Annotated in this window: 50 protein-coding genes, 1 rRNA gene and 1 pseudogene (1 of these 52 only partly in view); 27 read left to right on the plus strand and 25 right to left on the minus strand. The window is 45.9% G+C overall.

The annotated features are described in order from the left end of the window. A 16S ribosomal RNA gene (locus D0A37_RS14760) occupies positions 1-258 on the minus strand (it extends 1242 nt beyond the left edge of the window). Between the two features lie 323 nt (positions 259-581). Here D0A37_RS14760 and D0A37_RS14765 point away from each other — a divergent pair. Next, positions 582-833 (plus strand): hypothetical protein, encoded by a 252-nt coding sequence (locus D0A37_RS14765; RefSeq protein ID WP_242715430.1) that lies wholly within the window; start codon positions 582-584, stop codon positions 831-833. A gap of 375 nt (positions 834-1208) precedes the next feature. After that, positions 1209-1562: an ADP-ribosylglycohydrolase family protein gene (locus D0A37_RS14770; RefSeq protein ID WP_242715432.1), complete on the plus strand. Its 354-nt coding sequence runs from the start codon at positions 1209-1211 to the stop codon at positions 1560-1562. Between the two features lie 103 nt (positions 1563-1665). On the opposite strand, the gene D0A37_RS14775 is transcribed toward D0A37_RS14770, so the two are convergent. The 7 genes and pseudogenes from D0A37_RS14775 to D0A37_RS14805 all read right to left on the minus strand — a co-directional run bounded on the left by D0A37_RS14775 (position 1666) and on the right by D0A37_RS14805 (position 9786). Further along, positions 1666-3075: a cation:proton antiporter gene (locus D0A37_RS14775; protein ID WP_242715433.1), complete on the minus strand. Its 1410-nt coding sequence runs from the start codon at positions 3073-3075 to the stop codon at positions 1666-1668. A gap of 102 nt (positions 3076-3177) precedes the next feature. Beyond that, positions 3178-3804, minus strand: a pseudogene (locus D0A37_RS14780) (1-(5-phosphoribosyl)-5-[(5-phosphoribosylamino)methylideneamino] imidazole-4-carboxamide isomerase); the annotation flags it as partial. A 39-nt stretch (positions 3805-3843) separates the two neighbouring features. Next, positions 3844-5253, minus strand: coding sequence for a cation:proton antiporter (locus tag D0A37_RS14785; RefSeq protein ID WP_242715434.1), 1410 nt, complete (start codon positions 5251-5253; stop codon positions 3844-3846). A gap of 105 nt (positions 5254-5358) precedes the next feature. Next, the gene (hisA, locus tag D0A37_RS14790; RefSeq protein WP_242715435.1) at positions 5359-6132 is read right to left on the minus strand and encodes a 1-(5-phosphoribosyl)-5-[(5-phosphoribosylamino)methylideneamino]imidazole-4-carboxamide isomerase; all 774 of its coding nucleotides are present in this window, start codon (positions 6130-6132) and stop codon (positions 5359-5361) included. Between the two features lie 140 nt (positions 6133-6272). Continuing rightward, complete coding sequence (locus D0A37_RS14795; RefSeq protein WP_242715436.1) at positions 6273-6950, minus strand: TIGR02117 family protein; 678 nt, start codon at positions 6948-6950, stop codon at positions 6273-6275. Positions 6951-6964: 14 nt separating this feature from the next. Next, a complete protein-coding gene (locus tag D0A37_RS14800) occupies positions 6965-8167 on the minus strand; it encodes a glycoside hydrolase family 10-like protein (RefSeq protein ID WP_242715437.1) in 1203 nt (400 codons plus the stop codon). A gap of 173 nt (positions 8168-8340) precedes the next feature. Continuing rightward, on the minus strand, positions 8341-9786 hold the full coding sequence (locus D0A37_RS14805) for an amidohydrolase (RefSeq protein ID WP_242715438.1): 1446 nt from the start codon (positions 9784-9786) through the stop codon (positions 8341-8343). A gap of 213 nt (positions 9787-9999) precedes the next feature. On the opposite strand from D0A37_RS14805, the gene D0A37_RS14810 reads away from it, so the two are divergent. From D0A37_RS14810 to D0A37_RS14825, 4 genes are all read left to right on the plus strand, one after another. Next, entirely contained in the window at positions 10000-10770 is a 771-nt protein-coding gene (locus D0A37_RS14810; protein ID WP_242715440.1) for a cysteine hydrolase family protein, read from the plus strand. 211 nt (positions 10771-10981) lie between these two features. Further along, positions 10982-11434, plus strand: coding sequence for a cupin domain-containing protein (locus D0A37_RS14815; RefSeq protein ID WP_242715442.1), 453 nt, complete (start codon positions 10982-10984; stop codon positions 11432-11434). Positions 11435-11595: 161 nt separating this feature from the next. Continuing rightward, positions 11596-13188, plus strand: coding sequence for a CocE/NonD family hydrolase (locus D0A37_RS14820; protein WP_445242400.1), 1593 nt, complete (start codon positions 11596-11598; stop codon positions 13186-13188). Positions 13189-13207: 19 nt separating this feature from the next. After that, on the plus strand, positions 13208-13555 hold the full coding sequence (locus D0A37_RS14825) for a DUF952 domain-containing protein (protein WP_242715446.1): 348 nt from the start codon (positions 13208-13210) through the stop codon (positions 13553-13555). A 127-nt stretch (positions 13556-13682) separates the two neighbouring features. Here D0A37_RS14825 and D0A37_RS14830 read toward each other — a convergent pair whose 3' ends face one another. Then, positions 13683-14933 (minus strand): CCA tRNA nucleotidyltransferase, encoded by a 1251-nt coding sequence (locus D0A37_RS14830; protein ID WP_242715448.1) that lies wholly within the window; start codon positions 14931-14933, stop codon positions 13683-13685. Positions 14934-15040: 107 nt separating this feature from the next. Between D0A37_RS14830 and D0A37_RS14835 the strand changes: the two genes are divergently transcribed. The 3 genes from D0A37_RS14835 (at position 15041) to tsaB (ending at position 17877) form a co-directional block, all read left to right on the plus strand. Then, positions 15041-15289, plus strand: coding sequence for a Ycf34 family protein (locus D0A37_RS14835; protein WP_006632635.1), 249 nt, complete (start codon positions 15041-15043; stop codon positions 15287-15289). Positions 15290-15502: 213 nt separating this feature from the next. After that, on the plus strand, positions 15503-17215 hold the full coding sequence (locus tag D0A37_RS14840) for a serine/threonine-protein kinase (RefSeq protein WP_242715450.1): 1713 nt from the start codon (positions 15503-15505) through the stop codon (positions 17213-17215). 2 nt (positions 17216-17217) lie between these two features. Beyond that, entirely contained in the window at positions 17218-17877 is a 660-nt protein-coding gene (gene tsaB, locus D0A37_RS14845) for a tRNA (adenosine(37)-N6)-threonylcarbamoyltransferase complex dimerization subunit type 1 TsaB (RefSeq protein ID WP_242715452.1), read from the plus strand. Between the two features lie 25 nt (positions 17878-17902). Here tsaB and D0A37_RS14850 read toward each other — a convergent pair whose 3' ends face one another. Next, positions 17903-18733: a hypothetical protein gene (locus D0A37_RS14850; RefSeq protein ID WP_242715454.1), complete on the minus strand. Its 831-nt coding sequence runs from the start codon at positions 18731-18733 to the stop codon at positions 17903-17905. Between the two features lie 61 nt (positions 18734-18794). After that, positions 18795-19058 (minus strand): J domain-containing protein, encoded by a 264-nt coding sequence (locus tag D0A37_RS14855; RefSeq protein WP_242715455.1) that lies wholly within the window; start codon positions 19056-19058, stop codon positions 18795-18797. Between the two features lie 183 nt (positions 19059-19241). Here D0A37_RS14855 and D0A37_RS14860 point away from each other — a divergent pair, with 183 nt between their 5' ends. After that, entirely contained in the window at positions 19242-22271 is a 3030-nt protein-coding gene (locus tag D0A37_RS14860; protein ID WP_445242549.1) for a CHAT domain-containing protein, read from the plus strand. A 209-nt stretch (positions 22272-22480) separates the two neighbouring features. Here D0A37_RS14860 and D0A37_RS14865 read toward each other — a convergent pair whose 3' ends face one another. From D0A37_RS14865 to D0A37_RS14880, 4 genes are all read right to left on the minus strand, one after another. Beyond that, entirely contained in the window at positions 22481-23056 is a 576-nt protein-coding gene (locus tag D0A37_RS14865; RefSeq protein ID WP_242715457.1) for an IS630 family transposase, read from the minus strand. Further along, the gene (locus D0A37_RS14870) at positions 23053-23550 is read right to left on the minus strand and encodes a helix-turn-helix domain-containing protein (RefSeq protein ID WP_242715458.1); all 498 of its coding nucleotides are present in this window, start codon (positions 23548-23550) and stop codon (positions 23053-23055) included. Before D0A37_RS14870 ends, D0A37_RS14865 begins: the two co-directional genes overlap by 4 nt. 548 nt (positions 23551-24098) lie before the next feature. Beyond that, positions 24099-24920: an SDR family NAD(P)-dependent oxidoreductase gene (locus D0A37_RS14875; protein ID WP_006632630.1), complete on the minus strand. Its 822-nt coding sequence runs from the start codon at positions 24918-24920 to the stop codon at positions 24099-24101. A 779-nt stretch (positions 24921-25699) separates the two neighbouring features. Next, the gene (locus D0A37_RS14880; protein WP_242715459.1) at positions 25700-27133 is read right to left on the minus strand and encodes a carotenoid oxygenase family protein; all 1434 of its coding nucleotides are present in this window, start codon (positions 27131-27133) and stop codon (positions 25700-25702) included. Positions 27134-27206: 73 nt separating this feature from the next. On the opposite strand from D0A37_RS14880, the gene D0A37_RS14885 reads away from it, so the two are divergent. The 7 genes from D0A37_RS14885 (at position 27207) to D0A37_RS14915 (ending at position 34917) form a co-directional block, all read left to right on the plus strand. Next, positions 27207-28223 (plus strand): S66 peptidase family protein, encoded by a 1017-nt coding sequence (locus D0A37_RS14885; RefSeq protein WP_242715461.1) that lies wholly within the window; start codon positions 27207-27209, stop codon positions 28221-28223. A 104-nt stretch (positions 28224-28327) separates the two neighbouring features. Further along, positions 28328-29086 carry a class I SAM-dependent methyltransferase gene (locus D0A37_RS14890; RefSeq protein ID WP_242715463.1) on the plus strand — a complete coding sequence of 253 codons (759 nt, stop codon included), beginning with the start codon at positions 28328-28330 and terminating at the stop codon, positions 29084-29086. 221 nt (positions 29087-29307) lie between these two features. Next, entirely contained in the window at positions 29308-30309 is a 1002-nt protein-coding gene (locus D0A37_RS14895) for a cytochrome c oxidase subunit II (RefSeq protein ID WP_242715465.1), read from the plus strand. Between the two features lie 78 nt (positions 30310-30387). Then, the gene (gene ctaD / locus D0A37_RS14900) at positions 30388-32193 is read left to right on the plus strand and encodes a cytochrome c oxidase subunit I (protein ID WP_242715466.1); all 1806 of its coding nucleotides are present in this window, start codon (positions 30388-30390) and stop codon (positions 32191-32193) included. Between the two features lie 136 nt (positions 32194-32329). Then, positions 32330-32953: a cytochrome c oxidase subunit 3 gene (locus tag D0A37_RS14905; RefSeq protein ID WP_242715468.1), complete on the plus strand. Its 624-nt coding sequence runs from the start codon at positions 32330-32332 to the stop codon at positions 32951-32953. Positions 32954-33105: 152 nt separating this feature from the next. Then, positions 33106-33516 (plus strand): HNH endonuclease, encoded by a 411-nt coding sequence (locus D0A37_RS14910; RefSeq protein ID WP_445242401.1) that lies wholly within the window; start codon positions 33106-33108, stop codon positions 33514-33516. A 171-nt stretch (positions 33517-33687) separates the two neighbouring features. Further along, positions 33688-34917, plus strand: a complete 1230-nt coding sequence (locus D0A37_RS14915) for a hypothetical protein (protein ID WP_242715470.1) — start codon at positions 33688-33690, stop codon at positions 34915-34917. 14 nt (positions 34918-34931) lie between these two features. On the opposite strand, the gene D0A37_RS14920 is transcribed toward D0A37_RS14915, so the two are convergent. From D0A37_RS14920 to D0A37_RS14935, 4 genes are all read right to left on the minus strand, one after another. Further along, complete coding sequence (locus D0A37_RS14920) at positions 34932-35231, minus strand: (2Fe-2S) ferredoxin domain-containing protein (RefSeq protein ID WP_242715472.1); 300 nt, start codon at positions 35229-35231, stop codon at positions 34932-34934. Between the two features lie 261 nt (positions 35232-35492). Continuing rightward, complete coding sequence (locus D0A37_RS14925; RefSeq protein WP_242715474.1) at positions 35493-36467, minus strand: cysteine synthase A; 975 nt, start codon at positions 36465-36467, stop codon at positions 35493-35495. A gap of 65 nt (positions 36468-36532) precedes the next feature. Next, entirely contained in the window at positions 36533-37117 is a 585-nt protein-coding gene (locus D0A37_RS14930; RefSeq protein ID WP_242715476.1) for a Uma2 family endonuclease, read from the minus strand. Positions 37118-37312: 195 nt separating this feature from the next. Next, positions 37313-37951, minus strand: coding sequence for a peroxiredoxin (locus D0A37_RS14935; RefSeq protein ID WP_006632618.1), 639 nt, complete (start codon positions 37949-37951; stop codon positions 37313-37315). A gap of 160 nt (positions 37952-38111) precedes the next feature. On the opposite strand from D0A37_RS14935, the gene D0A37_RS14940 reads away from it, so the two are divergent. Next, entirely contained in the window at positions 38112-38387 is a 276-nt protein-coding gene (locus tag D0A37_RS14940) for a hypothetical protein (protein WP_242725547.1), read from the plus strand. Positions 38388-38561: 174 nt separating this feature from the next. Here D0A37_RS14940 and D0A37_RS14945 read toward each other — a convergent pair whose 3' ends face one another. Further along, the gene (locus D0A37_RS14945; protein WP_242715478.1) at positions 38562-41711 is read right to left on the minus strand and encodes an esterase-like activity of phytase family protein; all 3150 of its coding nucleotides are present in this window, start codon (positions 41709-41711) and stop codon (positions 38562-38564) included. 640 nt (positions 41712-42351) lie between these two features. Here D0A37_RS14945 and D0A37_RS14950 point away from each other — a divergent pair. The 4 genes from D0A37_RS14950 to D0A37_RS14965 all read left to right on the plus strand — a co-directional run bounded on the left by D0A37_RS14950 (position 42352) and on the right by D0A37_RS14965 (position 48826). Beyond that, on the plus strand, positions 42352-45555 hold the full coding sequence (locus D0A37_RS14950) for a DUF8508 domain-containing protein (protein ID WP_242715480.1): 3204 nt from the start codon (positions 42352-42354) through the stop codon (positions 45553-45555). Between the two features lie 858 nt (positions 45556-46413). Then, on the plus strand, positions 46414-46776 hold the full coding sequence (locus D0A37_RS14955; RefSeq protein WP_242715482.1) for a cupin domain-containing protein: 363 nt from the start codon (positions 46414-46416) through the stop codon (positions 46774-46776). A gap of 548 nt (positions 46777-47324) precedes the next feature. Further along, positions 47325-48206, plus strand: coding sequence for a ChaN family lipoprotein (locus D0A37_RS14960; protein ID WP_242715484.1), 882 nt, complete (start codon positions 47325-47327; stop codon positions 48204-48206). 38 nt (positions 48207-48244) lie between these two features. Further along, complete coding sequence (locus tag D0A37_RS14965; protein WP_242715486.1) at positions 48245-48826, plus strand: NADPH-dependent FMN reductase; 582 nt, start codon at positions 48245-48247, stop codon at positions 48824-48826. Positions 48827-48903: 77 nt separating this feature from the next. Here the strand turns inward: D0A37_RS14965 and D0A37_RS14970 are convergent, their stop codons facing one another. After that, positions 48904-49524, minus strand: coding sequence for a hypothetical protein (locus D0A37_RS14970; RefSeq protein WP_242715488.1), 621 nt, complete (start codon positions 49522-49524; stop codon positions 48904-48906). Between the two features lie 90 nt (positions 49525-49614). On the opposite strand from D0A37_RS14970, the gene D0A37_RS14975 reads away from it, so the two are divergent. After that, the gene (locus D0A37_RS14975; protein ID WP_242715490.1) at positions 49615-50085 is read left to right on the plus strand and encodes an excisionase family DNA-binding protein; all 471 of its coding nucleotides are present in this window, start codon (positions 49615-49617) and stop codon (positions 50083-50085) included. A gap of 3 nt (positions 50086-50088) precedes the next feature. After that, positions 50089-50658, plus strand: a complete 570-nt coding sequence (locus tag D0A37_RS14980) for a PIN domain-containing protein (RefSeq protein ID WP_242715492.1) — start codon at positions 50089-50091, stop codon at positions 50656-50658. A 186-nt stretch (positions 50659-50844) separates the two neighbouring features. Here the strand turns inward: D0A37_RS14980 and D0A37_RS14985 are convergent, their stop codons facing one another. The 3 genes from D0A37_RS14985 to D0A37_RS14995 all read right to left on the minus strand — a co-directional run bounded on the left by D0A37_RS14985 (position 50845) and on the right by D0A37_RS14995 (position 53439). Continuing rightward, positions 50845-51015, minus strand: a complete 171-nt coding sequence (locus D0A37_RS14985) for a hypothetical protein (protein ID WP_242715494.1) — start codon at positions 51013-51015, stop codon at positions 50845-50847. Positions 51016-51081: 66 nt separating this feature from the next. Then, complete coding sequence (locus D0A37_RS14990; RefSeq protein WP_242715496.1) at positions 51082-51912, minus strand: inositol monophosphatase family protein; 831 nt, start codon at positions 51910-51912, stop codon at positions 51082-51084. A gap of 93 nt (positions 51913-52005) precedes the next feature. Continuing rightward, the gene (locus D0A37_RS14995) at positions 52006-53439 is read right to left on the minus strand and encodes a BCD family MFS transporter (RefSeq protein WP_242715498.1); all 1434 of its coding nucleotides are present in this window, start codon (positions 53437-53439) and stop codon (positions 52006-52008) included. Between the two features lie 143 nt (positions 53440-53582). Between D0A37_RS14995 and D0A37_RS15000 the strand changes: the two genes are divergently transcribed. Both D0A37_RS15000 and D0A37_RS15005 read left to right on the plus strand, forming a co-directional pair. After that, on the plus strand, positions 53583-54527 hold the full coding sequence (locus tag D0A37_RS15000; protein WP_242725550.1) for an aldo/keto reductase: 945 nt from the start codon (positions 53583-53585) through the stop codon (positions 54525-54527). 40 nt (positions 54528-54567) lie between these two features. Then, complete coding sequence (locus tag D0A37_RS15005) at positions 54568-55215, plus strand: methyltransferase family protein (protein WP_242715500.1); 648 nt, start codon at positions 54568-54570, stop codon at positions 55213-55215. An 18-nt stretch (positions 55216-55233) separates the two neighbouring features. On the opposite strand, the gene D0A37_RS15010 is transcribed toward D0A37_RS15005, so the two are convergent. Continuing rightward, entirely contained in the window at positions 55234-55887 is a 654-nt protein-coding gene (locus D0A37_RS15010; protein ID WP_242715502.1) for a pentapeptide repeat-containing protein, read from the minus strand. 50 nt (positions 55888-55937) lie between these two features. On the opposite strand from D0A37_RS15010, the gene D0A37_RS15015 reads away from it, so the two are divergent. Further along, positions 55938-57371: a hypothetical protein gene (locus D0A37_RS15015; RefSeq protein ID WP_242715504.1), complete on the plus strand. Its 1434-nt coding sequence runs from the start codon at positions 55938-55940 to the stop codon at positions 57369-57371. Positions 57372-57671 lie beyond the last annotated feature (300 nt).

The following is a 57671-nucleotide window of genomic DNA, read 5'->3' on the forward strand; positions in this document are numbered from 1 at the left end:
AGCTACCGATCGTCGCCTTGGTGGGCTTTTACTCCGCCAACTAGCTAATCGGACGCGAGCTCATCTTCAGGCTATAAATATTTTCCCTTTCGGTACATCGGGGCTTAGCAGTCGTTTCCAACTGTTGTCTCCGTCCTGAAGGCAGATTCTCACGCGTTACTCACCCGTCCGCCACTAAGTATTTCTACTCCGTTCGACTTGCATGTGTTAAGCAGACCGCCAGCGTTCATCCTGAGCCAGGATCAAACTCTCCGTGTTGTTGAGTTTTTTGGCTTTCGTCAAGTTCTTTCCACTCAGCCTTTCACCGCTGGTTTTTTTCCCTTGACATTTTTCTCGTTGTTTGTGATATTGAGTATCAGCTCTCGCCTTGACTCTCTATCTTGATTTTTTTGACGAGGTTAATAGTGCTTTAAGCTTTCAAACTATTCTTTTTTCTAGGTTCAGTTTTTTGCCTTTAGTTCGCGGTTGTTTGAACCGCCTCTCTTCTGGCGCTTTATTAATGTATCAACTATTCCCAGGGTTGTCAAGCGTTTTGCCAAAATATTTTTGACTTTTTTTTGAACCTATACACTGTAAGGGTTTTGGCTCTTACACCGCGCTCCGACATCCGCTGGCTTACTCCTCTTTCCGGGAAGGGGTCTTTTTTTGGGGCAAAATACGGCTTTGGGGCGGACTATCTCCCGCCCATGAGTAGAATATCTCAGTGGTTCAACCAGATGATGGGGCTTACTTGGAGTAGAGGTAAGGCACAGTTCATTGGTGTTAACTTTAAGGATGCGATCGCCCTCAACCAGGCCAGCGTAGGGAACGACTCCTCAAACCCTCAAAACTAAGATTGGGGGCGATCGCGCTTGGAGTTTCTTTCTCCCATTCCATTCTCAAAAGTAAAAACGATCGCTTGTCTGATAAAAGGTTGAGCGATGGCTTAAGGTGATTTGCCAGAAAGAATTTACCGATAGAGGTAGAATATAGTGTTGATGACTAAGGATGTGGATACATTAGTCTCAACAGACTCAACAACATCATTAACATCGTCGCAATAAGATTCGCGGTGTTCTGCCGGTGCTGGGGCGAGCGCCGGGGCTGTGGCGAGCGCCCTTCAATCTGACATGATGATTGAAACTGAGCCATTTATCGGTCAACTGAGCGAATGGGTATAAGAAGTTGATTCTTCCTTTGCTGCTTTGCTCAAAGATTTGATTGATAGGGTGCAATTGCCCTCAGAGTCAGCCGTAGAGTTAATTTCTAGAGCTGGACTACCATTAAACTACCAGCACTCTTGGCAAGAAATCTCGCCTTTTGTAGTCGGTAGCGTCTTGTGGAGTTTATATGCGTTTTTGAGAACGCCTCAAGATTACTGGGAAATTCTCTGCACTAGCATCGCCGTCGGTGGCGATGTGGATACGACCGCAGCAATGGCTTGTGCCATCAGCGGGGCATTTCTGGGCCTAGAAGCCATGCCGAATCAACTAGCGGAACTTTTGAACGATCAGGGTAGCTGCGGCCTGGGCGAACTGATTAAACTCGCTGACAATGGTTATCAGTTGAAAGTCAAGTTGTAGCCGCTTCTAACAACTTAGGACTTATTATTACGGCTAAATAAATTTGGACGATCGACCTTTGTGTTTGTAAATCAGTCGATCGCCCAGACTCAAATTCCCTCAATCAAACGATTTGCTCGCTAGAAGGTTCGCCGCTAGCAGGAGGCTCTACCGTATCGCCAAAGGCAATCCGCAGAAAAGGCGGAGCCAAAAATGTGGTTAGAATCACCATGATAATAATCGAGACTTCTAACGGTTTATCCAAAACCCCACTCGCCGAACCGATGCCGGCAAACACTAACCCGACTTCGCCCCGAGGAACCATCCCCACTCCGATCGCCAATCGATTGATTCCCGGCAGACCAAACACCGCCCAACCAGTCACCAGCTTGCCCAAAATAGCAACCACAATCAAAAATACGGCAATCAAAAGTCCCGCCCGATTATCCGGCACCGCGGGGTTCAAAACTCCCAAATCGGCCCTGGCTCCCACCGTCACAAAGAAGATGGGTACAATCATATCGGCGATGGGTTTCACCAATTCGTCCAACTCATTGCGCGCATCGCTTTCATCCAAAACCAAGCCCGCAGCAAAGGCACCCAAAATCGCTTCGAGATGAATTGCATTAGCCAGAAACGCCATGAACAAGGCAAAAATAAAGGCGGGAATCACAATATTGCCGCGAGTTTTGAGCTTCTCCACCACCGCAGTGAAGCTTTTGTTAAAGATGCCGCCCAAAAGAACCGAACCCAGCAGAAAGACACTTGCACTGACAATCAAATAGATGACATTAACAACATCAATCTCACCGGTTTTCGCTAAACTCGCGACAACAGCCAAGACAATAATTCCCAGCACATCATCTATCACCGCCGCACCGACAATGATTTGACCTTCTTTAGATTTCAGCCGTCCTAATTCCGACAAAACTTTCGACGTAATTCCGATGCTAGTTGCCGTCAAAGCAGCCCCCGCAAAAATCGCCGGAATCGCCGCCGTGTGGAAAATGATCATCAAGCCTGCAGTACCGGCGGCAAAGGGAACGGCCACGCCGACACAAGCGACAACGACGGCTTGAACCCCCACTTCTTTTAGTTGTCTGAGATCCGACTCCAAACCAATTTCAAACAGCAGAACAATCACGCCTAATTCAGCCACCACTGAAATGACTTCACTCTGCGATTCAAAGACACTGGTGATGGCGGCAGGAGACAGATGATTAATCGATTGCAGAACTGTCATAATCCCTGAGTTGGATGCTGACAGCCCGCTTTCGGGAAAAACGACCAGGTGTAAAGCAGATACGCCAACAATTACCCCTGCTACAAGTTCACCCAGAACCGGCGGAAAATCAAATTTTATAGCAGCTTCCGCGCCTAATTTACTGGCGAGATAAATCACTACCAAAGTGAGCAAAACTCCGCTGAGGACGATCGGCGAATTTTCTGCCTCGACTGTTGCTAACAAAGGTATGGGAGCAACTAGGGATGCCATCCCAGAACTTAAAGCTGTAATTGTATGGTTCAAAAACATGGTTACGATGATGGTAAGAAATACGTTGAAACCAGACAGTCCGGGACGCACACAAACTCAAGCGTTCCGGTTTTTTTTATGCGGGCCAAAGGATTCAGACGATCAAGCAAAACTCGAATAACCCAAATCTGGCGGTACATCCTGCCACCGCCCTTGTCCGACTGCTTGAATTGCTTCTTTTAGCAAGATATCGCCGGTATAAATTGCCCTACCGACGATCGCACTTTTGACACCAATTGGTTCCAAAGCCAGCAAACTCAACAAGTCGGCGATCGAACTAACGCCACCGGAAGCAATCACCGGAATCGAAATAGCGTTAGCAATTTCGCGCAAAGATTCCAAATTCGGCCCTTCCATAGTACCGTCACGGTGAATGTCGGTGTAAATAATTTCAGCCGCCCCTAACTCGGCCATTTTTTGCGCCAATTCTGCCGCTAAAACTTCCGAAGTTTCTAGCCAGCCTCTAGTAGCAACTTTACCATTTCTGGCGTCGATGCCGACCAGAATTTGAGTGGGAAATTCGACGCACAATTCGCCGACTAATTGCGGTTATTCGACGGCGACAGTGCCGAGAATGACGCGCCGGACGCCTAAATTGAGGATAGCAGCAACAGAAGCGCGATCGCGCATTCCCCCACCTACTTGACAGGGAACGTCTACTGAGCGGACGATCGCTTCAATGGCTGCTTGGTTGACTGGATGCCCTGCTTTGGCGCCGTCGACATTTGTTTCTAAATGAGTCGCTCGCCCAGACTCAAATTCCCTCAATCAAACGATTTTCTCGGTAGAAAGTTCCCCACTAGCAGGAGGCACTACCGTATCGCCAAAGGCAATCCGCAGAAAAGGCGGAGCCAAAAAAGTCGTCAGAATCACCATGATAATAATCGAGACTTCTAAGGGTTTATCCAAAACCCCACTCGCCGAACCGATGCCGGCAAACACTAATCCGACTTCACCCCGAGGAACCATCCCCACTCCGATCGCCAATCGATTGATTCCAGGCTGACCAAACACCACCCAACCTGTTACGATCTTGCCCAAAATAGCAACCACGATCAAAAATACGGCAATCAAAAGTCCCGCCCGATTATCGGGTACTGTTGGGTTCAAAACCCCCAAATCCGCCCGAGCCCCCACCGTTACAAAGAAGATGGGTACAAATAAATCGGCGATGGGTTTCACCATTTCATCCAACTCCTGGCGGACATCGCTTTCATCCAACACCAAACCAGCCGCAAACGCACCCAAAATTGCTTCGAGATGAATTGCATTGCCCAGAAAAGCCATGAAGTAGGCAAAAATAAATGCCGGGATGATAATATTGCCGCGAGTTTTGAGTTGAACCACCACCGCCGAGAAAGTTTTGTCGAAGACACCACCCAACAGAATCGAACCTAGCAGAAAAACAGTTGCACTGACAATCAAATAGATGACATTAACAACATCAATCTCACCGGTTTTGGCTAAACTGGCGACAACAGCCAGGACAATAATTCCCAACACATCATCAATCACCGCCGCACCGACAATAATTTGACCTTCTTTAGAGTTCAGTTGTCCTAAATCAGACAACACTTTAGATGTAATTCCAATGCTGGTTGCCGTCAAAGCAGCCCCCGAAAAAATTGCTGGAATTGCCGCCGTGTGAAAAATTATCATCAAGCCCGCAGTACCAGCGGCAAAGGGAACTGCCACACCTACGCAGGCGACAACGGTAGCTTGAATTCCGACTTGCTTGAGTTGTTTGAGATCCGACTCTAAGCCAATTTCAAACAGCAGAATAATTACGCCTAATTCAGCTAGCACAGAAATGACTTCACTCTGCGATTCAAACACACTGGTGAGGGCGGCAGGAGACAGATGATTAATCGATTGCAGAACTGTCATAATCCCTGAGTCTGAGGCTGACAGCCCGCTTCCGGGAAAAATGACCAGGTTTAAAGCAGATACGCCAACAATTACCCCTGCTACAAGTTCACCCAGAACCGGCGGAAAATCAAATTTTAGAGCCACTTCCGCGCCGATTTTACTGGCGAGATAAATCACTACTAAACTGAGCAAAACTCCGCTGAGGACGATCGGCGAATTTTCTGCCTCGACTGTTGCTAACAAAGGTATGGGAGCAACTAGGGATGCCATCCCAGAACTTAAAGCTGTAATTGTATGGTTCAAAAACATGGGTACGAGGATGGTAAGAAAGACGATTCTACGCTTACTGTTGACTGTGAGTCGGAAAATTGATAACTGTTACATATTGGGTAGCCAGTTAACTCGACCTGAGTATCAAGCAAAACTCGAATAACCCAAATCTGGGGGTACATCCTGCCACCGCCCTTGTCCCACTGCTTGAATTGCTTCTTTTAGCAAGATATCGCCGGTATAAATTGCCCTACCGACGATCGCACTTTTGACACCAATTGGTTCCAAAGCCAGCAAACTCAACAAATCTGCAATCGAACTAACGCCACCGGAAGCAATCACCGGAATCGAAATAGCGTTAGCAATTTCGCGCAAAGATTCCAAATTCGGCCCTTCCATAGTACCGTCGCGGTGAATGTCGGTGTAAATAATTTCAGCCGCCCCTAACTCGGCCATTTTTTGCGCCAATTCTGTTGCTAAAACTTCCGAAGTTTCTAACCAGCCTCTAGTCGCAACTTTACCATTTCTGGCGTCGATGCCAACCAGAATTCGACCGGGAAATTCGGCGCACAACTCGCCGACTAATTGCGGTTGTTCGACGGCGACAGTGCCGAGAATGACGCGCCGGACGCCTAAATTGAGGATAGCAGCAACAGAAGTGCGATCGCGCATTCCCCCACCTACTTGACAGGGAACGTCTACTGATCGGACGATCGCTTCAATGGCTGCTTGGTTGACTGGATGACCTGCTTTGGCGCCGTCGAGGTCTACTAAATGCAGCATGGTTGCGCCTTCATTTACCCACTGTCTGGCGACTGCGACGGGGTTGTCGTTAAAAGTTTGAGACTTCGCGTAGTCTCCCTGATACAATCTGACGCATTTTCCATCCAATAAGTCGATCGCTGGAATTACATTCATAATTTTTCCTCAAATTGCTAATTATACCAGTTAAAAAAAAGAATGCAACTTTATGCCCGTGCTCCCAACCCATACATAATCATTCATTCCCAATCGTTATATCTCAAATATAAAATCTAAAATTGTATTACCCATTACATTTATTTTTTACATTCGCAACCGCTATTTAAATGAAACATAATCGCTGAAGAAAGCGTAGACCATAAAGGAGTATTGACCTCGGCTTTTTGCAAAGCTTCGGCTGTCCAGTCGTTGCAAGTTCTCAAAATAGAGTAACTGCCTTTTGCTTCATACAAACTGTCGCTTTTGCCGTAGCCGTAGCTAATTTTAAATTTATTACCTGGTGCGTCTAATTGGAATGTATCTTTAAGAAAATTTATTATTTTAATATAATTCGCTCCACTAATTTTCACACATTTAATTTCAATATTTTGGGGAGGAAACCGATAACCTTGAACGTGTACGGTAGACGGAGTAGGGAAAAATAGTGCCTTGAAAGCTGTAACTGGGTTGATGATTGCTGATGTGGAAGTTTCCAACATAAAAGCTCTATCTCCCCAGCCAAAAGACAAATATTTATAATCAGAAGTGGCATCCCGCCCTATTTCTGTTAGCGGTAAAAATTGAGTCCAGTCAAAATATTCATTTTTAACTGGAACGATGATTTCGGTGTGAATGCCTTGGTTGGAAATGTATAGAGAGATTGTGCAATCTGGTTGCGAGTAATTTCCCCACTTTCTAGGAGTGAGATAGCCAATTGTTAGAAAAGCAGTCAAAAATAAGATGACAATTCCTAAGCGCTGTATGCTTTTTCTCATTTTAACCGTAGGTTTCAAATTCTGGCTTCGGATGGCGGGCGCTGCATCTTTGTGGGAAAGAACTCTTGCAATGCCGAATTGCGCTGTTCGGGGGTTTCCCTCGCCCAATTCGATAAACTTTCGTAGAAAAAGAACGACACACCAGCGAAATTTCTTTTTCGCACTTCTTGCACTTGTTCTTGAATTTGCTTGAGCGGCACAGAATTATTTTTAAGACCAGTTAAAATGCCGATCGCAGTGGGAATGTTAAGTTTAGCCAGTTTAACTTCTTCTCGTTCCAGTTCGGCACTAAAACGCTTGATATCGCTGCGATAAACCTGCAACACAATTTCTTGGATGTAGCCGCGTCTTTCCCAGGTAAACCAGTCCTGCAAGTGGGCGGGTAAAGAAAAGTGAAAAGGGTTCGGAGATAAGCTGACAATACATTTTTCTTTACGGGATTTGATGGCGCGGGAAACTCGCCCCATGAAGTCATTGATTTTGTCAGCGCGCCAGCGCACCCAGAAGGTTTCGCGGGGGTCGTCGGAGGGAGGGCTTTTGATTTGTTCCTGATACATTGACACTGTTAGCGGCTCGTAGCCAAATTCTACTGGCAAGCCGAAATGGTCGTCAAATTGAATGCCATCTATATCATAATTATCGACAATTTCTAGGATTAAATCTAAGATAAATTGCTGCACTTGGGGATGAAAGGGATTCAGCCAAACTCGATCGTGTTTGCCTTCTTTCCAAATAGTTGAACCGTCGCGCCGCTGCGCCAGCCACTCTGGGTGAAGTGTGGCTAATTCTGATTCTGCGGGAGCCATGAAACCAAACTCAAACCAGGGGATTACTGCTATACCTTTTTGATGGGATTGTGCTATAATTTCTGTGAGGATGTCTCGGTCTTTCAATCCGGGCGATGGGTCGATCGACTGTCCGAATACTCCTTGGGCTGCTGCACTCGGATAAAGCGTATAGCCTCCTTGCCAAACCGTGGGATAGATGGTATTAAAATTGAGTTTGTCCAGTCGATTTACAGCGTCAATGATGTTGTTGCGGGAGAAGATAACCTCGCTGTCAATGTTCGTCAGCCAGACGCCGCGCAATTCGGTTGTTGGGGTGTGGGGGCGGGTTTGAGCTAACAGACGCGGGGATAATATGGCGGAGGAGGTAAGGGCGATCGCAAAAACAACTATTAAAGCCAGTATCCGCTGCCATTTGTGCAGTTTAATCATTTATTTTTCGCAAATATTATTGTGAGAGTTCTATTTTACCTCACCAAATAGCACCATTCTCAAGAACAGGCTTTCCTGGCTGTTCCACAAGAGTGAATTTTTTTGTGGGGTGGGCTTCTAGCCCGCCCTTGAAAGGCTTATTGAAAATCATGTAATATCTCAGTTTTACCCTACTAAGAATAACCTTGCAGTTTCATCACTTTTCGATAGTGCGTCTCAATCTCGGTCACCGTTTGCGATTGACGCTTGCTAGTCCACTCGCTGCGATCGAATAATTCCCGCCTCAAAGCCTCAACATCGATCGTTTTTACCTTACCTTCTGCGACAATTTGCTGGCCGTTTACCCAAACGCTGTCTACCGCATTAGTCGGGCGTCCCAAAATGAGCAAGCCGATCGGATCGGTGCGCGGCAGCAATGATAAACTGGTTAAATCATACAGCACAACATCGGCTTTTTTACCGACGGTCAGCGAACCCATTTCATCGGCGAGATTCAAGCCTTTTGCTCCTCCCAGCGATGCCATTTCTACAGACTGGCGCGGTGTGATCCATTGGCGGTAATCCAAATCCGTGATATTGTGCAAAATTGAACCAATTTTAATTGCTTCCAGCAAATCTTGAGAGTCATTGCTAGCAGCGCCGTCGCAGCCAAAAGATACGTTGACTCCCGCTTGACGATATTTCAAAATTGGTGCAATCCCGCTTCCCAATCGCAAGTTACTGAGGGGATTGTGTACGACTGTCGCTCCAGTTTCGGCCATAATCGCAATGTCGGAATCGTCCAGCCAAACGCAGTGTGCTAAGGAAGTTCGCGGACTCAAATAACCAATTTTTTGCAGGTGTTCGACCGCACTACAGCCGTATTTTTCGTGAGCTAGCTGTTTTTGAGCGGGGGTTTCCAAGAGGTGGGCGTGCCGACAAAGATTGTAGCGATCGCTCAAATCGATGCAGCCTTCAAACAAAGCATCGGAACACAGTTGAATCCCCGTCGGGGCCAACAACATATTAACCCCTTTTTCGGGATGGTGAAACTGTTTTATGGCTGTTTCCATTAACTCTAAAGTTGCCTTAGTCGAGCGAATGTAAGCCGCGTGTTCGATCGCGCTATCGCCCGCCGGCATTCCCGCTGTCAGGGATTCATCTTGAATTAACGGCCCGATAAAAGCGCGGATACCGATTTCTTGATAAGCGCGAACTGCGGCGGCGATTGTCTCTAATTCTTGCCCCGGAATCAAGACTAAATGATCGACTACGCTTGTACCGCCCGACAGCAATGTTTCTACCGCAGTTCCCAAGGCGCTCAAATAAACTTGTTCGGGATCGAGAGGTGTAAAATCGTACAATTCAGCAATCCACAACTCCAGCGGTAAAGGGGGAATTATGCCCCGTTGCCACATTTCTGAAGAGTGAGTGTGCGCGTTGACAAAACCGGGCAGCAGCAGCTTATTTTTGCCGTTAATAACTGTTTGACCTCCCCTATCCCCCCCTTGGTAAGCGGGGGAATGAGAGGGGAGGTTATTGGGCGCGATCGCACTTATGCAATTATCCACCACTTGCACATCTGCGGTTTCATAACCGCTCTCAACCGGAATTAAAGCATTTTGAATTGTAAAGCTCATAGATTTACCCTTTTTGTAAATTTATATTGATTTTTATTGTATGATTCCCAGGCGCTAACATTTGCGATCGCCCACCGAGAATAAAGTTAATAAATCCTAAACTTTATCAAAAAGTTACCCCTGATACTTAATTATAACAAAGATTTAAGATATGACAAGTTAGTAACAATCAAAGAGTTATAAGATTGAAATTGTTTTTGACTCACAATCTATATGAATCCTGATTCTCTCCGCACCTTGGGCGTACCGCCGAATGCTTGGAAAGTTGATGCCAAAATTGCCGATATCACCCGATCGCCGATCGCGCCTCAACCTGTTACCCTGGAAACAGAAACTAAAACTCTGCGTTTGGACTTAGCAAAAGCAGCAATGTTGGTGATAGATATGCAAAACGATTTCTGTCATCCCGACGGTTGGCTAGCACATATAGGCGTAGATGTAACGCCCGCAAGAACTCCAATTAATCCTTTAATAAATCTGCTACCAAAATTGCGATCGCACGCAGTACCAATTATTTGGATAAACTGGGGAAACCGCCCCGATTTGCTCAATATTAGTGCAGCTTCCCGTCACGTTTACAACCCCACAGGCGACGGCGTAGGTTTGGGAGATCCGCTGCCAAAAAACAACGCACCTGTACTGATGGCAGGGAGTTGGGCGGCGCAGGTTGTCGATGAATTAAAACCCAAACCGGAGGATATCTGCGTTGATAAATATCGGATGAGCGGCTTTTGGGATACTCCTTTAGATAGTATCTTGCGGAACCTGGGCAGAACTACACTTTTCTTCGGAGGAGTAAACGCCGATCAGTGCGTAATGGCTACGCTGCAAGATGCTAATTTCCTCGGTTACGACTGTATTTTAGTCCAAGATTGTACAGCTACGACATCTCCCGAGTATTGCTGGCAAGCTACTCTTTATAACGTTAAACAATGTTTTGGTTTTTTGTCTGATTCTCAGGCTATGTTAGAAGCAATTAAATAGTAGTCATCAGGGGAGTATCCCTCTGGAGTGTAAAAAGCGTTTTTTAGGAGTGCGAGAGTCCCGCACAGCAAAGCCTATATCTCCCTTCCTGCGCTGACAGCGAACTCTCCTGTGAAATCAATAAACTTTGGAGGTTGAGCGGCGGACTAATGACTCTGGATTCTCACTAATGACAGCAGAAACATAACCACTGACAACTAACAATAAAAAAATGACAAACCAGTGCGTGATTCCTGTTATAAAGTCTCCGAAAGACTACCAAGCATTTCGCATCAGTCCGGGCGATACTAATAGATTAGCTATCGTCTTCGATCCGGTAATAGCTAATGTTTCATTAACAGTTTGCGTGGAGATTTTCGATGTGGGCGGCAAAACTCCTCCCAACCGCCATCTATTTGCAGTAGAAATGTTTTTTGTACTCAAAGGAACAGGGCAAGCAACCTGCGACGGCAAAACAGTTAGTATTCAACCGGGAGATAGTTTGTTAGTGCCTCCAACAGGCACTCACCTAATTGAGAATACGGGGAGTGGACGTTTGTACACTTTGTGCATCATGGTGCCGAATGAGGATTTTGTGGAACTAATTCGCAGCGGTACACCAGTCGAACTCGATGAGGAAGATATGAGAGTTCTCGGGCGATCGGATGTACTCGTATCCTGCTAGGTTTGTAGTAAGGAGTTGAGTGCTTGGATGAAAACTATTTCATCAGGTTTGTAGTCAGGGCTTCCGTCCTTAGAAAAAGCACTAAAGCCCTAACTACAAACTTTTTTATTTGATATTTTTTAGGATTTATGCTGAAACTTTGTCCGAAAGAAACAGCGTCAATGCTAACTAAAGATGGGGTTCGTTTAGATGCTGACATCTACCGCCCCGATGCGGAGGGCGAATTTCCTGTATTATTAATGCGGCAACCTTACGGAAGGGATCTCGCCTCTACAGTCGTATATTCCCATCCCGCATGGTACGCCAAACACGGCTACATCGTTGTCATCCAAGACGTGCGGGGACGCGGCACTTCCAAAGGCGAATTTAACCTATTTGTTAGCGAAACACAAGACGGTTTTGATAGCGTCAATTGGGCAGCTAATCTGCCGGGAAGTAACGGCAAAGTCGGAATGTACGGTTTTTCCTACCAAGGCATGACTCAACTCTACGCGGCTGCTGCTAAACCCAGCGCATTAATCACAATTTGTCCGGCAATGGTAGGCGGCAATTTATACGCAGATTGGGTCTATGAAGGCGGTGCATTTAGTCTGCAATCAAATCTCGGCTGGGCAATTCAGCTAGCCGCAGAAACCGCTCGTTTAAAAGCCGATATTTCTGCCTATCAAGCCTTTTATGCAGCTTCGAGAAATCTCCCGCTATACGATAGCGTGCCGGCGCGTCCTGAGATGATTAAAAATCTTGCACCAGACTCACATTATCACGATTGGTTGGATAATTATCGACCGAGCGAGTATTGGGAAAAGTTATCGCCAAACATCAAAGATTTAGACTTGCCAATGCTGCACATTGGCGGTTGGTTTGATACTTATTTGCGGGGAACAATCCATGTTTACAAGGAAATGGCGAGCCGGAGTTATTGTCCGCAGCATTTGATAATTGGCCCTTGGGCGCATTTACCTTGGGGGCGAAAAGTGGGAGCGTTGGATTATGGTTTTGCAGCTTCAACTCCTGTGGATGAGTTGCAAATTCGCTGGTTCGATCGCTTCCTCAAAGGAGTTGATACAGGAATATTAAACGAGCGACCGATTTCGCTATTTGAGATGGGGAGTAATGATTGGCGGAAATTTAATAAATGGCCTAATAATAATCATAAATCTTATTTTTTAGCAAGTACCGGACTTGCCGGGATGAGAGAAGATGCGGGTATTTTAACAGATTGTTGCCCGGAGGTTTGCACTGATGATATATTCGTACATGACCCTTGGCGATCGGTGCCATCCTTGGGAGGTCACGCTGGATTTCCTGCAGGTGCGATGGAGCGATCGACTATTGACTGCCGCACCGATGTTTTAACATACACTTCGGCCCCAATAACGGCAGATTTGCGCTTAGCGGGAGATATAATTGTCGAAGTATTTTGTACCGCCGATGCGCCGAGTTTTGATTTGTGTGCGATACTTTCTGAGGTAAAACATAGCGGCAGCGTCTACAATTTTACTCAAGGTTACGTGCGGGTGAATTCAGGTGAAACACCTGTAAGAATTGTGCTGCAAGCAACTTGTATGCAAATTGCCAAAGGTAATGCGTTGCGTCTGAGTTTGAGTGCGGCTTGTTTTCCCGCTTACGACGTGAATCCGGGAACGGGTGCGCCTCCCGGTGAAGCGCGGGCGATCGATGCTAAAATTATCACGCTGACAGTAAGTTGTGGCGGGAATTGCCCATCTCAAATTTTGCTGCCAATTGTCAATTAAACCTCGAACTTATTCAATTATGAGCATTATTTTTCACATCACCCGCAGCCAACAGTGGGAAGAAGCAAAACAACTTCAATCCTATCGCGGAGATACGCTAGATACTGAAGGATTTATCCACTGTTCGACTCTGCCACAAGTTCTTAAATCTGCTAATAAATTTTTTGTGGGACAAACAGGATTGCTGCTGCTTTGGATTGACTCGGACAAAGTAGAATCTGAACTTAAATATGAATATGCAGCCGGTGACAATTACCCCCACATTTACGGGCCGCTGAATGTTGATGCTGTGTTGAAATTTGTTGAATTTGAACCGGGTGCCGATGGCAAGTTTGAATTGCCGGAAGAATTAAAAAATGTTGTTTAAGATTCTGATTTTTGAGCATTGTAAACTAATTTTTTAGGGCGGGCTAGAAGCCCACCCCACGGGAAAATTGAATTTTGTGGAACGGGCATCTTGCCCGTTCTAATTTCTGAAATATATCAATTTAAACTTACTGATTAACCAACTCTGCCGCCAATTTCAGCGCATCTTCGCGAGTGGCAATTCTCCCCTCCACCCGCGCTAATTGAATCTCCATTAAAAATTGACCGATGCGCGGACTTCTGGGCAATTTCAAATATTCCATTAAATCATTGCCGCTAACTAATTGTGTGGGATGAGCAATAATATCATCCCTATCGAGATAGCGATTAATTAACAGTGAAATATCCTCCACCGCTACTCCCCCCGCCACCGCCAAAACCGTTAAAACGGGAAATACTATTCCCACATCCCGAAACAAAAAATACAGTTCTCTCAAAGACATTTCCGCGATAGGTTTTGCTTGCAATTTTGGCAAGTATTTCAAAAGCCCGATCGCACTTTTAATCTCCGCATTGCTGTACTTCAACCGTAGCAACTGCGTTTCAGCAATTATGGGGTCGGAATCTGCCAAAATAGCCAGCTTCGCGACAGCCAACAAAGGCGTTTTAATTGTATCTCTAATCTGACGCCCGAATTCTTCCCCTAATTCCGGGTAAATTGCAGCTAATTTGTCAGCAGAGGCGTCAATTTTTGTCAAAATATCAAAACGGTCGATCGCACTTTCAAACCAAATCGAAAACAAACCGTCTTCGCAACCGCGACAAATCCAAGGAACACCGTCAGGATTACTCAACAAATAACCCAATTCCGTCCGCACCCGTTCCACCGCTACCCGACTCAACAACGGCGCTAATTCCCGAATCGCAGATTGAGTTTCAGGTTCGATCGCAAAACCCAACTGCGCCGCTTGGCGGTAAGCTCTTAATAACCTCAGCGGATCGTCCTCCAAATTTGACCGCGAAATCATCCGCAGCAAACCCAAGCGCAAATCAGTTTGACCGTCCAAAGGATCGATGATTTCTCCGGTAAAAGGATTACAGGCGATCGCATTTATCCGAAAATCCCGGCGCAGCAAATCCCCCTCCAGACTCCCCCCTTCCGCTTGCGCCAAATCCACCGTACCGCCCGCAAACACCACCCGCGCAATTTGGCGTTCCGCATCCAACAAGACAAATCCACCTTTCGTGCGATCGGCAATTTTTCGGGCAGTCTTCACGGCCCGTGTTAGCATAACGAAATCCAAATCAAAATAGTGCGATCGGCGGCCCAGCAACGCATCCCGTACCGCACCGCCCACCAGATAAGCAGGCGGTGTCAGCAGTTTCAAATCAAACGGCCAAGTATCAGGAGATAATGAAGAGGGCAAATTAATCGGCATCGCAACAAAAATCTACAAACTTACAAACAATAAAACTCTTGCTACGCTAGATTAACAGAAAGCTCAAATTTCACCAATCTTTTTGAAATGCACAGAGGATATCAAGAATGTGTATTTGTATTAACTGCCACTATGTAGACCGCTGCTTTACCTACCACGCCGTAGAAGAACAGCACGAACAGCTTCACCTCACCGAAACACCCGATTTCGACCCCGTAGAACCCACCATCAACGTCAACATCCGTCCCCGCCAAGACGAAATTGAAATGGAATGGGATGTTGTTGGCTGTCAAAGTTTCAAGCAAGAGACCGGCAAATGGGCAAAATTGCGGCCAGGCGAACTCGTCCCGACTTAAGGCAGAAGGAAGAGGGAAGAAGGAAGAAGGAAGAAGGAAGAAGGAAAAAAATAAAACGATCTCCTTTTCTTGTTTCTTCTTTTTACCCCATTTTCTATTTTCCATTTCCAATATTCTATTTCCCATTTTCAATTCCCGATGCCCGATGCCCAATTCCCCATTCCCTATTCCCAATTACAAATCTAAAATCTAAAATCTAAAATCTAAAATCCAATGTGCTATTGCTTAAACCCAACTTGTCAGAATCCGCAAAACCCAGGGGATGCAGAATTGTGCCAAAGTTGCGGCTCAAAATTGTTGTTAACTCTTGACTCAGAAACGCCATCAGCATCTCGCTACCGAACCATAAAGCCGATCGGGCAAGGAGGCTTTGGTCGAACCTTTCTAGCAGTTGATGAAACCAAACCCCTGATTTTTTCGCAGTGCGTAATCAAGCAATTTTTGCAGCAAAATACCGCAGCCGAAAAAGCCGCTCAACTATTTCACCAAGAAGCAGCCCAGCTACAAACCTTGGGTAAACATCCCCAGATTCCAGAATTAATCGCGCATTTTGAACAAGACGGGAGACAGTATTTAGTACAAGAATTTATAGACGGCAAAAACCTAGCCAGAGAATTAGAACAAAAAGGAGCATTCACCGAAACTCAAATTCGGCAAATCCTCAACGATTTATTGCCCGTGCTCCACTTCGTCCACAAATCCAAAGTCATTCACCGCGATATCAAACCAGAAAATATCATTCGCCGCCGACTATCTCCAACTCCTTTACCCGCCTTAGAAACTTCCTATCAACCCTCTCCTTTCCAAAAAGATATTGTTTTAGTAGACTTTGGTGCAGCTAAGAAAGTAACAGCAACCGGGTTGCCGCAAACTGGTACAATCATTGGCAGTGCTGCTTATACAGCCCCCGAACAATTGATGGGGAAAGCAGTTTTTGCCAGCGATATCTACAGTTTGGGCGTTACCTGCATTCACTTGCTGACAGAAATTCCTCCCTTCGATTTGTTCGACAGTACAGAGGATTCTTGGGCTTGGCGAAATTATTTGAAGACTGCTGTTAGCGACGATTTGGGCCGCATCCTCGACACTATGCTTCAAAGTGCCACCAATCGGCGCTACAGTTCAGCCTCAGCAGTCATCCGACACTTGAACCCCAAACCGGTCTATTTAGATGCACAGCCTGTGCTAGACGCGCCGGAAACGCCCGCAGAACGGGTGGTTACACCTGCGCCCGGTGTGTCGCTTTTCACTCGCCAAGAGCAAGCCGAAATTCAGCAAGCTCTACAAGAGGCGATCGCCCCGTACAATGTTACAATCCAAGTCAGTCAAGCCAAGCAACAGCTCAATATCGTCATCAACAGAACCGAAGACAACCCCGTTTACTATCCGCACTTATCTCAAATAATTGCCACCAGACTCACCGATTTGCAGTTAAATAAAGTCGCAGCCGTGAAGCTGTTGGGAAGAGTCAACAATTCTCGCCGCCCGGAGTGGAAGCAAGTATTGCAAATCGATCCCAAGATTCAATTGAGAAACAAACTCGTGCGGCTGCAACACAATCAATTAGTCAAGAAAATCGCCCCTGTTGCTACCCAAGAATTTTGGCTGCCGAAGTTGAAAACTCAGGATTTTTGGATAGATGCGCTAATGTTTGCCTTGGTTTGGTTTATTTTTGGCTCTCAAATAGTCATTTTTAATTCGTGGTTCGCGCTAATAGTTTCTTCGGGTTTTATGGCGGTGAAGCATCAAGTTTCCCAACACAAAGAATTTGCCAATAAAAATTTATTTGCAAGTTTAGTTGTGCTGTTTTTGATGACTGGGGGCATGGGGAATTCCAGGATTTTAAATACGGGAATATTTGGCATTCTTTTGGGTTGTTTAGTGGTGGCTTTGCCGCTGTTTTTTGTTAAGGAAAATTATCATTAATCGTGAATAGCAATCCCCCAGACGGAACATCTGTTAAAAAATACGGCTTAGCGCTGAACACAGCTAGTCGTGAACTCGGTTTAGCAATCAGCAATTTTGCCGGGGATTCTCGCTGCCAAACTTGGAATTTGGATCGCGATTTAGCAACTCATTTGCATCAGTATTTAGTCGAGTTTATTCAGCCGCAAACTTGGGGGGATTTGGCTTTTATTGCAGTGGCGAAGGGGCCCGGAGGTTTCACGGGGACTCGGATGGGTATGGTGACGGCGCGGACTTTGGCTCAACAGTTGGATATTCCGGTTTTTGCGATTTCAACTTTGGCGGCTGTCGCTTGCAGCAGCAGTAAAAAATCTATCTCAAATCAGGATATGGCGCTGCAAATGCCTGCACAGCGGGGACAATTGTTTGGGGCGGTTTATTCAATTAACAGTAATTCGGGTTTAACTGAGTTGTTTACCGATACGGTAATGACTCCTGAATCTTGGCAGGAAAAGTTGGATAATTGGGGGAATTCTTATCAGTTAATTGAAGTGGGTAGCGACTTGGGTTGGTCGGTTTCTAGTGTGTTGGAATTGGCTTATTTGGAGTGGCAAATGGGAAGTCGTCCTGATTGGTCGGATGCTTTGCCTTTTTACGGGCAACATCCGGTTAAGGGACACTGAATATTGGGCATTGGTAAATTGGTAATTAGGGATAAGTGATGTTGACTTTTAGCCAATCCAATCCGAGATCCAGGTTGTACGTATCGTTAGTGACTTTTCCGGCATTAGCCACCACAGCCTTTTGAAGAAGAGATTTTTGCAATGGCATTCTCAGCGGCTCCGCAAAGCTCTGATCGGCAGCAATGTGTACCTCAAATCGATCGGCTTCGTCACTAGGATATGTTATGGCATATATACCAATCTCACCTGAGACTTGATGAAGTTCTGAGACTAGGGCAGTTGCGGCTTTCCACCATTTGTAAGCGGCCTTGGTTGCCTTAGAATTGGTTCCATAAGCATTCCAGATCAGGATGGTTGTGATTGCTGACTGCCTAATCTGACAACACATAATCTTAGCTACGTGGAGATGTTCGTCCAGCGTGAAGCCATTACGTCGTCTGGGTAGATTGTGTGGTGGATAAAGTCCTCGTGATGGTTGTTGATGAAATTCTTCTCTAAACCCCGCGATAAACTCATTGTTCCATTGTTCGGCGAACTCAGTTTGCCCGTAGTAGCATTTTACTGGGTCAATTTCAGGGTTGTAGCCGTTCTTGAAAAGAATGTAATTGTCGGGGACTTCACCACAAACGATGTCATCTAGGTTAAACTTAAGCGTTGACAATGCACTTTCAACATTGCAAGCAAGCCTGCTAACTTTTGAGGTTTTGCGGTAGCACCAACTAGATACAACACTCAGGCTTAGTGCTTCATCTCTCCGGTGTTTAATGTATAGCCCCAAATGTTTGTGCTGTTCAAAATTGAAGCCGTGATAGATATTGTTTTTTGAATATTTTTGTCCTGCTTTGATCGTGTTCATCTCTGTTCAAAATTGCGTTATTTTTTTAACAGCCATAGATTATAACATAAGTTTTCATTTTTCATTTCAGGGCGATACAAACTTCGAGGCAAAAAGTTAATGTTAGGGGGTCTGGGCTTTCGGTTCGCAATCGATCGATCTCAGCTCGATCGCAGCCGCGAGATTCCATAAAATCGAGCATCCAGTTCGTTATTGTAGCGAGATCGATGTATTTTGCTCCGAGACAAACAGGGCAAATTTCTGGGCTGAGGGTACCGGTGCCGCCGCATTCGGGGCAATCCCAGTGGCTGCTTACGGGATCGGGGGTAGTTAGGATGTTTTTCATACTGGGAAAAAGTACGCGCGGCGTAGCGATCCTGCGGGGAATCGCACTACTCGTTCACTCTAGCAAAAATGCCGATTGCCCTTACTTCTTCCTGCCTTTACACTAAGCGAGCTAGTGAGTAAAATTGACAAAAATACAAAAGGGGTGGCTATGCTCGATCGCACTCAATGGTTTTTGGCTGGTATGTCGATCGCACTTTCGGTTCAGCTAAGTCAGCCAGTTGCAGCAGCCGTGCGAGTTGGTAAAGTCGTACAAACAGCACAAACTAACAGTAGCGACGCTGCTGAAACAGCTTTAAAGGAAGGGCTGCAACTTTACCAGCAAGGAACGGCGGAAGCTTTAAGAGGTGGGGTCGTCAAGTTGGAAAAAGCCTTAAAGCTGTATCGGCAAGCAGGCGACACTAGAGGGCAAGCAGTTAGCCTCCTTGGTCTTGGCCAAATCTACTCAGACTTGGGAGAGAAACAGAAAGCCTTAGAGTATTTGAGCCAATCCCTTGCCTTGTTTCAGACCGTAGGCGAGCGCGGCGGGGAAGCTATTACCCTCAACAACATCGGCAATGTCTACTCAGAATTGGGAGAACAACAGAAGGCGCTAGAGTATTTGGGCCAGTCGCTTCCCCTGAGTCGGGCAACAGGCGATCGCGGCGGGGAAGCTACCACCCTCAACAACATCGGCGGTGTCTACGATGAATTGGGAGAAAAACAGAAGGCGCTAGAGTATTACAGCCAGTCGCTTCCCCTATTTCGGGCAGTAGGCGATCGCCGTGGGGAAGGTCGCACCCTCCACAGCATCGGCAGTGTCTACTCAGAATTGGGAGAAAAACAGAAAGCGCTAAAGTATTACAGCCAGTCGCTTCCCCTGAGACGGGCAGTAGGCGATCGCGGCGGGGAAGCTACCACCCTCACCAACATCGGCTTAGTCTACTCAGAATTGGGAGAAAAACAGAAAGCGCTAGAGTATTACAGCCAGTCGCTTCCCCTGAGACGGGCCGTGGGCGATCGCAGCGGGGAAGCTACCACCCTCAACAACATCGGCAGAGTCTACTCAGAATTGGGAGAACAACAGAAAGCGCTAGAGTATTACAGCCAGTCCCTGACACTGAAACGGGCAACAGGCGATCGCAGCGGGGAAGCTACCACCCTCAACAACATCGGCTTAGTCTACGATGATTTGGGAGAACAACAGAAAGCGCTAGAGTATTACAGCCAGTCGCTTTCCCTGATTCGAGCAGTAGGCGATCGCCGTGGGGAAGCTATCACCCTCAACAACATCGGCAGTGTCTACTCCGAGTTAGGAGAAAAACAGAAAGCGCTAGAGTATTACAGCCAGTCGCTTCCCCTGAAACGGGCAGTAGGCGATCGGCGCGGGGAAGCTACCACCCTCAACAACATAGGTCAAGCCTACTCAGATTTGGGAGAAAAACAGAAAGCGCTAGAGTATTACAGCCAGTCGCTTTCCCTGATTCGAGCAGTAGGCGATCGCGCTGGGGAAGCTGTCACTCTTTACAGCATGGCTTATGTCAAACGCGCTCAAAACAATCTTACCGAAGCCCTCAATGACATTGAATCCTCTCTCAAAATAATCGAAAACCTCCGCACCAAAATAGCCAGCCCAGAACTCCGCAGCTCATACTTTGCCACAGTCCAAGACTACTACGAATTCTACATCGACTTGTTAATGCAACTGCATAAAACTAATCCTAAATCCGGTTATGATACCAAAGCCTTAGAAGCCAGCGAACGTTCGAGGGCCCGCAGTCTCCTCGAACTCCTGTTTGAAAGTAACGCCAACATTCGCGAAGGCATTTCCCCCGATTTACTGCAACAAGAAAAGAGCCTGCAACAGCAACTCAATGCCATTGAAAAGCAGCGCATCGAAACAATCAGCACCCCCAATCCCAACGCAACTAAAATCGATGAAATCGACAAACAGCGCCTCGCACTTTTGCAACAATATCAGCAAATTCAAGCCCAGATTCGTACCGCCAGCCCCCCCTATGCAGCCCTCACCCAACCCCAACCTTTAACACTGCCAGAAATTCAAAAACAGATTCTCGATGAAAACACGATTTTATTGCAGTATTCCCTCGGCTCATACCGCAGTTATTTGTGGGTTGTGACATCAACAGGACTAACTAGCTATGAATTGCCAAAACGCGCAGACATAGAAACAGCAGCCGGAGCTTTCCGCACCGCAGTAACTATTAGCCAAAATTCCAGATATATTCCCCAAAAAGTTGCCGAAGCAAGTGCAAATCTAAGTCAATTAATTTTACATCCCGCAGCAGCCCAATTAGGAAATAAACGCTTATTAATTGTGCCCGACGGCGTGTTGCACTATACCCCTTTTCCCGCATTAACTATTTCCCAAACCAGGGGACAAAATACCAATGTTCCCTTAATTGTCGAACATGAAATTATCACTCTGCCTTCCGCCTCAAGTCTCGCCATTCTCAGGCAAAATTACGGAGATAGAAAACCACCAAACCAAACTTTAGCAATTTTAGCCGACCCTGTTTTCAGTCCAGACGATGAAAGAGTCAAAGGACAACTTACCGCAGCAACAACAGAAAAATTAGAAGCAAACAACCTCGGTTTAAATCGCTCGCTTCGTGCTTCCGAGATAAAATGGCCACCCGATCGTCTACTATTTAGTCGCCAAGAAGCCCAAACAATATCCAGCTTATTTCCCTCAGCTTCTACACATCAAATATTGGATTTTGATGCCAGTCGTACTACTGCTACCGATGGAAACTTAGTCAATTATCAAATCATTCACTTCGCTACCCACGGCCTTGCCAACAGTAAAAATCCCGAACTGTCAGGAATGGTGATGTCGATGATAGATGACAAGGGCAATCTTGTCAATGGTTTTTTGCGCCTCACCGATATTTTCAACTTGAAACTGGCGGCAAATTTAGTGGTTTTAAGTGCTTGCCAATCGGGAATGGGACAGAATGTTAAAGGCGAAGGAATGGTGGGATTAACTAGGGGTTTTATGTATGCGGGGGCGCAGCGGGTGGCGGTGAGTTTGTGGAGTGTGGATGATGAAGGAACGGCTGTGTTAATGCAAAAGTTTTATCAAAAAATGGTGCAACAAAAGTTAGCGCCAGCGGCAGCTTTGAGGGCGGCACAGATGGAAATGATGCAGGAGGAAAAATGGAAATCTCCCTATTATTGGGCGGCTTTTACCTTGCAAGGGGAGTGGAAATAGAGAGAACACTTTTGCTGGTAAGTAAGTACATAGCCCTTGTAGGGACACGGCAATGCCCATTGGTGTCAACTTAACGTTAAATCGGTAGTCCGACAGTCCGACAGTCCGATAGTCCGATAGCCCGATAGTCCGATAGCCCGACAGTCCGACAGGGAATGAATTCCCTGTCTAATAGCTAAAGTCCTCTTCAGAGGACTAATACCAATTTCCTAAATATTTGCTACAGATAGCCCATTTAATATGAATGGATATCCAGTCAAAGAAGCAATCACTTCGTTAGTCAGCTTTTTTAACTCTTTTTGCAGAGCCTCTCTCAATTCTTCTATGCCATCAAATCTCAACCATTTCAATTGTTCCTTGATATACCCCCACAGCCTTTCTATGGGATTTACTTCCGGACTATAGGCCGGCTGAAATAGTAAAATCACGTTTTCTGGTATATTTAGATTCAATGAACTATGAAATCCTCCATTGTCTAGTTGGATGATATGCAAATCAAGAGGATAAGCAGCCGCAAATAGCTCTAAAAACTTCTCAAAACACACTGTGTCTAGATGCGTAAATTCATAAAAGAATCCCGCTCCTGTTTGAGGCTCTACTACTCCATATAACCACAGATATATAAAGTCCCATTGCACTTTTCCGTGAGGCTTAATTCCTTGGCCAGTTAATTTCCTTCTTTGAATTGTATGTAGCCCCATTCGACTTTCGTCTTGACTCCAATAGCGAATTTTAGACCACTGCTTTAAAAAGCTCTCACTTTGACTCAGGCTGGCTTTTATCAAGGATGGTAGTTTTTTTTAAATTCTTCTACTGCACCTTTTTTCTGTTTTTCGCTCACGGGACGTGGCACTTTAAATTTCCCTTTGAGCCGATATCTTGCCCACTGATGTACTGTCCGATATGCCACTTTTACTTCACAGCAGCTTGTCAACCATTGATGTACTTCTTTGTAGCTACTGAATCCTTCTGGCTCTTGCAATTCCTTTGATAATCTCTCTATAGTTTCGGGATTCATTATTCTTGGTCTTCCCGAACGTGGTTTCTGAAATAATAATTCTTCTATTCCCCCCGCTCGATAGCTAGACAACCATCTTTGTATTGTGGTACGATGTTTTCCTAACCGCACAGCAGCCGATAATACGGTTTCTACAGTTTGGGTCTTGAGCCAATACAGGACTTGCAGTTTTTCGTGGCGAGTCGCATCTTTCTCTTTCCTCAGAAGAGCTTTCAGTTCTTCTTCTGTTTCCCTAATTTCAATCTTGACAACTCCTGACATTTTTCTTCCTTATATTTGGGTACTAATTCACCAAAGGTACACCTAATAACTGTAGCACTATTTTAGGAAATTGGTATAATAGACCTCTTGCAAAAATCCTTTTCATCAATTGATGGGACGGGCAAGATGCCCATCCCACAAGAGTTATTTTTTCTTGTGGGATGGGCATCTTGCCCGTCCTAATTATTTTTGCAAGAGGTCTAAGGAGTTTAAAGATTCGGCGTTGCTGGGCATTGCTGAATACAGGTAGGAATTCCGATTTCCCAATTGCTATAAAACAAGTATGGTCAGTTTTATAACATCAAGCGAAAAGTTGATTCCTACCGTGAATCAGCAACGTCAAAAATTCTTCTTCTCAGTCCTCTTCAGAGGACTTTAGCTATTAGACAGGGGTTTCAACCCCTGGCGGACTGGCGGACTAACGGGTGGGCGGGCTGACAGCTTAAGTTGACACCAATGGCCGAAGAGCCCGGAACGGGCATATTGCCCGTTCCACAAAAGAATGAGTTTTCTTGTGGGGTGGGCATCTTGCCCGCCCATAAAAAAGTTTATCGCCCGCTAGCTAAAGCCTCCCGCAATTTGCGGCCGCGCGATTTATCCCGAAGTTCGGGAGTTGCCATCCGCAACACAAAATCCAGCAACCAAGGCGCAATTCGGTGACACCAAACTGCTAGATGACTTTGGTATCCTACCAAGATTTCCGGCGCATCTTTGTGCAATCCCGCGACAAGTGCTAGGGCAACTTTTTCGGGAGTTGTGGGCACTACCCAGCGAAATTGTTCCAAGTCTCGCACCATGTCGGTATCTGTTAGAGATGGCAGCAAAGCTGTGACTCGAACATTGTACTGAGTTAACTCGCTGCGTAAAGCTTGGGTGAATCCCAAAATCGCAAATTTGGTTGCAGAATAAGTCGCCATTGTGGGCGCAGCAATTTTTCCCATTAAGCTCGAAACATTGACGATGGTTCCCTCTTTTTGAGTCGCCATTCGCCTCGCTACTAAGCGGGTAATTGTGTAGGTACCGAGCAGATTTAAGGCGATTTCTTCCTCGATTAATGGCAGCGGGGAACGCAAGAAAGATGCTTGGTGGGCGACGCCTGCACAGTTGACTAGCAGGTGAATCGGGCCGCTATCTCGCCAAGCTTGGGCGATCGCAATATTCACCGCTACTGACTGAGTTAAATCCAAAGCTAACGGCACTACTTCTGTGCCAAAAAGATCGATTTCCTCTGCCAGTTCAATTAATTGCCTGCGGTTGCGCGCCACAATCAACAAACGTTTGACTCCTTGTCTCGCTAATTCCAGGGCGATCGATCGCCCAATTCCGCGCGAAGCTCCTGTAACAAGAGCTGTTTTTCCTTGAAGTTGCATAATAGATTAAACCTTTTGGTAGATGCTCACTGCGGCACGGAGTTATGAGTTGTGAGTTGTGAATTATTAGTTATGAGTTGAATGTTTTGGCGGTAACAACTCATAATTCATAATTGTTGAAAAGGCTATCGGGTTTCGATAGACCTGATTTACTTGTGGGGTTAACTCAAAACTAAAAACTTTTGAATCGCTAACGTGCGCGTGAGTTGAACTAAACTTGTGGTTTGCCAGAAATCAGTCAAATATCTGGTCTTTTAACCTCATTCCAGCAGACAAAGCTGAGATGAGAAAACCGAGTCGGAAATCATGACCAAGCGGGCTTTATTACCGCTTTTTCTTCAGTTCGCGGAGGCGGACTTTGCCTGTGTAGCCGCGAATAAACTCGCCGGGATTGGTTTTCTTCAGTCCGCCTTCGCGGACTTTGCCTGTGTAGCCGCGAATAAATTCGCCGGGGATTGGTTTTCTTCAGTCCGTGGAGGCGGACTTTGCCTGTGTAGCCACGAATTCATTCGCCGGGAATATTCGCCGGGATTGGTTATTGGCCAGGGCTTAATTACCCCTCTTTTTTTAGTCCGCAGAGGCAGACTATATCCTGTGCAACCGCGACTTAAAATCGCCGGGGATTCGTGCGAATTTGCACAGGATAATTGAGCAATGCAGATTATCAATTCCACACCTCCTAGATATGAGAATTTCCTATCTACACACACCTTAACAACTTGACAGAGAAGCGGCAACAATTTTTAATAAATCTTCCGCAACACTTCTTTACAATTTTCTCAGACTGCCGATTTCCAAGTGCCGTGAAAGCCCAAAGGTATGACACCGGGCAATTCTAGCTTGCAAACAGGTTCGCGGGAAAGTCCGTCGCTGTCAAATATCCAGACTTCGCTGCTATCAGAATTGCCGTCATAAATAACTGTTACTATCCAACCTTTTTCCGAGGAAATATCTGGAACGTAGATGGGCTCTGTGGGATAGCGATTTTCGCCCAAGTCGGCAATTGTGAGATTGTGGCTTTGCGTGTCCAAACGGGCGATCGCGCCGAAACGTTCCGGTACAATATCAACGTCAGGCCGATACATTGCCAGATAAATATATCGTGAGTCTTGCCCTATTTCGGAAGCAGGTACCATCGGAAATTCGCAAGGTTGATCCAGCAATTCTTCGGCTGCTGTCACTTTCGCCGTCTGAGGATTGAGATGCAGCCGCCACAGAGTCCCCTCCGCATCGGTGCGAGTTTCACCTGTCGCTACTTCTTTCAGCCGCTGATTAGTTTGAAAGTCAGCGAAGCGCACAAAATCAACCGCCACCGAACCATCTTCCTTCACAAAACCGTTAGCAAAATGCCACTGATACCAAGGTTCGGTTTCGCCGCGACTAACTAAAGATAGAGTTTCCGAGTCAATAACTAATATCTGCGTCCCTAACTCCGGTTTCCATTCAAAAGAGTCGCCGAAACTGCTAATTCCAGCTAATACTGGCAATAATTTGAGTCGCACCGGCGGCACAAAAAATATTAGATACTTTCCAGCAAAAACAAAATCGTGGAGCAGGGGAGTTCCATCTAACCCCACAGTTCCTTGTTGCACAATTTGGCCTGTAGGATCGCTTTTATACAGATTCAACTTTGTACTCGCACCATGTGTAATCCCAAAGTTAAAAATATTGCCAGTAATCGGGTCACGCTTGCAGTGAGCAGAATAAGAAGATCCACTCTCTAAACTTCCTAAATCGTCCGTTCCCTGAGTTTCCAGAGTTTGCAAATCGAGGCTGTGAGGCAAGCCGCCTTCCCACAAAGCTAAAAGGCGATCGGGCAAAGCTAAAACTGAAGTATTGGCAGCATTTTTAACAGATTTAGTCCACCGCAACCACACCGGGCCCGGTGCTGTCATGCCATAATTACTGTAGAGAAATTTATCAGCTTTTTCCTCAGCTTGATATCCGGCTGTCTGCACGTAGCGATAAACAGCAGCAGCACCGACCTCGGTAAAATGTACTGCCAAAATTGCACCATCGCCATCAAACCAGTGTCCCGCATTCATGCCACCGCGTTCCAAACGTGCGGGCCCGTTACGGTAGAGAGTGCCGCGAAATCCTGCGGGAATTTTACCGCTTTTAACGGATAACTGAGTCAGCGGAAATTCCGCAGCCGGACGGGCTAAAGCTTGAGCCCAGGATTTTTTAGCTGAGATTTTAGTGTCGGTTTTCATTTAAAACTGGCAATTTTCAACTGATATTGCAGAAATTTTCCTATACAATTATAGCAAAAATTACCTAACAGCTATGACTCTCCGCCGCCGTACTCTGCTCACAACTTTTGGGCTGACTGCTATTGGTACTCAGCTTTTGCCTATCGCCCAAACCAATTTATCTCCCAAAAGTCCGATCGTTAAGCCGCGCCGCCTGCAAGTTGGCGATACAGTAGCTTTAATCAATCCTGCCGCTTTCAACTACGAAAAAGAAGTGCAGCCATTTTTTAAAGTTATGGAAAAGTTGGGTTTAAAAGTTAAATTGGGAGAGCATTTTTACGACCGCTACGGCTATTTAGCAGGCAAGGATGCCGATCGCGCCGCCGATGTCAACGCAGCCTTTGCCGATGACTCAGTGCGAGCTATTTTTACTGGGATGGGCGGCTGGGGCTGTGCTCGGATATTGCCGCTCCTGGATTACCATATTATCGGCAACAATCCCAAAATTATTATGGGATTTAGCGATATTACTGCGCTGTTATTGGCGATTTATGCTAAAACTAATAGAGTTACTTTTCACGGCCCTTTAGGTGCCTCAACTTGGAGTCCCTTTACAGTAAATTACGTCAAAAAAGTTTTGTTTGACGGAGGTGCTGTGACGATGGAAAACTCCAAAAACGTGCAAGTTCAAACAATCGGGCGGGGCACAGCTAGGGGAAAACTAATCGGCGGCAATTTATCAGTAATCGCAGCAATGGTGGGTTCTGTATATTTACCGCAGTGGGAAAATAGTATTTTGTTTGTTGAGGAAGTTGGCGAAGAAGTTTATCGCATCGATAGAATGTTGACGCAGCTCAAATTAGCGGGCATTCTCGATAAAATATCCGGTTTTATTTTCGGACAGTGTACCAAGTGCGAAGCTGAAAAACCGCAAGAGTCTCTAACCTTACCTCAAGTCTTGTCCGACCACATTCGCCCTTTGAAGATTCCCGCGTGGTACGGTTCAATGGTGGGACACATCCGGGAGCAGTTCACTTTGCCGATCGGTCAAGAAGTCGAAATCGATGCTGACTCTGGTACAATCAGATTATTAGAATCCGCTGTCAGCTAAATCTTAAACTCTTCTGGATATTACCGAGGCAGAGCCTCCGGATCTGCGTTCCCAGGCAGAGCCAGGGAACGAGAAATAAATTTAAACACAAAATCAGAAATATCGTGAAAAAAACCGCACAATTAATTAAACCCTTAACAGTAATAATCTTGACAATTCTTTGCCTGTTGCCGCTCAATGCCTGTGCAGCAGCAAGTAAAACCGCTAACAGCGACCCAGTTTATCAGCAGCGAACAGTCCACAATCCCGACGGAATAGGCAAATTTTACATGGGTCGAGAAATTGCCCAAGTCATGGGATATCAAGGCGCTAGTTGGCTGGAAAGACCGTCTCGCGGCATGGAAGAAAAATCAGCTCGCTTAGTGAACAATCTCGATTTAAAACCAACCGATGTTGTAGCAGACATTGGAGCGGGAACGGGATATTTTAGCTTTCGCCTCGCTCCCTTAGTTCCACAAGGAAAGGTTTTGGCTGTTGACGTGCAGCCGGAAATGATTAATTTTATTAAATTGAATAAACAAGAAAACAATATCGCTAACGTTGAGCCAGTTTTGGGAAGTATCGACAATCCGAATTTGCCGGAAAATAGCGTAGATTTAGTTTTGATGGTCGATGCTTATCACGAATTTGCATATCCCAGAGAAATGATGCAAGGAATTGTGAAAGCACTCAAACCGGGAGGCCGTACGGTATCGATCGAGTATCGGGGCGAAAATCCGCTGATTCCCATTAAAGGTTTGCACAAAATGACGCAGAAGCAGGTGAAAAAAGAAATGGCCGCCGTCGGTTTAGTATGGAAAGAGACAAAAGATATGTTACCCCAGCAGCATTTGATGGTGTTTGAGAAACCATCTCAAATTTAGCAGCCAAACAGAGCGATTGTTTACCATTTTTACTCATTTTTGTCAAGGTACAAAAGACGTATTTTTGAGTCGCGCGGGCGATCGGTCAAACATACTAAGCCTTAAGTAACCCTTAAGATAGACATTTTACTAAAAATACCATTTACAATTAAAAATTGATAACCCAGAGGCGCTTCCTTCATTTTTCAAGCGAAGAAGTGTCGCTATTAAGAAGTACCAGCGTGAACATTCCAAGTTCCATCCTCACCATGCTCGCCGGCATCGTAGTGACTCTGATCAGTCTCTGGTACGGGCAGAATCACGGTTTGATGCCGATCGCCGCCTCTGACGAAGCATCCGACATAGACGCACTTTTCAATACAATGATGACCATTTCCACTGGATTATTTATCATGGTCCAGGGAGTGCTAGTCTTTGCTGCAATTAAATATCGCCGCCGTCCAGGAGACAACACAGACGGGCCGCCTTGGCATGACAACTTTCCCTTAGAAATTCTTTGGACAGCCGTGCCGGCGGTGATTATTTTAGGAATCGGAGTCTACAGTTTTGAGATTTACAACTCAATGGGAGGCCTCGATCCGATGGGCAATCATGACCACGGCACCATGCAAGCGCACTCTAAAATGCGGGGAAGTGCGATCGCAGCCACACTCTCAGATACACCCCAAAACGCCCCTCAAATTCCGTCTCAAAAACTCGTTGCTTTAGGCGTAGGCGCTTCCCCTGAAAATGAAGACACACCAGCAGACTTAGTTGTCAATGTCATGGGTTTGCAGTACGCCTGGATTTTTAGCTATCCAGAAAGCGGCGTTAGCTCCGGTGAACTGCATATGCCAGCCAACCGCGACGTACAGCTAAATATTTCAGCTCAAGACGTGCTGCACGCATTTTGGCTGCCGGAATTTCGCCTCAAACAAGATGCAATTCCCGGGCGGCCGAGCGAACTGAGATTTACACCAACTAAAACCGGCGAATACCGGGTTGTTTGTGCTGAATTGTGCGGCGCTTATCACGGAGCGATGAAAGCTTTAGCAGTCGTTCACACGCCAGAAGAATTCGACACTTGGCTGCAAAGCCAGCAAGTTGCTAGCAGTCAAAACTTAGAGCAAGCAGTTGCAGTCAATCCTGGGGAATTGTCTGACGGAGAATTTTTGGCTCCCTACGTCAGGGAAATAAAAATTAATTCCGAAACCCTAGAACAACTTCACCCAACTCATCACTAAAAATAGTCATTAGTTCCTGGCACTGGATATTTTATCCTGAGCTAATAACTAATGACTAATAACTAATGACTAATAACTATGACACAAGCACAGTTCCAAGAAAGTGCAAACACTGAGGCTCGCGGAACAGCGCCCGCCGATAGACATTGGCGCGACTATTTCACTTTTAATACCGATCACAAAGTCATCGGTATTCAATACCTAGTCACAACATTTATTTTCTATCTAATCGGCGGCGTGATGGCAACTTTGGTGCGAACAGAACTCGCCACCCCCGACTCCGATTTTGTCCCCCCCGAACTCTACAACAGTTTATTTACTGTTCACGCTACGGTGATGATCTTCCTGTGGATCGTACCCGCCGGAGCCGGATTTGCTAACTTTTTGATCCCCTTAATGATTGGGGCAAAAGACATGGCATTTCCCAGGCTGAATGCGATCGCCTTTTGGCTAATTCCCGTAGGCGGCCTGTTGCTGTTGAGCAGTTTTTTGGTAGGAGCCCCACAAGCGGGTTGGACTTCTTACCCGCCTTTGAGCTTAGTTACTGCTCAAGCGGGGGAAGAAATTTGGATTCTCAGCGTTTTGATTCTGGGAACTTCTTCGATTTTGGGGGCGGTGAATTTTGCCGTTACCATCTTTACCATGCGGGTTCCGAGCATGGGTCTCAATGATATGCCTTTGTTTTGCTGGGCGATGATTGCGACTTCAGCGCTCACTTTGATTGCTACTCCAGTGTTAGCCGCAGCTTTGATTTTGCTGTCGTTTGACTTGTTAGCGGGGACGGCATTTTTTAACCCGAGCGGCAACGGCGATCCCATCGTCTACCAGCATTTATTCTGGTTTTATTCGCACCCGGCAGTTTACATTATGATTATGCCCTTTTTCGGGGTGATTTCAGAAGTTTTGCCGGTGCATTCGCGCAAGCCAATTTTTGGTTATTTGGCGATCGCATATTCGAGTCTCGCTATCAGCTTTTTAGGCTTGATCGTGTGGGCGCACCATATGTTTACCAGCGGTACTCCCGGCTGGCTGCGGATGTTTTTTATGATCACCACTATGATCATCGCCGTACCCACAGGGATTAAAATATTTAGCTGGTTGGCAACTATTTGGGGAGGAAAACTCCGGCTTGTCAGCGCCATGCTATTTGGGATGGGTTTTATCTCAACATTTGTGCTCGGTGGCATCACCGGGATCATGGTAGCTTCCGTACCTTTCGACATTCACGTTCACGACACTTATTTTGTCGTCGCTCACCTCCACTACGTGCTGTTTGGCGGCTCAGTGTTTGGAATTTACGCTGCTTTTTACCACTGGTTCCCCAAAATGACGGGGCGGATGATTAATGAATTTTGGGGTAGAGTTCACTTTGTTTTAACTTATGTTGGCTTTACTGTAACTTTCCTGCCGATGCACGCTTTGGGGATGCAAGGAATGCCCCGGCGGGTGGCAATGTACGACCCGAAATTTACCACAATTAATGTCATTTGTACTGTCGGTGCTTATATGCTGGCAGTGTCTACAATCCCGTTTATCATTAATGTGATTTGGAGCTGGAGGTACGGGCCGAAAGCAGGCGACAATCCTTGGCAAGCTTTGAGTTTGGAATGGATGACGACTTCGCCACCCCCGATCGAAAATTTTGAAGGAGTGCCGGTATTGGCAACGGGGCCTTACGATTACGGCATGGAAAAAATTCAGAATACCGGGGAACGTCTCAGGCTCAAACTGAGGGAAAATGCCACCCGCAACGCCCAGAAAACAGGTATTCCTATTGCGGAGGCTCAAGCTTCAACTTTCTTGGGCCGTACTGCAACTTTGGTCGCTCCTGAATCAGAGATAGATGTTGATGCTCCTGCTGATGAAAGTCAAGATGGTGAGTAGTTATTAGTCATCAGTCATTAGTCATTGGGCATTGTTGACTGTTGACTGTTAACTAATGACTGATGACTAATGCCAACTGCCCACTACCAAATGACAACTGACAACTGACAACTGACTTCTTCATTACCAATTTCTTATGCAAATTCCAGCGATCGATCCGACAAAAACAGCCCTAAATTACCACCACGAGGGCGAAGTAGAAGCACACGGTGTCGAGCATCCCGACCACAGAATGTTAGGCGTAATTGTGTTCCTGTGCGCTGAAGGCATGATATTTTTGGGTATGTTTGCCGCGTATTTGATTTATCGGGCGATGGCCCCCGTGTGGCCTCCTGAAGGTACGCCGGCGCGAGAGTTATTGCTGCCGGGAATCAATACGGTAATTCTGATTGCTAGCAGTTTTGTGATTCACAATGCAGATACTGCAATCAAAAAGAATGATGCCGCCGGAATGCGGAACTGGCTGCTCGTAACTATTGCTATGGGCGCAGTTTTCTTGTTCGGTCAAGTTTACGAATACACTCATTTAGAGTTTGGTTTGACGACGAATTTGTATGCCAGTTGCTTTTACGTTTTGACTGCTTTTCACGGCTTGCACGTTACGTTGGGAGTGCTGCTGATGGTCGCTGTCGTGTGGCGATCGCGCTCGCAAGGTCACTATTCTAGCGAGCACCACTTTGGAATCGAAGCGACTGAGATTTACTGGCACTTTGTGGATGTGATTTGGATTGTTTTGTTTTTGCTGCTGTATATTTTGTGATCCCAGAGGCTTTTCGACCTCTGCCACAAGAGATTTATATGACCCCCAACTGGGGGTTTTTTATTGTTTGGAGAGTGAGATCGCCTTTCATTCACCTCCTCATATCCAATCCGTTAGCATCGGAATAGTAAATTCGAGTTCACGGTTGACGGTTGACTGTTGACAGTGAACAGTCAACCGTCAACAGTCAACATCATTCCGGTGTAACCGGAAATGATATCACAGCCGATCGCGCTAAACTAAAAGTAGCAATTCTCCTATCCAGCAGCATTGAGAAAATTATGCAGTGCGAATTGTGCGATCGACAAATGGAAGCATTAACCGCCCATCACCTCATCCCGAAACAAAACACCAAGCGGAAAAACGAAGATCCCAGCCCCACAATCGACATTTGCTCCGCTTGTCACCGCCAGATTCACTCTCTATTTGACAACAAACACCTCGCCCAAGAGCTCAACACCCTGGAAAAGCTCAAAAATGACCCTGAACTCCAGAAATTTGTCTCTTGGATTAAGAAACAAAAAACCGACAAACGCATTCAAGTACGCGGCAAAAAAACTTGATTGCAGAGCCCGAACTCAGAGATATAGTCCTGGAGGCAGTTACTGTCTGAAACCCGGTTTATTCATAAAATTTTCCTTTCCTAAACCAAAATTTTACAGAGAAACCCGGTTTGTTTGCGTAAATCCTAGTATAGTATTTTACTTATTCGTAACAAGCTGCCAAAAATTATCATGAACCTCACCTCCCTCGAACTCGCAAAAGACCGAGCGCGCATCTACAAAAACTACCTCCAAATGGAAATAGATGCCAAAGCTAACATAAACAAACTAGCCTTTTTAGACCGGGGTATTGAAAAATCTCCTTACCAACAAGAAATTAAAAACTATCCCGATTATCTCAAACAGAAACCCGACGGCTTAAAAGTAATTAGCTCTATTCCCGGCCCCAATAATCCCCTCAAACTTACCCCGTTTCCCAGCCTGGGAGAAGTACCTCAAATTAACTCTCAAGCTTTAAACTTTTTGCACGCAGAGATTAAGGAAGCCTGCGTTTGCATTGGTACTTTTGTAGACGGCAAAATTCAGGCGCAGTGGCTGGGGAAAAACGCACTTACCAATGCTGAGCAGTGGAGTGCTACTAAAATTATCCCGCTCCTTAATATCGTCAGTCAAGTAAATAGCAAATATCCCGACTGCGACATTGACAACTGCGTTGTTAGAGATGGCAACGGGCTAAGACACGATTTTTACTTTTACGATTTAGCAAAAGACATGATTAGCTATGCCTCAAATATAGCAAGTTCAAACTCCTTAGCCGCGATGTTCAAACGCTTCGATACTCGCATAGGACTAGAGCAATGGCTCAAGAGCGCTACTGGCAATAACAACCTAATTTTTCGTGGCGATTACGGCGAAAATCCTTATCACAACAACCCAAAAATATTCGATCTCAGCAAAAAACAAGTGCTGCTAAGTGCCCCATTAAACAGCACCAAACAAAAAAATTCCGTATCTGCTTATGACTTGACCAGGCTAATTTCCATGTTAGGATGGCACTTCCACATCGAACAGCGATCGCGCATGAAAGGATCTCAGTGGAACAGCCTAGAAAGCATTGTCAGAGCAATGGGACATGACAGCGCTCGATATGTGGACGTAGCAATTAAAACTTTGGGGATGGAGAGCCTTATCACTTCTCCAGTAATTATCTCAAAATTGGGTTACGGACTGAGCTCGATCAGGGGAACCCTAGAAACAGTTTATGTGGCTTTAGTGCGGTTTGTTGACGAGCGGCCGAAGGCGGCGGGAAAGCCGGCAAAACTCAGAACTTTAGCCATGACTTTGCGGGCCGAAAAACCTGTAGGCGGTTCCAGTGTCGATCGCTTGGCGATCGAACTCGACGCCAGATTTTGCGCCGAAGTCACCGAAATTCTCCGCCGGTTGTTTGCGGAAGAATTTTAAACGCGGGCGATCGACTAATTAGAAAGTCGGTGAAACTTGCGGTAAAGCATCTTCTCTACCGGCTTTCCTCCCCGCAAATGTTGCTCAGTTATTGCCGCAACTTCTTCAGGGCAAACCGCATTGTACCAAACCTCTTCTGGCAGCACTAACACCATCGGCCCGTTGCCACACTGTCCCAAACAACTGCTAGCAACAACTTCAACTTCTGAGGGTGAAAATTTCTCAAAAGCTGCTAGTACCTTTGCTGAATTTTGCTTGCGACAAGTGCGGTTTTGACAAACAAGAACTTGCCTAGAAGATTCGATCATTTTCATGTTTTTTTACTTGACATTCTGCTACATATATGCTATTTTTTTATCATGGGAATAGGTGCGCGCATATATACTCGAATTTTAACTGGTTCCCAGGCAGAGGCGGAGAAAAGATGTCCAGAGAAAGAGCCTTGCTTGCAGAGGAAAATTAGAGGGAAATCGTGGTAACGAGTAGATTTAGATAAAATTATTGTGGGGTGTCCCGCCCGCCCGAAAAATACAATTTAGATGCGGGACAGCTTAAGACTTCAACGCAGCCTACGATTAATCTGGTGACAAACCTTTGGAAGCCAACCATTGTCGATCGAACAAACGCGACTGATACCGAGCCCCGCCGTCGCAGAGTACCGTAACAATCGTATGTCCAGGCCCCATTTGCTTCGCTAAAGCCACAGCCGCCGCCACATTAATCCCCACAGAACCGCCCATAAACAGCCCTTCTTTCCTCAACAGTTGGTAAATCACCCGGACAGCTTCAGTATCGTCAATTTGAATAGCGTCGTCTACCGGGGCATTCTCCATATTTGCAGTGACGCGAGTGGTGCCAATTCCCTCAGTAATCGAACTGCCTTCAGTCTTAATTTCCCCAGTTTTGAAATAACTGTAAAGCCCGCTGCCCATTGGGTCTGCCAAGACAATTCTAACAGCAGAATTTTTTTCTTTCAAAAACATTCCTACGCCAGCAAAAGTGCCGCCAGTACCAGTAGCTGTTACCCAAGCATCAATTTTGCCGTTTGTTTGTTCCCAAATTTCCGGGCCAGTCGTCTCGTAATGAGCTCGGCGGTTGGCTAAATTGTCAAACTGATTTGCCCAGACTGCATTCTCCATTTCCGAAGCCAATCTTCCCGACAATTTGACATAATTATTCGGGTCTTTGTAAGGAACAGCGGGAACAGTCCTAACTTCAGCGCCCAAGGTTTTCAAAGCATCGATTTTTTCTTGAGATTGGTTATCGGGAATCACGATCAAACATTTGTAACCTTTAGCGTTGCAAATGTGGGCCAAACCGATGCCTGTATTGCCGGCAGTGCCTTCAACAACGGTGCCGCCCGGTTTTAGCAAGCCTTTTTCTTCTGCGTCTTTGATGATGTATAAAGCGGCCCTATCTTTAACGGAACCGCCTGGATTTAGAAACTCTGCTTTGCCGAGAATTTCGCAGCCAGTTTCATCGCTGAAGCTGTTTAAGCGAATTAGTGGTGTGTTGCCGATTGTGCCTACAAAGCCGTTTTTAATATCCATATGTTTTGCGTGTTTGCATCCTATTATTAATTTTTACAATAAGTTGATATTTATTGCTAGCAGTTCTACCAAATTTTGCTCATATTGAGTACAAATCCCGGCAAAACGGGGTCGCCGCTGACTGTCGCGGGATTCTCCAAACATTCCTCTGGCGAACCGGGACGATAGATGTAAACTCTGCGATTTTTGCGGTCTATAAGCCAGCCTAACTGCACTCCTGGTTCTCTCATATATTCTTGCATTTTTTCTTGCAATGGCTTGAGATTATCAGAAGCAGACCTCAGTTCTACTACAAAATCCGGGCAAAGCGGGGCAAATTTTTGCTTTTGTTCTGGTGACAAAGCATTCCATCTTTCCAATTTTATCCAAGCAGCATCCGGCGACTTTTCTGCACCGGTTGACAGAGTAAATCCTGTACTCGAAGTAAACGCTAAACCAGTACCATTTTGTTCTGCCCAAACCCACAGCGGCCCAAATATATTACCTTCTCGGTTTCCCGTCTCCGAACCAGTAGGAGGCATAATTAGCAATTCTCCCGATTTGTTGCGTTCAATGCGTAATTCACTATTGATTTGACAGAACTCGAAAAACTCGTCGTCTGTCATTTGCAATTTGGGCGGTATTCGCAACACAATTGTTGATGACAGCATTTTGCCTTTCCTCAAATCTAAAGTGTTTAAACAAGATTGCACAATTTCTGTGTTTGTAGTGAGGACTTTAGTCCTCAAAAATCAGGATTAAGGACTCAAGTCCTAACTACAAGCGGGTTTGACGCGCGAATTATAGAGGTAAGGTGTGCACTGCACACCTTACATAATTAGGTTCTGCGTCCAGGAATGTTAAACCTATTTATTCGGCTGAGGAGTCATCCGCAAATAAGGCTTAATCGGCGTATAACCTTTAGGAAATTTCTCTTCCAACTCTTTCGGGTCGGTAATCGAAGGTACGATTACGCAATCGTCGCCGTCTTTCCAATCAACCGGAGTCGCAACGCTGTATTTATCGGTAAGTTGCAAGGAATCAATTACTCGCAAAATTTCATTAAAATTCCGACCAGTGCTCGCCGGATAAGTAATGCTCAAACGCAATTTCTTTTCCGGGTCAATCACAAAAACTGTGCGGATTGTTAAGTTGTTCAGCGAGTTGGGATGGATCATGTCGTAAATGTCGGAGACTTTACGATCGCCATCTGCTAAAATCGGATAATTGAGGGTGACGTTTTGAGTTTCCTCAATATCTTTAATCCAGCCCATGTGAGAATCCACATCATCGACGCTGAGGGCAATGGTTTTGACGCCCCGCTTTTCAAATTCAGACTTTAGACGGGCCACTGCACCGAGTTCTGTGGTGCAAACTGGAGTATAGTCTTTCGGGTGAGAAAACAACACGACCCAGCTATCCCCAGCCCAGTCGTAGAAATTGATTTCGCCTTCAGACGAAGCTTGGGTAAAGTTGGGAACTGTATCGCCTAATCGCAGAGTCATAACTGATTTCCTCTAATTTTATTTAAGGACTGTTCCTTATCATGCCATAATTGCCCGGTTTCTCGATCGAGCTGTAAAGGATTCTAAACTTTTTGGTCGATCGATCGGCAATTCCACTACTGTAATGTATGTGTGGCTTATACCGCTAAATTTTCTTGCTATGCTTTACTTTCTGCTGAAGGCAATACAGCCTGTTTTAGTCCCGCTGTGTTTTGTGTCCGCCTGGGGTCTAGTTTTTTTGCTTTTTTTGAGTGTCGGGCGTACTGTCACCGACTCCCTGCGTCGAGCTCAGCGGATGCACCAAATCCCTTGTGCTAACTGCGTATTTTTCACCCGCGACTACCACCTCAAGTGTCCCGTTCAGCCTACTATAGCTTTATCTGAAGATGCGATCGACTGTCCTGATTATCGATCGCATTCGGGAATTTACGGTTGAAAAATCCGACCGCTGCTTTACATATTTCTTAACATCTCTCGCTCTTTAGACCTCTCCAGAAAAGAATTATGCGTCATTTAAAACCCTTGGTGGAGGCAAGGATATCGCGTATATACATAAATTAAATTCGGCGAGGTCTGATGAATTGCCCCTACATAAACAGGATTTGCTCTTTTAAACAAAAGCTGAGTTCGACGGAGAATAAATAGACCCCATTCCGAAAGCAGAAGGCAGAGATAAAGAATCAGCCCCTATTTGACTACTAGGTTGGCTAACTGCGCTGACTCCAGGGAGATTTATTGCTGTGGGGCCGATCGCATAATTCTGCTGGGTATCGAACCCCATCAACTCAGAAACAGTCCCTAAGTCTGTGATGAAAGCACTGCTGTCGCGGGTTTCGACGCTGATGTTATCTCTCGACACCGCAGAGATCGCACCACCATCAGTCAGAATATCATCTAGCGACTGCGATCGCCTGGGAGTTTCATTATCCAAAGCCAACCCAAAAGCCAATATTTGAGTAAACTGGGTAGCGCTAAAATTATTGTCGCTCACTAGCACTAAAGATTGCTGTCCGTTCGGCAACACTGGCCCCAAAGTCATCCCTTCAACATTATCCAAACCTGTCGGCAAACCCAGGCTGTCAAAATTGATCAGCAAACGTTTCTCAACGGGTCTGACAGTATTAATGTTAATAGCATTCAGCGAATTAATGCCGCTAATGTCGCTGGCTCCGTTTAGCCGGACTTCGTAGAGTTTGATGGTATTTCCCGTGCCAGGTGCGCCTGCTGAAAAAGAGCGTTCTAGTGCTAAGAAAGTGCCGCGATTGTCTAAAGCCAACAGTTCCACTAAACCGTTTGTATTAAAGCCTGTCTCTGGAACTGCTGGAACTGCCACCGGGTCAGTTAGATAAAGAAATTCTTGTTCCGGCTGTCCTGTAGTTAAATTGTATTTGAGAATGCGCGATCGCGAACCAGTATTAGTTGTTGCGATCGGCCCGTCTTGCACTAAAGCATTCTCCGTTGCTGTAAACAAGAATTTCTCGTCGGGAGTAATTGTCAGGTTTTCAAAAGCTAAATTGTTGCGAATTCCCGCTGTTGGCGTATCTCCTGTATCAACAATTTGATTGTTGTTAATATCCTGAACCACAGGTACAAACTTTGAGGGCACTGGCAATTGCCGCAACTGGCGGCCGGTTCCTAAATCAAACTCGTTGACAAATGGACTCTGAACTCTCGCAGCACCCAAGTTAGGACTGACTTCGCCTTCTGAGGAAACAAACACAGTGCCCTTACTCGTTAAACCGATGCCTTCCGGGTCGATAGTATTAGTAGCAAAAGCTTGATTGTTTTGGTTTAGCAGAGTTGTTACCCCAGAGAAATTAATCCCGGAACTAGACAGCGAACCCGAACTTAAATCAATATTGAGAGTATAAAATCGGGCCGGATTTTTGTCCGAACGATCGTCAGAAATACTGTAATAGCGGTTGTTAATTTGGTCGTAATCAATGCCAGAAAGTCCGCCGACTTGTGTGCCTTCGACAGTGACGGAACCTGTTGGATAAGTAGCTTGTCCGATGAAGTTGATATTTCTGACACTGGTACTGGAAGAGCGATCGCCAACAGCAATATCTGCCCAAACTAAACTGTGGTCAGAAGTAGGAGTATTTTCCGCAGTTTGGCGATCGCCCACCAATCTGTACAGCGGATCTGTCGTCAAAGGCCAAAATACCGCAGCATCATTAATTGGCAAGTCAGCCGACGGCAAAACATAATCAACTCGCAGATTTCCCGAAGCCGTTCCCGCATCTCCAAAATCCGCCGTATCAAAAGCCGGATTGCCTTTTTGGTTGACATTATTACCGCCGTCTGCTACTTGTTGAATTCCGCCTAAACTTGCAGGAATTGCGCTAGTGACTCCTGTATTTACTCGCGAGTTATTTAGCAACTGCAAAATCGCATTGTCAAAACTATCCCCATCAACAGGATCGGCATTTTGGTCGCCCATAATTACGAAACTAGCATTGGGGGCAAGTCCGCCAACTGTGCGGCGATCGTCGTAAATATAACTACCTTTGCCGGGAGTAACGTAATCTGCCCAAAAGCGAATTTCATCATGATTTCGCTTGCCGTTTCTGTCTTCAGGGCCGTCAAATACAGGCGGGGTCGGATGACTGACTAAGGCGTGAACAATCTCGCCGTTGATATTAATTGGCACGTCCCAGTGACTCTTGGACGAAAGGCGAAATGCGTTTAATTCATCAGGCGAGTAATAGTCATTTGCTGCGGGGGTAGACGAGTTATCCGGCAAAAATGCCCCGGGCATATCTTTCCAAAGGAAGTTTTGGAACGTGCGAATATTGGCAGTATCAATGGGATACTTCGAGTACACAGCCATTCCATATTGTCCGGGAAAATCCCCAAATCCGAAAGCGTCGTTGCCGTATCCGTTTGCGCCAACTTGTGTGACAACGGAACCGTTGTTGTCTAAATCTAAACCCGAAGCAATGCCCGTGTTAGAAGGGGCAGTATAGCGAAAGGGATAATTAACAGGAGTTGCGCCATTTTGACTAACAGACAGATAGTTTTGCTCAAACAAATTTAGGGCTGTGCTACTGCTGTCGTAGTCAAATTCGTTAATTAACAAAACATCTGGATTTACGCGCTGAATTGTTTCAGCGACATTCTTTGCTTGCTGGTTGTTGGGAGTTGAAAGGTCTGTAATTAACCGACCGGCACTACTGCGATTCAAAGAAGCGTTGAAGCTAGAAAACCGAACTCCCGGAACTGGATTTTGGGCAACAGTGAAATCTCCTGCATCGAAGGAGTTGACTCCCTCCAAAATCGCTAGAAATTCGTTAGTTCCTGTATCTCGGATCACAATACTGTTGCTGAAATTACCCGTACCTTGAGAAATCTCGATATTAGCCGGGGAGATTCCACTTAAATTAATTAAGTCTTCACCTTTAACAAAATCGGTGATGAGGTCAGCATTTTCTAGTTGGGAACCGCCAGTAGTGCGTGTTCCTATCCGCCCGATCGCGAAAATATCTTTACCGCCACCGCCAGTTAAAATGTCGCGATCGAGCTCGCCGGAGAGAAAATCGTCTCCTTCGCCACCTTGAAGGGTATCGCGGTTTCGACCGCCGTAGAGTGCGTCATTTCCAGAATCGCCCAATAAAAAGTCATTGCCTGAATTGCCAAAAAGCCGATCGTTTCCTTCCCCAGAGGAGATGGCGTCATTGCCCCCCAACCCTGAAATTAAGTCCGCTGCGATCGTCCCGCTTAATGTGTCATTCCCTGATGTGCCGTTAATTGCTGCCACGTTAAGTCACTCCTCTATACCGCTGAAGTCAAATATTTTTGGCTTTGCGAGTATAGTCTCACGCTAGGATTAAAGACTGATTATTTATTTGTTAAAAACTCGCGCACTTTCCTTCATTGAGTCGATCGAACCCGACAGCATCGATGAATGTGATTTTTATGTCTTTACTTCCAATTTGGGACACCTGATAATGCCCATTTACCACAAACTCCTAGGCTTAAATTTAAATTAACCTTTCCTTTACAAAGATTGTGTAGAGTATTCGAGGGTTCACTGTTTCGGGCTACTTAGAAACAATCTAGCTGGGTTCACGACTCAAATTTGTAGCGAGGGTAACAAGGTGTTTCTAAATCAGACTCTAAGGGTACTCTGCTACTGGCTATCACCTTAGCCAAAAGTCTTTATCTAAAGAAGTCGTTCGTGCTGCATCGCCTTTAGCCTGACTGTTTAGTCAGGTTAGATTCGTCGTGAATCGGACATTCTCAGGGCAAATCAGTCCCCTGGTTTGACACCTAAAACATCTTAAGGATAAGCGATCGCCGTCCAGGCATCCTTAAAGTGAAGATAGCGTTTTCCTGTGCGATCGTCACCCACCAACTCAATAATTTTCCACAGTAATCAAAACAGGTTTTACCAACCAATGGCACCCACATATCACGACCTTCTTACCGGTTCGCTAACACAGGATTGGTCAAACAAAAGTCTCATCACGGTTAATGATGACTGGTCTGGCATTCCCAGTATCGATGGCTTTCGCGGCGATGGACTAACAGGCGCAACGGGAACAAATCCACAAACCATTGTTGCCGACGGTACATCAATTCTAGATGTCAACGCGAATCAGACCAATCCCAACACCTTTAACACAGGTGGGGTTGCTGAATTTGAGATCGCAAACCCCGTTGTTGCCCTTACTGGTTCCGGTACAGCAGATGCCCCCTTTTTGCTGATGTACCTTAACACGGTGGGCGTTACGAACATCAACGTCTCCTTCAATCTCCGCGATGTAGATGGCTCTGTCGATAATGCTGTTCAACCAGTTGCCTTGCAATACCGCGTCGGGACATCCGGCAATTTTATTGACATCCCTGCTGGCTACGTTGCAGATGCCAGTTCGGGTCCAAGTTTAGCAACCGAAGTCACACCAGTTAATGTCACCTTGCCAGCAGGAGCACAGAATCAATCTCAAGTTCAACTCCGCGTTATCACAACAAACGCTGTTGGGAATGATGAGTGGATCGGGGTTGATGACATCAGCATCACAGGTACTCCCGGTGGTGGCGAACCCACAACAACAGTCACACTCCAGGCAACAGACGCAAACGCAGCAGAGGCAGGGCAAGAGCCAGGGACGTTTAGAATTACGCGCACAGGTGACACGAGTGCGGCCCTGAGCGTTAACTACACCGTCGCCACGGGTGGGGGTGAGGCGACCAATGGCACGGACTATACGCCGAATTTGACGGGGATTGCCACCATTGACGCGGGGCAATCTTTTGTCGATTTGGCGATCGCCCCAGTAGACGATAGTGCAGTGGAAGGCAATGAAACCATCACGCTCAACCTAGTCGATACCAGCGACTATGACCTCGGTGGTTCGAGCACAGGCACAGTTACCATTGCAGATAACGATGCGCCGATTACCCGCATCCGCGACATTCAAGGAACGGATCACATCTCCCCCCTTCTTACCTCTGCAACGGATCGAGTCGGTGTCTTCAATGTTGCCGGAATCGTTACCGCCAAAGCTTCTAACGGATTCTACCTCCAAGACCCCACGCCCGATGCCGATGCTGCAACCTCTGAGGGAATTTTTGTTTTCACAGGCACGAGTTCCGCAGGTTCAGCCATTCTCAACAGTGTCAGCCTAGGTGGTGCTGTTCTCGTCACGGGTACTGTGAGCGAGTTTCGTCCTGCCGGGAATGCGAATAACCTCACGACTACCCAGATTAGTAACACCCCGACACAGGCTTTAAGCGTTACCCCCTGGACAACAGCACCCACAAGTACGATTACCCCCACAATTGTCAATCCTCCGACAACGGTCATTAACAATGACTTCTCCGCTGGAAGTCCTGGCAACGTGGAAACAGGCGGTGATTTTGAGCCTACTACTGAAGGCATTGATTACTATGAAAGCCTAGAAGGGATGCTGGTACAGGTTAACAATCCTGTAGCAGTTAGTCCAACGAACAATTTTGGGGAGATTTGGGTACTTGATGACAATGGCGCAGATGCCACGGGGCGGACAGCTCGTGGGGGTAGCCTCATCAGTCCTAATGACTTTAACCCAGAACGCATTCAGATTGATGATGATCTGATTCGTCCTGACTCTTCGTCACCCTTGGTAGATGTCGGAGCGCAACTCGACACAGTGACCGGGGTGATCGGCTACAACTTCAACAACTACGAAGTGCTGGCAACTTCCCCCATCACTGTTGATATTCCTAGTCCATTAGAGAAGGAAGTCACTACCCTAAGCCCAGTTGATGACAAGCTAACAGTCGCTACCTTTAATGTGGAGAACTTAGACCCAGGTGATGGGGCTACCCAGTTCAATGCCTTGGCTCAACGCATCGTTACTAACCTGCAATCGCCCGACATCATTACCCTAGAGGAGATTCAAGACAATAACGGCCCGACTAACGATAACGTCGTTGATGCTGCCACCACTTACAACACTTTGATCGCAGCGATTCAGGCGGCAGGCGGCCCGACTTATGAGTTCCGTCAAATTAATCCAACTGAGGATCAGGATGGTGGTCAACCGGGGGGAAATATCCGCGTCGGTTTTCTATTTAAGCCAGAACGGGTCACGTATGTAGATCGTCCGGGTGGCACAGCCACGACGCAAACTACTGTAAATAATGTTGGTGGCGACCCGCAGCTTTCCTTTAGCCCAGGTCGGATCGTTGACACTGATCTCTCGGATGGTGATGCGTTTGCCAATAGTCGTAAGCCGTTGGTTGGGGAGTTTATATTTAACGGTCACAAGCTCTTTGTGATTGGAAATCACTTCAATTCCAAGGGTGGCGATCAGTCCCTCTTTGGCCCGAACCAGCCTCCCGTCCTCACGAGTGAAGTCCAACGCCGCCAGCAAGCGCAGATTGTTAACGACTTTGTAGATAGCCTTCTCGCCGCCGACTCTACGGCAAATGTGATTGTTTTGGGTGACTTGAATGACTTTCCGTTCTCTGAACCTTTGAACATCCTCAAAGGGACACCGGGTGGTGTGGGTACACCAATCCTGAACAATCTGATCGAAACCCTACCGGCAAATGAGCAGTACACCTACAACTTCCAAGGCAACGCGCAGGTTTTGGATCACATCTTGGCGAGCAATACGCTGTTTAATAATTTAGATGAGTTTGATGTTGTTCATATCAACTCTGAGTTTGCGGATCAGGATAGTGACCACGACCCCAGTGTGGCTCGCTTCACCCTCCCTGAGTATGTAGGGACACAAAAAAATGATACCTTTACCGGCACCGCTTTGAATGAAGTCATTACTGGTGGTTTCGGTGGGGATAAGCTTACGGGTGGCGCTGGTAGCGATCGCTTTGTCTACACCAACATTGAAGATTCGGGAGACCGGATTGAGGACTTTATCACTGGCACTGATAAAATCGTTCTCACCCAGTTGCTCGATAGCTTGGTTCCTGGCGACTATAACGGCACAAACGCGATCGCGGATGGTTATGTGCAGTTGGTTCAAAGAGGTGGCAAAGTTGTCCTCCAGATCAATCAAGATGGCTTTAGTGATGATAACAAATTCAAAAATTACATTACTGTCGAAAACGTTCTGGCTGGCGATCTGAGCGATCTGAACAACTTTGTATTTTAGGGGTGTTTGGTTGAGCAATCTTAGAAAAGTAAGTCTAAGTGCTGTGTATTAGCATTTCTACAGTAGGAAATCATCCAAACGATTGCTCAACCAGCTTCAAGGCATAATACTTCTCTGATGAACTCCCTTTCTAGACATCTATAAGGTTTAGAAATGGAGTTTTCAGTAGCTCAAATCTACTGGGTCACGTCTACAGCAAGCAGCTCCAAGTGCTACTGCTCCACAGCTAACGGGACTTAAAGAATGAAATAAGAATAGATAGCTTGTAATTTATAGAGGATAGTGCTTTTTCCGTCAAGGTATACTCCTGAAAAAAAACCACGCCCGATGCCATTCTCCATGCTTTGAGAACAGCCATATCTTAGATCGTTTTCGGTTGCATCGGAATAATAAAATCGAGTCAACAGTTAACACTCAACCATGCAGTTTTTCGACCCGCCCGTCAACAGTCAACAGTCAACAATAATTCCGGTGCAACCGGAATTGATATTATAGATTTGTCCGTTGCGTGCAAAATAATGGTGACGTATTTGCCACACACATACCAAGTTTGGGCTTAAAATTTGTTTAAGTCCCGGCCCGTTTAGGGATCTTAAAATGTCTAACTCCCAATAGGTGCGAGAGTTCTGCTTCGTTAAAGTGCAATTAAATAAAAAAATGAATTAAAATGGTTGATTAAATAGGCTTGTTTCTATTAATTAATTTTCTCTCGCCTGATAGCCTGTTCCGTTTGTGGCTGTTTGACCGTAGGTGTCAAACAGCCACAAACGTTTCAATCCAACGATTTGGGGATTTTTCCAGATGTCTTTTCAATTAAACTGATGTTGTGGTAAAGAGATTTTCAGGAGATGGGAAAGAATGCTAATTCAAAAGCTAAATGCCTGCGACGAGTTTATTGCTGGCGACGGTACTCAACTGCGAGAATTACTGCATCCAGACAAACAAGCTGTGGATTTGCGTTACAGTTTAGCCCACGCCACTTTGCCACCGGGACAAACTTCTGCGCTGCACTCCCTAACAACTTCTGAAGTTTACTACATCCTCAGCGGCGTTGGAGAAATGCACATCGACGACGAAAATCAATTCGTAGAAGCGGGAGATGCAGTTTACATTCGGCCAAACGCCAAGCAGTTTATTTACAACTGTGGCACAGAGCCACTAATATTTATTTGTATCGTCGATCCCGCGTGGAGAAAGGAAGACGAGACAATTTTCCAGTAATTTTCTAGTTTTTCTCCTTTTAGGCTCGTTACCCGGCTCTGCCCGGTAACGCCTATCTAGAAGCTCTGCCTCTACTGAAAAAAACATCACAAACCGAAAATCTCTTTTAACAACAACAGCACCCAGCCATATTTACCGAGTGATTTCCTCTTTTTTCAACTTCGATGTGGAGTTGCAATAATCCTCGGATTCAGTTGCATTGCTCCCCTCTAATTAGTTGAGGAAGTATCAGCTTTGTTGGTGGGTGCTGCTATTGGTTTTTGATGAGACAGATGTGAGATTAAACAGCGTTTTACTCCTTAGATTCTATTGTGAACTTCGCTGTGCTATCTGGATGTTGTATCTGTCAGAGAAGCTTTTTGTTCGCTTCATATTATTAATTTAGCACCTTCTTTTAGAAGCGCAAGTACCTGCAACTAAACTTTACATTTTTAGAAGTAACCACGGATAATTATGAACTTAAATTAAGCATTGAGCTTTCTAGCTGCTCAGCTAAAATAGTAGAGTTCGGCTGTGCTTGCTGCTGCGAGAAACGGCATAATATTTGTATGAAAACAACCAAACTCATCAAACTGTGCGCCTTATCGCTGAGTATCTTCCTGCTGTGCAGCAGTGTAGTGACAGCGCAAACGACGGCAAACCCTCAACCTCCGCCAACTTACACGAATCAAGAGATTCTACAACAGTTGGTAAAGGCAAAAGTCGTGTATCTGGGAGAAACCCACGATAGCGCGGAAGACCACCAAGCTCAACTGGCGATTATCCGAGAAATGCAGCGGCAAAATCGGAAAATTGCGATCGCGATGGAAATGTTTCAGCGTCCCTTTCAAAGCGCGATCGACAACTACTTAGCAGGTAAACTGACTGAAGAGCAATTAGTCGAGCAAACAGAGTACGATCGCAGATGGCGTTTTCCCTGGGAATCTTACGCCCCCATTTTGCGGTTTGCCAAAGAAAATCAACTACCCGTCCTCGCCTTAAATACACCATCCGAAGTAACAAGAAAAGTTGCCAGTCAAGGTTTAGAAAGCCTCACAGCAGAGGAAAAAAAGCACATTCCCCCAATATCGGAAATTCGCACCGACAACGCCGAATATCGGCAACTGCTGCTAGAAGTTTACCAGCAACACCAAAAGGCTGAACAGGGAAATAGTACGGGTTTTGAAAGATTCTTGCAAGCCCAAGTTTTGTGGGACGAAACTATGGCGGAAAAAATCGCCCAATTTGTCAAAGCCAATCCCGACTATCAAGTTGTGGTGTTGGCGGGTAAAGGACACATTATTTACGGTTACGGCATTCCCAGTCGCGTCGAGAGGCGTTTGGGGGTCGGGAATCTCAAAGTGCGATCGGTTTTATTCAATTCCATTGAAAATCTTCCTTTGTCGGCAGATAGACCCATTGCTGACTTTGTTTGGAATCATTCGGAATAGTACAATTATACGCGGAAGCAATAATTAGGAAAAAATCAATGACAAACAGACCAAAAATACTTGCATTTGCCGGAAGTACCCGCGAAGCATCTTATAACAAACTGCTGGTAAAAGTTGCGGCGGCGGGGGCTACGGCGGCGGGTTCAGAAGTTACTTATGTAGATTTGCGCGATTTGCCGATGCCCCTATTTGACGAAGATTTGGAAGCAAAAGAGGGGATGCCAGAGAATGCCCGTAAATTGAAGGAATTGATGGTAGCACATGACGGGTTTTTGATAGCTTCCCCTGAATATAACAGTTCAATTACGCCTGTGTTGAAAAATGCGATCGATTGGGTATCGCGCCCAGCACCGGGTGAACCGGGATTGGTGGCATTTACTGGGAAAGTAGGAGTAATTATGAGTGCTTCCCCAGGGGGAATGGGCGGTTTGCGGGGATTGGTTCATTTGCGATCGATCCTGGGGAATATTAACGTATTGGTACTCCCGGATCAGAAAGCAATTCCCCAAGCTTTTGAAGCATTTAATGCTGACGGTACGATGAAAGATCCCAAACAGCAGGACGCTGTTGAGAATCTCGGTGCTAAGTTGTCTAATGTGCTGTCAAAATTAATCGCCTGAAGCAATAAATTCATTTTGCAGTAGGGACACAGCAATTTTGTGTCCCAATCCTAGTATTTGTTATTTCGCTGGCTGCATCAAGTGCGATTCATAGAATAAAAGCCTTGAAACGGCATTGTTAAAATGCCCAATATTCGACTAATTTCATTAATAAAAAAGTCTCGCTTGTCAATGAAAATTGTGCAGTTACTCAATTTAAGAAACTTCCAATCAGTACCCGTAGTAACAGCCCCATAAATGCTTTCAATTTGCTCTCCGCTGCGCTGATTAAATAATTGGGCTGCTACCATTTCTGCAATACACTGGCCTAAACCGGATTTAATACTTTCATTCTTAGCCTCTGTGAGAGTTACGGGGGCGCGAATTTCATAGGAATCCTTCGATGCAGTGAGAATATAATCGCAATACCCGTTTAAGCCCGCTTCTACATCTACATTGAATTCTGAACCAGAGAAAAAACCAACTTGAAAATCAAATTGCCGCCTGACTTCCAATAATATTGGAGCAATAATTAATTCAGCGCGAGCCTTTTCTGTATTAATTGCAGTAGCTAAAGACAGGTTGTCAGTTAAAGTAGTTTGCAAATAGGAACTTGGCTGTACCTCTGGGATATCACTAAACAAATCTAAAGGTTCTTCTACGGTTAAATTAAAAGATTCTCTAACTTTCGCTAAAGTTGTAAAGTCGCTGTATTCCACAGGTTAACCTCCTTGCTCGATTTTGGCGATCGCATTCTCAAATTGCTACAATTATAATTGATTGCCTGTTATACTCAACCCCAAATTAACATGACATTCACCGGAGATCCCGACTCAGCACCTGCTTTGCCGACAGCAGCAGAAGCAGCGGTTGCCAAAACCAGTAGCCGCGCTTTAGAATCGCACTTGCAAAATCATCCGTCTGGCGAATCCCTCAAATTAATCTTAAACGAAAAAGAGGGAAAGACAATTGACATACCTGCCGCTGCATTGCCACTGCTGTTAGCGATTTTGCAACAGACAAGCAGTGGCAATACTGTCAAGCTGATTCCAATTACTGAGGAACTCGATATTTGGCAGGTTGAGGCCTTACTGAATGTCTCCCGCGAGTATGTGTGGCAGTTACTAGATTCTGGCGAAATTCCTCACAAAATGGTACGCGGCTATCGCCGGATAGGTTACGAAGATGTAATGAAATATAAAAAGCAGAGTTACGAAAAAAGTATGAAAGGGATGGATGAGCTTGTAGCTGAATCAGAAGCACTAGGCTTGTACGATTGAAGTATGGCTATTTTCACTGCTGTTTATGATGCTAACATTTTATATTCTGCACCGCTGCGGGACTTCTTCGTCCAGTTAGCAGCTAGCAAAATAGTTAATGCCCGTTGGACAGAAGAAATTCACAGCGAATGGATGAGAAATATACTTCTCAACCGTCCGGATATCACGTCGGAACAGCTTGCCAGAACCAAAAACTTGATGAATGAAAATGTTGAAAATTGCTTGGTGCAAGGTTATGAGGCAATTATACCAGAGTTGGAACTTCCAGATCCGGGCGATCGGCACGTTCTAGCAGCAGCAATTCATTCTCGCGCGGATTTTATCGTTACTTTCAATCTCAGGGATTTTCCTACTGAGAATCTCAAACAATATAACATTGAACCGCTGCATCCAGATGAGTTTCTCCTGCGCTTTCTCAACTTAAAGTTTGAAGGTGTATGCAAAGCCGCCGAGAAACAAAGAATCCGGCTCAAGAATCCGCCAAAAACGCCTGACGACTATCTACAAACGCTGGTAGAATTGGGACTGCCGCTGTCAGCAAATCGGATGCGAGAACTGTGCTATCGAGATTAGTGCGATCGCAAACCGCAGACTTTTCCGAGTTTCTTCCAAAGTTTATTCTTCTATCTTCCCACAGGCTAACTCTTCGACCTAGCCATACCACTCATCTACTTTTTCCAACACCGCAGTAAATCTATTTACCCTTGTGCCTCTACTTGAAAACGGGTATAATTTTATTTCTCAGATATAATAGCGAGTTCAAAACTTACCACAAATTGTACTAAACCGCATCACCCGATCGACGTAAAACAAAACCACCCGATCGCAGATTGGCAGAAATAGACGAGAGTAGGCATACTTGAACCATCGGTCATCGGTCGGTATATTTCTTCCAAACAGCACGGCAGGCGTGGGAGACTCCTCCGTCACGCCTGCCCTGCAGTTTTATTTAATAATTGCGAGATTTCCTATGGGATAGCTTCGCTCGCACGTAAATCACCCCATTTTTTTCTTCTTCCAAGCCTCCACAAACGGCAAAAACACCGACACCAACTCCTGCCGATTCATCACCAAAGTCGGATAAGAAATCCTGCCGTAATTCTTCCCCACTTCCAGCGGAAAAATCCCCTGGGATTCCAGCGGCAACCAAACCGCACCAGCAGCCTTCACAATTACCCAACTCCCCGCAATATCCCAAATTTTCGGAGTCGCTTCCACCCCTCCCATAGCCACACCCGAAGCCACAGTCAAAAAATTGTAACTAGCCATGCCCAACATCCGAACTTTACTCGGAAGATGAGGCCCGATTCCCACACTCCGCGAACACAAATTAAAAAAATGATTGCCGCTCATTTTATCAGCAGTCGGCCGAATTGGCTGCCCGTTTAAAAACGCACCTTGAGGCATATTGTCAAACACGCCGCCCGCAAAATCAGGTGCAAAAAAACCGTGAAAAGACTGATTAATTGGCGGCAAATGCACGCAGCCAAAAACCGGAGTTCCGCGATACAACAAACCCACAGAAATACCCCAAATCGGAACTCCCCTAGCAAAATTAGTCGTAGCATCCAAAGGATCAACAACCCAGCACCATTCAGTATCGGGGAAAACGTGTTCGCCCTCCTCACTTAAAATCCCGTGAGTGGGGAAAGCAGATGCGATCGCACTTCTAATTTCCGCATCCGCCCAATTATCGGATTTCGTCACCAAACTCCCGTCATCCTTCTCAGCCGCTTGCACGGAACCGAAATCTTGTAACAACTGCTGTCCGACTCTCTCGACAGTAACCCGTGCAAAACTTAAAATAGAATCCCAAAAATTAGTCATTAGTTATTGGTTATTAGTTATTGGTTATTGATTAGTGGAACTAACAACTGCCACAAGCCAACTGCCACAAGCCACCGGCCAACTGACAAAACATTAGTCTAATTCATTTTCAAGAATAGTTGCGATCGCACTTTTAGCATTATCCTGAAACTCCCCAACATCCACCCTACCCAACAGCCAAACAGCCAGAATCATACCTACCGCCGGCACAGTAAAAACTAACCCGTAAGCCAACATCGGCACCCCAAACAAACTCCTGCCAAAATCCAAAATAGCACCCCCGCTAATCGTCGCCACACCCCGCGCCATCGCCTGCGACAAACCCCAAGCACCAATAAAAGTGCCAGCAGTTTCTGCAGCAGTCAAATCCAACATCAAACTCAGCGCACCCGTCGTCGTAATTCCCGAAGCTAAACCAAACAACATTAAAGCCGACTTAAACACAATTGGATTACCAGTAAATCCCGATAAAATAATTAAACCAAAACAAGCCGCCACCGACAAACAGCCCAACCTAATCGTATTTTGCTTGCCAATTCGCGGCACAATAAAAAAACCAGTTGTAGCCAAACCGATCAGAGTACCAGTACCGTAAATAGCATTCAACTGCGTAGTTTGCGAAATCGACATCTTAAAAATTTCCCCGCCGTAAGGTTCCAAAACCGCATCCTGCATAAACAAGCAAATTGTCATAATCAGCAGGAAAGTAAAAAATAAACCGGTTTGACGGCTAGCAGTCAAAATCCGCAGCGCACTTCCCAGAGTAATTTTATCTTCTCGATTCACTGCGGACGATCGAGCTTTGTACCGCGAATACTTTTTCTCAACGCCAAAAGTCGCAATCCCCACCAACAGCAAAACAAGCGCCGGCACCTTCACAAACAAACCATTAATCGAAGCCTGCAACACTTCCCGCGGCACATCCCCATCAATTTGCTTCAGCAAACCGCTGCTAATAATCGCCCCGATAATAATACCAACCATCAGCATCGACCATACCACACCAACCAACTTCGAGCGATCCTCCTCATCCGAAACATCCACCAACAAAGCAGCAAAAGGAGTCGAACTCGAACAAATAGCAATACCGTAAAGCCCAAAAATCAAACCCAACAAACCCACCCAACCGTAAGTAGGAGTCGTCCACCCTACAGCCTCCAAACTGCCGCCCAAACGCCACATCACCTGCACCGCCAAAAAAGCAGTAATCACAAACAAAACGCTTCCTACCCACACATAGCCCGTGCGGTGATGGCCAAACAAAGGCTTAGCATCAGACATTTGCCCGAACCACACCCTAGCGGGCGCCACAAACTGGTGCATCGCCAGCGTACCCGCCACAACAGTAGCCGGAATCGCCAACTCTTTAATCATCACGCGATTGAGCACCCCCAGGGTCAAAATCGACATCATGCCCAATCCCATCTGAAACAAACCCAACCGGAACATAGTCAGGAGGGTAACTCTCTTGAGAGCAGCAGTCGTGGAATCTGTTAATCTTGAATCTGGCAAACGGTCGATCGACATAACTATTCAAATAAACACAGCATGACTCATTTATAGTAACTGAGATACCCGTCACCAGCCGCCATTCCTCCCCAGGCTAGAAGCTCGATCGCGACTATTTATAGAAAAATAATAGAGAATAAAGAATTGTGGATTTACCAACCGTGACAACCATTACCCTAGGACAAAATGGCCCAGCCGTCATTCCCCTGTGCGTCGGAACTTGGGCTTGGGGCGACAAACTATTTTGGAACTACGGCAGCAACTACGGCGCCGCCGAAGTCGAAGCAGCATTCAAAACATCCCTAGACAGCGGAGTCAACTTTTTCGACACAGCCGAAGTCTACGGTAACGGCTTGTCAGAAGAATTACTGGGGCAGTTTCTCAAAAAAACCACCCAACCCGTGCAAATAGCCACAAAATTCGGCCCCGTACCTTGGCGGATTACAGGAAAATCAGTTTCCAACGCTTTGAGTGCCAGCTTAAAACGCTTGCAAGTAGAACAAATAGCCCTCTACCAAGTGCACTGGCCATTCACTTTTTTACTCAGTCAAGAAACCCTGATGAACGCCTTAGCGGAGGAAGTAAAACAAGGCAGAATTCAAGCAGTAGGAGTCAGCAACTATTCAGCAGAACAGATGCGCCAAGCCCACAAAATACTAGCAGCCAGAGGCGTTCCCCTAGCAACAAATCAAGTCCGGTACTCCTTGCTGTCGCGGCAAGTAGAAAAACAAGGAATTGTGAGTGCAGCCCGCGAATTGGGAGTCACAATTTTAGCGTACAGTCCCTTAGCCCAAGGATTGCTTACCGGCAAATACACAGCCCAAGAACAACCTACGGGAGCCCGCAAAATGGACTCCCGCTTCAGTAAAAGCGGCATCGAAAAAATCGAATTAGTCATGTCCACCCTGCGGAAAATGGGCAAAAAGCGCGATCGAACTCCCGCCCAAGTTGCCCTAAACTGGTTAATATCTCAAAACAAAGTCATCCCCATTCCCGGTGCCAAAACCGCAAAACAAGCCCAAGAAAACGCAGGCGCCTTAGGCTGGACTTTAAGCCAAGATGAAGTCAACCAGCTAGAACTAATGACTCGTCCCTGGCTAGAATAAATTTGTTAATTGTTGAGTGTTGACTGTTGAGTGTTGACTGTTGACTGTTGACTGTAAATATCCTATAGGTTTGGTAGAACGAAACCCAAGTTCTACCCAACCTAAAGTTCGTTTCCCTCTTCCTTCTTCCCTCTTCCTTCTTCCCTCTTCCTTCTTCCTTCTTCGTTTTACTATGAAAATCTTAACTGACTGGGGCTTCACACGCGAAGGCTGGCGCAAAAACAGCCGCGGCGAATATTTAGTTTTGCTTCAAGGAGGATTGCTCACAGGATTTGTAATCTTACCAGTTTATCAACTGCCAGGATTAAAAATTCAATCAACCCACTTACTTTATATTATCTGGTTTATGGCCAGTATTCTCGGCTTAACCGGATTAATTTTCATCATCAAAGCATTGATAGACTTAGGAAAAAACCTCACACCTTTACCGTATCCCATAGAAAACGGAGAATTAGTCCAAACAGGCATTTACGGAATAGTGCGGCATCCATTATACAGTGGCTTAATTTTAGCAGCCCTCGGCTGGACACTTTTTCAAATGAGCATATCCCACCTAATAGTCAGCGCACTATTAATAATACTTTTCGAGATCAAAGCCAACCGAGAAGAAACCTGGTTAACCAAAAAATATCCAGATTATTCAGAGTACCGCCAGCGAGTAAAAAAACTCATTCCCGGCATCTATTAACAGCAATTAACCCGAAAATTATTCATGCTTTGTCCCATCAGGCATAATCGCACCCTTGAAATTAGCTCCTACCAAATTGGTACTAAGCAGCAAAGCATTTTTCAAATTAGCACCCTTTAAATTAGCATCTTCCAGGTTTGCCATCCATAGATTCGCCCCTTCCAAATTCGCGCCCTCCAAGTTAGCATTGACCAGAAAAGTTCCTTTCAGGAAAGCACCTTTTAAATTGGCATTTTTTAAGTTATTACTTGCCAAATAAGCATCCTCTAGAAAGGCATTTTCTAGATTGCTATCCTCCAAATTCGCCCCTGCCAAATTGCTGCGGCTCAGGTAGACACCACGCAAATTTGCTTGTTTTAAATTAGCATTTACCAGATTGGCACTCCACAAATTGGCATCTTTAAGGTTAGCATTTTCTAAATTAACGCCTTCGAGAAAAACAGCACTCAAATTAGCGCCTGAGAGATAGCAGTTCCGGCATTCTCTCGCTACAAGCAAATGTCTGACTCGATGCTTAACAGAGGAAATGTTGGCGGCAAAAGTTATCAAAGCTGTACCTGTTAAGGCGATAATGCTAAAAGTTGTCAGTTTGATCGCACTTACAAGTTTTCTCTGTTGTATTTCTCGGAAAATCCGCTCGCAGCCCCTAAAAATATTTACAGAATTGCTCATATTTATAATCCAGTGTTTTGCTTCCCTGCCCTTCCCCTTCCCCTTGCCTTATGAAAAAACAGTTAAAATTTAAATTCCTGACGATCGCACTTATTGTAAGCTTAGCAATAATCGGTGTCGGATGCGATCGCCTTTTCAAAAAACCCTTTCAACTTCCCGCCTCAGCCAAACAAGAACCCTGGCCCATTCAAACAGGCCTCCGAGCAGCCATCCTCCGCGACAACATACCAACAGTCAACCGCGTAGTTTTAGTACCCGACGAAGCCACATTCTTAGCAGCAATCCAAAAATGGAATCTCAAAGGAAACTGGCCTATTCTCATCGAAGACAAAAAATATGCGCCCATGTTTTTGCAGCGCTTTCAACCCGAAGAAATAGTCCGTTTGCCAAGCATCAAACAGCAACTGCCAAAAAATCAAAAACTCCAGCAATTAATGCTGAACGCAGCAGCAGCAGCTTGGAATGCCACCGATACTCCAACCTTAAAAGCACAATGGAAGCAACTCGGCTGGGAACCCCCAGGAGTAGTAATCACATCAGAAAACGACGCCGCACGTTCTGCAGCAGTTGCCTTAGCAGCGGCTCACGGTCAACCTTTAGTATTTCTAGAAGGCAACTTCGGAAAACCAAACGATACCCTCAATAACACACAGTGGAAAAATCTGCAAACAGAAATTAAAAAAGCTGTCGAATCAACCGGATATTTTTACTCTCAACTCGCAGACCCGATCGACACAATAACCATTGTACGCCAACTAGCAGTCAAATATCAATCTCCTGAAAAACCCGACGAACAACTAGCCGTTACAGACGGTTTGGGAAGACACCCCAACGGCGAACGCTGGGCGGCTGTCGGCTGGATTTACGGCTCGGAAGTACGATCGATCTATCAAGCCATGTGCGCCTTATTTCTCGATACCGAAACCGCCATGCTTTATGACAGTTACCCCAAGGAAGGAAATTGGGCAAAATATGAAATGGAGGCCGCCGCTAGCGGACTAAAAACCATAGGCTTGAATGTCGAAGTAGTGCAGAAACCCGAATCTAGCTTGGAAAAGTGGCGGAGTTTAGCCTCAAAACCGTGGACATTTGACTTAATATTAATGAATTCCAAAGGCTATCCAAAATCATTTCAAGTCGGCAACGGGGACGCTTCAGTTGAGGACATACCAAAACTCCAATTTCCCGCAGCAATCCACATGATCCACAGTTGGTCAGCAGCCGCCCCCGATGACAAAAACACCGTTGCCGGAAGGTGGCTAGAAAATGGTGCTTACGCATATATTGGCAGCGTCAACGAACCTCTTTTATCTGCCTTTATTCCACCTAAATTAATGGTCGATCGCCTGAAGCGAGGCTCACCCTTTTTAATCGCAGCACGCCAACTAGAATCCCCTCCGTGGAAAGTCGCCACCATCGGCGATCCGCTAATGTCGATCGCCAAACCCAGACCAAGAATCCCGCCCACTCAACAACCGATCTGATAGTATGCGCGAGCGAGGGATTTAAAATTGGAGATTTGAGATTTGTGGTTGTAAGGTAAAATCTCAAATCCCCCATTCTTTAATTTGAAAGTTGTTTTTTACTGAGTTATATGATATTGGTAGTTCACTGATGCGATCGCCCTAAACGCCAACACGCTAAATATAGTTAATTAGCATTATCGCCAAAGTATATCTAAGTTTGAATGTAACTTAGCATACAATCCGGCCAAATCCGCCACTCCTCAGAATCGGTCATTCCACCCCAGCCGCCGCCCCAAAAATTTACCCTAAGATACGACT

The organism is Microcoleus vaginatus HSN003, assembly GCF_022701255.1.
Classification (GTDB): Bacteria; Cyanobacteriota; Cyanobacteriia; order Cyanobacteriales; family Microcoleaceae; genus Microcoleus; species Microcoleus vaginatus_B.

Coding starts and splice junctions, on each gene's coding strand:
- D0A37_RS14775 (WP_242715433.1), bottom strand. CDS start 3,075: ATGTTTTTGAACCATACAATTACAGCTTTAAGTTCTGGGATGGCATCC.
- D0A37_RS14785 (WP_242715434.1), bottom strand. CDS start 5,253: ATGTTTTTGAACCATACAATTACAGCTTTAAGTTCTGGGATGGCATCC.
- hisA (WP_242715435.1), bottom strand. CDS start 6,132: ATGAATGTAATTCCAGCGATCGACTTATTGGATGGAAAATGCGTCAGA.
- D0A37_RS14795 (WP_242715436.1), bottom strand. CDS start 6,950: ATGAGAAAAAGCATACAGCGCTTAGGAATTGTCATCTTATTTTTGACT.
- D0A37_RS14800 (WP_242715437.1), bottom strand. CDS start 8,167: ATGATTAAACTGCACAAATGGCAGCGGATACTGGCTTTAATAGTTGTT.
- D0A37_RS14805 (WP_242715438.1), bottom strand. CDS start 9,786: ATGAGCTTTACAATTCAAAATGCTTTAATTCCGGTTGAGAGCGGTTAT.
- D0A37_RS14810 (WP_242715440.1), top strand. CDS start 10,000: ATGAATCCTGATTCTCTCCGCACCTTGGGCGTACCGCCGAATGCTTGG.
- D0A37_RS14815 (WP_242715442.1), top strand. CDS start 10,982: ATGACAAACCAGTGCGTGATTCCTGTTATAAAGTCTCCGAAAGACTAC.
- D0A37_RS14820 (WP_445242400.1), top strand. CDS start 11,596: ATGCTAACTAAAGATGGGGTTCGTTTAGATGCTGACATCTACCGCCCC.
- D0A37_RS14825 (WP_242715446.1), top strand. CDS start 13,208: ATGAGCATTATTTTTCACATCACCCGCAGCCAACAGTGGGAAGAAGCA.
- D0A37_RS14830 (WP_242715448.1), bottom strand. CDS start 14,933: ATGCCGATTAATTTGCCCTCTTCATTATCTCCTGATACTTGGCCGTTT.
- D0A37_RS14835 (WP_006632635.1), top strand. CDS start 15,041: ATGTGTATTTGTATTAACTGCCACTATGTAGACCGCTGCTTTACCTAC.
- D0A37_RS14840 (WP_242715450.1), top strand. CDS start 15,503: ATGTGCTATTGCTTAAACCCAACTTGTCAGAATCCGCAAAACCCAGGG.
- D0A37_RS14850 (WP_242715454.1), bottom strand. CDS start 18,733: ATGAACACGATCAAAGCAGGACAAAAATATTCAAAAAACAATATCTAT.
- D0A37_RS14855 (WP_242715455.1), bottom strand. CDS start 19,058: ATGAAAAACATCCTAACTACCCCCGATCCCGTAAGCAGCCACTGGGAT.
- D0A37_RS14860 (WP_445242549.1), top strand. CDS start 19,242: ATGTCGATCGCACTTTCGGTTCAGCTAAGTCAGCCAGTTGCAGCAGCC.
- D0A37_RS14870 (WP_242715458.1), bottom strand. CDS start 23,550: ATGTCAGGAGTTGTCAAGATTGAAATTAGGGAAACAGAAGAAGAACTG.
- D0A37_RS14875 (WP_006632630.1), bottom strand. CDS start 24,920: ATGCAACTTCAAGGAAAAACAGCTCTTGTTACAGGAGCTTCGCGCGGA.
- D0A37_RS14880 (WP_242715459.1), bottom strand. CDS start 27,133: ATGAAAACCGACACTAAAATCTCAGCTAAAAAATCCTGGGCTCAAGCT.
- D0A37_RS14885 (WP_242715461.1), top strand. CDS start 27,207: ATGACTCTCCGCCGCCGTACTCTGCTCACAACTTTTGGGCTGACTGCT.
- ctaD (WP_242715466.1), top strand. CDS start 30,388: ATGACACAAGCACAGTTCCAAGAAAGTGCAAACACTGAGGCTCGCGGA.
- D0A37_RS14905 (WP_242715468.1), top strand. CDS start 32,330: ATGCAAATTCCAGCGATCGATCCGACAAAAACAGCCCTAAATTACCAC.
- D0A37_RS14915 (WP_242715470.1), top strand. CDS start 33,688: ATGAACCTCACCTCCCTCGAACTCGCAAAAGACCGAGCGCGCATCTAC.
- D0A37_RS14920 (WP_242715472.1), bottom strand. CDS start 35,231: ATGAAAATGATCGAATCTTCTAGGCAAGTTCTTGTTTGTCAAAACCGC.
- D0A37_RS14925 (WP_242715474.1), bottom strand. CDS start 36,467: ATGGATATTAAAAACGGCTTTGTAGGCACAATCGGCAACACACCACTA.
- D0A37_RS14930 (WP_242715476.1), bottom strand. CDS start 37,117: ATGCTGTCATCAACAATTGTGTTGCGAATACCGCCCAAATTGCAAATG.
- D0A37_RS14935 (WP_006632618.1), bottom strand. CDS start 37,951: ATGACTCTGCGATTAGGCGATACAGTTCCCAACTTTACCCAAGCTTCG.
- D0A37_RS14940 (WP_242725547.1), top strand. CDS start 38,112: ATGCTTTACTTTCTGCTGAAGGCAATACAGCCTGTTTTAGTCCCGCTG.
- D0A37_RS14950 (WP_242715480.1), top strand. CDS start 42,352: ATGGCACCCACATATCACGACCTTCTTACCGGTTCGCTAACACAGGAT.
- D0A37_RS14955 (WP_242715482.1), top strand. CDS start 46,414: ATGCTAATTCAAAAGCTAAATGCCTGCGACGAGTTTATTGCTGGCGAC.
- D0A37_RS14960 (WP_242715484.1), top strand. CDS start 47,325: ATGAAAACAACCAAACTCATCAAACTGTGCGCCTTATCGCTGAGTATC.
- D0A37_RS14965 (WP_242715486.1), top strand. CDS start 48,245: ATGACAAACAGACCAAAAATACTTGCATTTGCCGGAAGTACCCGCGAA.
- D0A37_RS14975 (WP_242715490.1), top strand. CDS start 49,615: ATGACATTCACCGGAGATCCCGACTCAGCACCTGCTTTGCCGACAGCA.
- D0A37_RS14980 (WP_242715492.1), top strand. CDS start 50,089: ATGGCTATTTTCACTGCTGTTTATGATGCTAACATTTTATATTCTGCA.
- D0A37_RS14990 (WP_242715496.1), bottom strand. CDS start 51,912: ATGACTAATTTTTGGGATTCTATTTTAAGTTTTGCACGGGTTACTGTC.
- D0A37_RS14995 (WP_242715498.1), bottom strand. CDS start 53,439: ATGTCGATCGACCGTTTGCCAGATTCAAGATTAACAGATTCCACGACT.
- D0A37_RS15010 (WP_242715502.1), bottom strand. CDS start 55,887: ATGAGCAATTCTGTAAATATTTTTAGGGGCTGCGAGCGGATTTTCCGA.
- D0A37_RS15015 (WP_242715504.1), top strand. CDS start 55,938: ATGAAAAAACAGTTAAAATTTAAATTCCTGACGATCGCACTTATTGTA.